Annotated in this window: 47 protein-coding genes, 1 tRNA gene, 1 other RNA gene and 1 pseudogene (2 of these 50 cut by a window edge); 29 read left to right on the top strand and 21 right to left on the bottom strand. The window is 66.8% G+C overall.

Annotation, left to right across the window (positions count from 1 at the left end; genetic code table 11):
• Positions 1–11616, bottom strand: partial view of a carbohydrate-binding protein gene (locus tag BLT73_RS10260; RefSeq protein ID WP_176805033.1) — the 5' portion only. The gene continues 3237 nt to the left of window position 1, outside the view; only the first 11616 of its 14853 coding nucleotides appear in the window; it begins with the start codon at positions 11614–11616; the stop codon falls past the left edge of the window.
• A gap of 9 nt (positions 11617–11625) precedes the next feature.
• Between BLT73_RS10260 and BLT73_RS17025 the strand changes: the two genes are divergently transcribed.
• Positions 11626–11895: a LuxR C-terminal-related transcriptional regulator gene (locus tag BLT73_RS17025; RefSeq protein ID WP_176805032.1), complete on the top strand. Its 270-nt coding sequence runs from the start codon at positions 11626–11628 to the stop codon at positions 11893–11895.
• A 281-nt stretch (positions 11896–12176) separates the two neighbouring features.
• On the opposite strand, the gene BLT73_RS10255 is transcribed toward BLT73_RS17025, so the two are convergent.
• From BLT73_RS10255 to BLT73_RS10240, 4 genes are all read right to left on the bottom strand, one after another.
• Positions 12177–12266: transfer RNA gene (locus tag BLT73_RS10255), tRNA-Ser, on the bottom strand.
• Positions 12267–12308: 42 nt separating this feature from the next.
• Entirely contained in the window at positions 12309–12872 is a 564-nt protein-coding gene (gene phaR / locus BLT73_RS10250) for a polyhydroxyalkanoate synthesis repressor PhaR (protein ID WP_090523591.1), read from the bottom strand.
• Between the two features lie 115 nt (positions 12873–12987).
• Positions 12988–13440: a Phasin gene (locus BLT73_RS10245; RefSeq protein ID WP_090523589.1), complete on the bottom strand. Its 453-nt coding sequence runs from the start codon at positions 13438–13440 to the stop codon at positions 12988–12990.
• 141 nt (positions 13441–13581) lie between these two features.
• Positions 13582–15870, bottom strand: coding sequence for a PHA/PHB synthase family protein (locus BLT73_RS10240; RefSeq protein ID WP_090523638.1), 2289 nt, complete (start codon positions 15868–15870; stop codon positions 13582–13584).
• A gap of 201 nt (positions 15871–16071) precedes the next feature.
• Between BLT73_RS10240 and phaZ the strand changes: the two genes are divergently transcribed.
• Entirely contained in the window at positions 16072–17427 is a 1356-nt protein-coding gene (phaZ, locus tag BLT73_RS10235) for a polyhydroxyalkanoate depolymerase (RefSeq protein ID WP_090523587.1), read from the top strand.
• A gap of 151 nt (positions 17428–17578) precedes the next feature.
• Here the strand turns inward: phaZ and purU are convergent, their stop codons facing one another.
• The 7 genes and pseudogenes from purU to rpiA form a co-directional block, all read right to left on the bottom strand.
• Entirely contained in the window at positions 17579–18463 is an 885-nt protein-coding gene (purU, locus tag BLT73_RS10230; RefSeq protein ID WP_090523585.1) for a formyltetrahydrofolate deformylase, read from the bottom strand.
• 4 nt (positions 18464–18467) lie between these two features.
• Entirely contained in the window at positions 18468–18791 is a 324-nt protein-coding gene (locus BLT73_RS10225; protein WP_090523583.1) for a 2Fe-2S iron-sulfur cluster-binding protein, read from the bottom strand.
• A gap of 102 nt (positions 18792–18893) precedes the next feature.
• Entirely contained in the window at positions 18894–20435 is a 1542-nt protein-coding gene (locus BLT73_RS10220) for a DegQ family serine endoprotease (protein WP_090523581.1), read from the bottom strand.
• A gap of 550 nt (positions 20436–20985) precedes the next feature.
• Positions 20986–21996, bottom strand: a pseudogene (gene hflC, locus BLT73_RS10215) (protease modulator HflC); the annotation flags it as partial.
• Positions 21996–23321, bottom strand: a complete 1326-nt coding sequence (gene hflK / locus BLT73_RS10210; protein WP_090523578.1) for an FtsH protease activity modulator HflK — start codon at positions 23319–23321, stop codon at positions 21996–21998. The pseudogene hflC and the gene hflK, both read right to left, overlap by 1 nt.
• Positions 23322–23380: 59 nt before the next feature.
• Positions 23381–24799, bottom strand: a complete 1419-nt coding sequence (gene gorA / locus BLT73_RS10205) for a glutathione-disulfide reductase (protein ID WP_090523576.1) — start codon at positions 24797–24799, stop codon at positions 23381–23383.
• Positions 24796–25533, bottom strand: coding sequence for a ribose-5-phosphate isomerase RpiA (gene rpiA / locus BLT73_RS10200; protein WP_090523574.1), 738 nt, complete (start codon positions 25531–25533; stop codon positions 24796–24798). The genes gorA and rpiA overlap by 4 nt, the downstream gene beginning before the upstream one ends.
• Before the next feature lie 144 nt (positions 25534–25677).
• Between rpiA and BLT73_RS10195 the strand changes: the two genes are divergently transcribed.
• The 3 genes from BLT73_RS10195 to BLT73_RS10185 are packed head-to-tail and all read left to right on the top strand — an operon-like array spanning position 25678 to position 27773.
• Positions 25678–26817 carry a bifunctional 2-C-methyl-D-erythritol 4-phosphate cytidylyltransferase/2-C-methyl-D-erythritol 2,4-cyclodiphosphate synthase gene (locus BLT73_RS10195; protein ID WP_090523572.1) on the top strand — a complete coding sequence of 380 codons (1140 nt, stop codon included), beginning with the start codon at positions 25678–25680 and terminating at the stop codon, positions 26815–26817.
• A 3-nt stretch (positions 26818–26820) separates the two neighbouring features.
• Positions 26821–27312, top strand: coding sequence for a phosphatidylglycerophosphatase A family protein (locus BLT73_RS10190; RefSeq protein ID WP_090523570.1), 492 nt, complete (start codon positions 26821–26823; stop codon positions 27310–27312).
• On the top strand, positions 27309–27773 hold the full coding sequence (locus tag BLT73_RS10185; protein WP_090523567.1) for a CinA family protein: 465 nt from the start codon (positions 27309–27311) through the stop codon (positions 27771–27773). Before BLT73_RS10190 ends, BLT73_RS10185 begins: the two co-directional genes overlap by 4 nt.
• Before the next feature lie 47 nt (positions 27774–27820).
• Here the strand turns inward: BLT73_RS10185 and BLT73_RS10180 are convergent, their stop codons facing one another.
• A complete protein-coding gene (locus BLT73_RS10180; RefSeq protein ID WP_090523565.1) occupies positions 27821–28807 on the bottom strand; it encodes a hypothetical protein in 987 nt (328 codons plus the stop codon).
• Positions 28808–28930: 123 nt separating this feature from the next.
• Here BLT73_RS10180 and BLT73_RS10175 point away from each other — a divergent pair, with 123 nt between their 5' ends.
• Genes BLT73_RS10175 through BLT73_RS10165 form a run of 3 tightly spaced genes read left to right on the top strand, consistent with a single transcriptional unit; the run spans position 28931 to position 31303 of the window.
• Positions 28931–29299, top strand: coding sequence for a hypothetical protein (locus BLT73_RS10175; RefSeq protein ID WP_090523563.1), 369 nt, complete (start codon positions 28931–28933; stop codon positions 29297–29299).
• Between the two features lie 16 nt (positions 29300–29315).
• Positions 29316–29999, top strand: coding sequence for a response regulator transcription factor (locus BLT73_RS10170; protein ID WP_090523560.1), 684 nt, complete (start codon positions 29316–29318; stop codon positions 29997–29999).
• A complete protein-coding gene (locus BLT73_RS10165) occupies positions 29996–31303 on the top strand; it encodes a sensor histidine kinase (RefSeq protein ID WP_245727229.1) in 1308 nt (435 codons plus the stop codon). Before BLT73_RS10170 ends, BLT73_RS10165 begins: the two co-directional genes overlap by 4 nt.
• On the opposite strand, the gene BLT73_RS10160 is transcribed toward BLT73_RS10165, so the two are convergent.
• The 6 genes from BLT73_RS10160 to BLT73_RS10135 all read right to left on the bottom strand — a co-directional run bounded on the left by BLT73_RS10160 (position 31277) and on the right by BLT73_RS10135 (position 39351).
• The gene (locus tag BLT73_RS10160; RefSeq protein ID WP_090523556.1) at positions 31277–32569 is read right to left on the bottom strand and encodes a glycosyltransferase; all 1293 of its coding nucleotides are present in this window, start codon (positions 32567–32569) and stop codon (positions 31277–31279) included. The two genes, BLT73_RS10165 and BLT73_RS10160, sit on opposite strands and share 27 nt — an antisense overlap.
• The gene (locus tag BLT73_RS10155; RefSeq protein WP_090523636.1) at positions 32566–34185 is read right to left on the bottom strand and encodes an ABC transporter ATP-binding protein; all 1620 of its coding nucleotides are present in this window, start codon (positions 34183–34185) and stop codon (positions 32566–32568) included. The genes BLT73_RS10160 and BLT73_RS10155 overlap by 4 nt, the downstream gene beginning before the upstream one ends.
• A 146-nt stretch (positions 34186–34331) precedes the next feature.
• On the bottom strand, positions 34332–35435 hold the full coding sequence (locus tag BLT73_RS10150; protein ID WP_090523553.1) for an ABC transporter permease: 1104 nt from the start codon (positions 35433–35435) through the stop codon (positions 34332–34334).
• Entirely contained in the window at positions 35435–36571 is a 1137-nt protein-coding gene (locus tag BLT73_RS10145) for a microcin C ABC transporter permease YejB (protein WP_090523550.1), read from the bottom strand. The genes BLT73_RS10150 and BLT73_RS10145 overlap by 1 nt, the downstream gene beginning before the upstream one ends.
• 117 nt (positions 36572–36688) lie before the next feature.
• Complete coding sequence (locus BLT73_RS10140) at positions 36689–38665, bottom strand: extracellular solute-binding protein (RefSeq protein WP_090523548.1); 1977 nt, start codon at positions 38663–38665, stop codon at positions 36689–36691.
• A 143-nt stretch (positions 38666–38808) separates the two neighbouring features.
• Complete coding sequence (locus BLT73_RS10135; protein WP_090523545.1) at positions 38809–39351, bottom strand: c-type cytochrome; 543 nt, start codon at positions 39349–39351, stop codon at positions 38809–38811.
• A gap of 117 nt (positions 39352–39468) precedes the next feature.
• Between BLT73_RS10135 and BLT73_RS10130 the strand changes: the two genes are divergently transcribed.
• Positions 39469–40344, top strand: coding sequence for a prephenate dehydratase (locus tag BLT73_RS10130; protein ID WP_090523542.1), 876 nt, complete (start codon positions 39469–39471; stop codon positions 40342–40344).
• Between the two features lie 81 nt (positions 40345–40425).
• Here the strand turns inward: BLT73_RS10130 and BLT73_RS10125 are convergent, their stop codons facing one another.
• On the bottom strand, positions 40426–40875 hold the full coding sequence (locus BLT73_RS10125) for a hypothetical protein (RefSeq protein ID WP_090523540.1): 450 nt from the start codon (positions 40873–40875) through the stop codon (positions 40426–40428).
• Positions 40876–41049: 174 nt separating this feature from the next.
• Here BLT73_RS10125 and BLT73_RS10120 point away from each other — a divergent pair, with 174 nt between their 5' ends.
• From BLT73_RS10120 to BLT73_RS10030, 19 genes are all read left to right on the top strand, one after another.
• Positions 41050–42846, top strand: coding sequence for a 5'-nucleotidase C-terminal domain-containing protein (locus tag BLT73_RS10120; protein WP_090523538.1), 1797 nt, complete (start codon positions 41050–41052; stop codon positions 42844–42846).
• A 144-nt stretch (positions 42847–42990) separates the two neighbouring features.
• An RNA gene (gene ffs, locus BLT73_RS10115) (signal recognition particle sRNA small type) lies at positions 42991–43087 on the top strand.
• A 128-nt stretch (positions 43088–43215) separates the two neighbouring features.
• Positions 43216–45066: a DNA polymerase III subunit gamma/tau gene (locus tag BLT73_RS10110; RefSeq protein ID WP_090523534.1), complete on the top strand. Its 1851-nt coding sequence runs from the start codon at positions 43216–43218 to the stop codon at positions 45064–45066.
• A 3-nt stretch (positions 45067–45069) separates the two neighbouring features.
• The gene (locus tag BLT73_RS10105; protein WP_090523533.1) at positions 45070–45414 is read left to right on the top strand and encodes a YbaB/EbfC family nucleoid-associated protein; all 345 of its coding nucleotides are present in this window, start codon (positions 45070–45072) and stop codon (positions 45412–45414) included.
• 7 nt (positions 45415–45421) lie between these two features.
• Positions 45422–46018, top strand: a complete 597-nt coding sequence (gene recR, locus BLT73_RS10100; RefSeq protein ID WP_090523530.1) for a recombination mediator RecR — start codon at positions 45422–45424, stop codon at positions 46016–46018.
• Positions 46019–46203: 185 nt separating this feature from the next.
• The gene (gene ffh, locus BLT73_RS10095) at positions 46204–47697 is read left to right on the top strand and encodes a signal recognition particle protein (protein ID WP_090523528.1); all 1494 of its coding nucleotides are present in this window, start codon (positions 46204–46206) and stop codon (positions 47695–47697) included.
• A gap of 2 nt (positions 47698–47699) precedes the next feature.
• Complete coding sequence (locus tag BLT73_RS10090) at positions 47700–48233, top strand: GNAT family N-acetyltransferase (protein WP_090523525.1); 534 nt, start codon at positions 47700–47702, stop codon at positions 48231–48233.
• Between the two features lie 55 nt (positions 48234–48288).
• Positions 48289–48810 (top strand): GNAT family N-acetyltransferase, encoded by a 522-nt coding sequence (locus BLT73_RS10085; protein WP_090523522.1) that lies wholly within the window; start codon positions 48289–48291, stop codon positions 48808–48810.
• Positions 48807–49319, top strand: a complete 513-nt coding sequence (locus tag BLT73_RS10080) for a GNAT family N-acetyltransferase (protein WP_090523520.1) — start codon at positions 48807–48809, stop codon at positions 49317–49319. The genes BLT73_RS10085 and BLT73_RS10080 overlap by 4 nt, the downstream gene beginning before the upstream one ends.
• Positions 49320–49455: 136 nt before the next feature.
• Positions 49456–49752, top strand: a complete 297-nt coding sequence (locus tag BLT73_RS10075) for a chorismate mutase (RefSeq protein ID WP_090523517.1) — start codon at positions 49456–49458, stop codon at positions 49750–49752.
• A gap of 48 nt (positions 49753–49800) precedes the next feature.
• Positions 49801–50235: a 30S ribosomal protein S16 gene (rpsP, locus tag BLT73_RS10070; protein ID WP_090523515.1), complete on the top strand. Its 435-nt coding sequence runs from the start codon at positions 49801–49803 to the stop codon at positions 50233–50235.
• Positions 50236–50436: 201 nt separating this feature from the next.
• Positions 50437–50931, top strand: coding sequence for a ribosome maturation factor RimM (gene rimM / locus BLT73_RS10065; protein ID WP_090523510.1), 495 nt, complete (start codon positions 50437–50439; stop codon positions 50929–50931).
• Positions 50928–51791: a tRNA (guanosine(37)-N1)-methyltransferase TrmD gene (gene trmD, locus BLT73_RS10060; protein ID WP_090523508.1), complete on the top strand. Its 864-nt coding sequence runs from the start codon at positions 50928–50930 to the stop codon at positions 51789–51791. The genes rimM and trmD overlap by 4 nt, the downstream gene beginning before the upstream one ends.
• A 6-nt stretch (positions 51792–51797) precedes the next feature.
• On the top strand, positions 51798–52190 hold the full coding sequence (gene rplS / locus BLT73_RS10055; RefSeq protein ID WP_090523505.1) for a 50S ribosomal protein L19: 393 nt from the start codon (positions 51798–51800) through the stop codon (positions 52188–52190).
• 11 nt (positions 52191–52201) lie between these two features.
• The gene (rpmE, locus tag BLT73_RS10050) at positions 52202–52423 is read left to right on the top strand and encodes a 50S ribosomal protein L31 (RefSeq protein ID WP_090523502.1); all 222 of its coding nucleotides are present in this window, start codon (positions 52202–52204) and stop codon (positions 52421–52423) included.
• A 160-nt stretch (positions 52424–52583) separates the two neighbouring features.
• On the top strand, positions 52584–53750 hold the full coding sequence (locus tag BLT73_RS10045) for a Na/Pi symporter (RefSeq protein ID WP_176805031.1): 1167 nt from the start codon (positions 52584–52586) through the stop codon (positions 53748–53750).
• A gap of 18 nt (positions 53751–53768) precedes the next feature.
• Positions 53769–53999 (top strand): hypothetical protein, encoded by a 231-nt coding sequence (locus tag BLT73_RS10040; protein ID WP_090523500.1) that lies wholly within the window; start codon positions 53769–53771, stop codon positions 53997–53999.
• 263 nt (positions 54000–54262) lie between these two features.
• A complete protein-coding gene (locus BLT73_RS10035) occupies positions 54263–54946 on the top strand; it encodes a hypothetical protein (protein WP_090523497.1) in 684 nt (227 codons plus the stop codon).
• Positions 54947–55223: 277 nt separating this feature from the next.
• Entirely contained in the window at positions 55224–56006 is a 783-nt protein-coding gene (locus tag BLT73_RS10030) for a division plane positioning ATPase MipZ (RefSeq protein WP_090523495.1), read from the top strand.
• A 25-nt stretch (positions 56007–56031) separates the two neighbouring features.
• Here BLT73_RS10030 and purD read toward each other — a convergent pair whose 3' ends face one another.
• On the bottom strand, positions 56032–57294 hold the full coding sequence (gene purD, locus BLT73_RS10025; RefSeq protein ID WP_090523491.1) for a phosphoribosylamine--glycine ligase: 1263 nt from the start codon (positions 57292–57294) through the stop codon (positions 56032–56034).
• A 180-nt stretch (positions 57295–57474) separates the two neighbouring features.
• On the opposite strand from purD, the gene BLT73_RS10020 reads away from it, so the two are divergent.
• Positions 57475–57671, top strand: the beginning of a protein-coding gene (locus tag BLT73_RS10020) for a class I SAM-dependent methyltransferase (RefSeq protein WP_090523486.1). The gene runs 502 nt beyond the window's last position; 197 of the gene's 699 nt are visible here — the first part of the coding sequence; the start codon lies at positions 57475–57477; its stop codon lies off the right edge, out of view.

The following is a 57671-nucleotide window of genomic DNA, read 5'->3' as shown; positions in this document are numbered from 1 at the left end:
GAATGCCGCGATCTGCGTGACCTTCGCCTGGGTGACGCCGTCCGCCAGTTTCCAGTAGGGCGACAGAACCTCGGTCTCGTCGGTCTTGGCGAACACGTCATTGGTGCTGAGCGTGCTGTTCTCGCCGCCGCCGATCGTGGTCAGACCCTCGATCCGGTTGCCGAAGCCGAAGACCTGCCAGACCTCGTTGACATTCGGCTCCTGCTTTCCTTCGGGCACGTTCTGCCAGAAGCCCGCCAGATCCACATCGATGAACGGATCTTCCGCGTCATTGGTGTTCAGCCGCAGGCGGCCCTCGAAGATCGTGGATGTCGCATCGACATTGAAGCTGGGCGGGGTATAGGCCGCGCGGTCGAAGTTGATGGTGACATCGACGAACTCACCGGCCGCCAGCGTCAGACCGTCCAGCGTTGCCGGCGCGGTGATGGTGAACGGACCCGTCAGGCTGGCATCGTTGATCGTCAGATCCTCGCTGCCGCTGTTGCTGATCCGCACGACACCGCTGTCCTTGTAGTCGCGGGTCTCACCGTTCTGCACCGGGTTCTCGATATAGGAGAAGTGCAGGCGGTTGTCGAAATAGGTCGGATCACTGCTGACCACCTCGATATCGGCATTGGCGTTGCCGCCGGCCGCCGTGACGTCGAGATAATCGAGCGCGCTTGCACCGGGCGCATCCGAGACGATGCGCAGCTCATAGGTGGTGCCGGCCTCCAGCGTGGTGAAGATCGATTCCTCGACCCCGCCCGAACCCGGGAACGGCGTGGCTTCGATCTCTTCGCCATTCAGCAGCCAGGTCAGCCCCTGCCCGTTCGGCGCACCGGCATTGCTGGCGGTGTCGAGCTGATAGACCCCGTCCGCGGCGACGGTGAAGTAGAACACCGCCTCGCTGCCGCTGACCGTGTTGGCCGAGCCGTCCGTGGCTTCCAGCTCGATCCGGCCGGAGCCGTCGATATCGGCGGGAACCGGCTCGAACTCGACCAGAGGTGCCTGCGAGACGCGCAGATAGTCGATGTTCGGACCGTTAGCGCCGGGCGCCGTCACGGTGATGGTGTTGGTGCCGGCCAGCAGCGAGACGGTGGTCTGCTGCGGGCCCCACTGGGTCTCCGCCGCGTTGGAGTTCGGCGTGAAGGGCAGCGTGTCCACCACCGTGCCGTTGATCGTCAGTTCCATCGGACGCGCCTGCTTGGAGGAGGACAGCGCATAGATGATGTCCAGACCGTATTCTCCGGCCTCCGCAACATTGACCGTCCAGGTGATGGACTGATCGGTATTGCCGTCGAAATCGACGAAGCTGCCGGATTGCGTGCGGTCCTCGGTCAGGATCACCGGGCCGTCGAGATCGGCATTCTCGGCCTCGTACATCACGTAGGTGACGCCGTTGACCTCCTCGGTGCCGTCCCCGACCGGGCCGGAGCTGTCGGTCGAAACCAGTACCTCAAGCTGGTCGATATTCGGGCCGGTATTGTTGATCGACCGCAGCGTGACGGTGTTCTGCCCCGCAACCAGCGTTGCCGGAACATCCACGGTCTGCCAGCTCGACCACCGCTCGTCCGTCGTTGCCCCCGGCGACGGCGCGAAGGCCTCCACCGTGACGATGTTGCCGTTCAGCTCGACCTGAAGCGGACGATCTTCCGTGCCGCCATTGGCATAGCGGAACTGCAGCACCGCATCGCCGGCATTCTGGGCCGGAACGTCGAAGGTGAAGGACAGGAAGTCCTCGTTCGTCGATCCGAAATCGGCATAGCCGCCCGGCGTGCCATCGAGGTTGTCGGTGTTACCGTCGATCCCGAACGCGCCGGGCCGAAGACCGTTCACCATCCCGGTCGTCCCCGGCTCCAGGTTGGTCTCGTCGCGGATCTCGATCCCCGCATTGGGCGAGGTCGGGACGGCGACGCTGGTTCCGTCGAGCGGCGTCTTGTCCTCGGCCTGGATCGTGACCAGCGAGACGAGCTGGCTCGGTTCCTCGCCGGGCTCGAAGGAGACGCTGGCGGTGGCGGTGTTCAGATCGTCGTCGGTGACCTCGATGGTTGCCACCACGTCACCCGACAGCGTGCCCAGATCGATGGTGAACTGGTTGTTGCTGTCCAGCGTGACCGTCGTTTCCGGCCCCCCGTCGAAGGAGACCCGGACCGCGGTGATGTCGTCATCCAGCCCGTTGACCTGGAACACCGCCGCGGCCGTGTCGCTGACATCGAGCGCGACAATCGCGAGATCGCCGTCTTCATCCGCCGTGAGATCCTGGGTGGCGCCTCCCGGTGCCGGGGTCAGCAGGATCAGCTGGCTGGCACCGGTGCCGCGGTTCAGCGTCATCAGGTAAAGCTGGCCGGTCACCGGGTTCTCGATGATGTCGAGCGGGTCGATATAGTTGTCGATCACCGAACCGTCGGGGCGGCGCAGCACGTCGTCGCCGATGATCTTACCGTCCGCGTCGACATTGATGTAGCGCACGTTGTCGCCGACAGAGAACTGCGCGAAGATCACCGCCCCCTGCAGGTTCGAGCCGAACGCATCGCCCTTGTACTCCGTCGCACCATTGGGCGAGCGGTTGAAGCCCAGGCTGTAGACGCCGTCCAGATCCCAGTTCGGATCGGGCTGCACGCCGACCTGATACCCATCCGTGGCTCCGTTGGTGTCATCATTCGCATCGACCTCGAACGGGTCTTCGCCCGCCGTCGGGTTGCCGCCATTCAGCACGTATTCGCCGCGCAGCGTCACCGGGTGGCCGTAATAGCCGCCCTCATCGACGGTGAACAGGAAGTCGAGCTGCTTGGGCGAATTCTCGACCGTCGTGTCCAGGCCAGGCTGGTTGGGATCCTGCGGCGTCTTGCCGCCCGATGCAGTCCCGTTCGTCGGCACGTAGAGATTGCCGTTCGAGTGCCAGACCAGGTCATAGGCGTTGCGGATGCCGGTCGCATAGATCTTGACCACGGCGTCGGCATCATAAGGGTTGTACATCCCCGGATAGGTGCCGTCGGCGTTGAAATCGCTCTCCGGGAAGGAGGTGGTGGGAGCGTCGGTCAATTCGATCGGTTCGGTGCGCAGATCATGCCCGCCCGCCGGTGCCGTCTTGGTGATGTCGATCTCCAGGATGGCGGCGTTCAGCAGACGCTCGGGACGGTTGCCCCAGGCGTTGTCCGGGCTGCCGGCCGCCGAGTTGGAGCCCTGCGACAGGTAGAGCAGATATTCCGGCTCTCCCGGCTCCCCGAATTCCGGGTTGGCGCGGAATTCGAGGCTGTTGGTCAGGTGGTCGCCGCCAGAACGCGGCAGACCGAAGGCGAAGGTTTCCGCCGTGGCCGTGTCGAACTCGCCATTCGGACCCAGGGTGATCTTGCTGACCCGGCCCGAGAATTCCGGCGTGGTGAAGGCCTTGGATTCGCGCGGGATCGGGGCGTTGTCGCTGATCCAGATCGTGTTGGGATCGTTCGGATCGAACACCATGCCGACAATACCGCGCCGGCCGAGCGCGCCTGCATCCAGATAGTCCAGCGACAGGGTGTCCTGCGAGTCCTTGTCGATGGAGCCGTCCGCATTCACATCCCAGCGATGGATCTCGCCGGTGATGGTGGCCACGTAGAGCTTGCCGTCCGGGCCGAACTCGATCCCGGTATAGCCGAAGGCACCATCGGCAAACCCGTCAAGCTGCGTCGTGGTCGAGAAGGCCACATCGCGCGCCACCAGGGCCGGCATCTCGCCGGTCACGAAGGTGGTGGTCAGATCCTGCATCTGGCGCAGCGGCGCGGTCGCGTCATCGACGCTGCCCAGATCCATCACGTCCTGCACTTTCAGCGTGTAGCTGGTGTTCTCCTTCAGATCGGCCAGCGGCCGGATCGTCATGGAGTCGGCCCCTCCCGAGATCTGCACGTTGATGGCGACTTCTTCGCCGGTCAGCGTCTCGACCAGCTTGACGTTGTCCACATAGTTGACGTTCGGACCCCGGTTGCCCGGCGCTTGCAGGTTCACCCCGATCACCAGTTGCGAGGTCGGGTCGATCCCGGTCGGCAATTCACCATCCGGCCCGATCGCGATCGAGGTCTGGCCGTCGAGATTGTCGGCCACCGGATCGACGAAGTAGGAGTAATCCAAATCCGCCGTGCGGTCATCGTTCGGCGTCAGATCCTGGATCCGCTCGATCTCCAGCGACTGGATTTCCGTATTGGTCCCGCCGATGGAGTCGATGGTCAGCTTGCCGTCGGTCACCTGCACGATCCCGGTGACCAGCGTGGAGCGGAAGCCCTCGCCGTCATCGGTGGAGCCGTCAATCGGGTTGGCCGGCACCCAGTCGGGCATCAGGCTCTGACCCTCGACATTGATCGAATAGGTGCTGTCGAAGGCCCCGGCCGTGTCACCGATGGACATGGTGACCTGGTAGGTGCCGTTTTCCAGCGCCATCTCCCAGGCCCGCGAGCCGTTGGCTCCGGCGCCGGGATATTCGAAATGGGCGTAGGTCTTCTGCTCATCCGAGGCACCGGGAACCATGTCCTTGTACCAATGCGCATTGGCGGGCTGGTCTGCAGGGGTGGTGCCGTTGGCGGTGCCGTCGGCCACGCTGTCCTCGGTCACCCAACCATAGGTGAAGCCGTTGCCGCGATCGCCATAGGCGGCCCCGGTATCGGCCTCGTATCCCGCCGGGGTGGTGTAGCCTGCGGGCAGCCCCTGCTGGGTCTGCGCGGCCGGCGGCTCGAAGTTGATCTTGATGACCTCCTCGAAAGCGATCGTGTCGCGGACCGGACCGGTCGGGTTGCCCCGGCTGACGGTCACATTGTCGATATTCGGACCGGTGGCCCCGACATTGGCCAGCGAGATCTCGTTGGCGCCCGCCTGCAGCGGCACGTCAACCGTCACCTCCATCCAGTCGGACCAGGCTTCGGCACCCGTCGTCGCACTGCTCGCCGGGAAGTCGATGGTCTGGACGACACCATTCACGCTCAGCGTCATCGGCCGGGCGGCGGTGCCGCCATTCGCGTAACGCACGGTGAGTTGGTAGGTATCGGCGTCCGGCGCATCGACGCTGAAGCTGGCGCTGTCGCCGGCCTCGCCGCCCATGTCCAGATAACCGGCGCCCTCATAGCCGGGACGCAGGCCGGCAGCATCGAATTCCAGACCCGGACCGCTATTGCCCGCATTCGCCCCCGGCTCGGGGTTGTCCGCGTTGCGATAGACCGTATCGGTCACGCCGCCGGTCGGCTCCAGATCGTTGACGTCGAAGGTCTCGCCCTCGACGGTTACCGAGAAGGGCGGCACGACCACCGCGCCGTCGTCATAGGCAAAGGTGAACTCGTCGATATTCGGGCCGTTCGCGGCACCGGCGGGCAGTTCCAGACGGATCTCGTTGCTGCCCTGGACCAGCTCGACCTCGACGGTCTGGGTCTCCCAGCTTTCCCAGGCCGTGCCGTTGACCACGGCACCGGGGACGAAATCAACCGATTGCGCGGCACCGCCATTCACCGAAACATCCAGCGGACGGTTATCCGCCCCGCCATTGGCATAGCGGATGGTGACGACGTAGCTGCCCGCGGCCGGCGCATCGACATTTACGACGAGCGCATCGCCGGGGTTGGTGCCGAAATCGACATAGGCCTCGCCCACCGCACCGGCACGGAAATTGCCGAACGCATCGGGATTGGCCGCATCGACGACGCGGGTGAAGTCGCCGTCGCTCGGCAGGCCGGTGTCATCGACCGTCACCTGCGTCGCATCCTCGGCCTGGATGGTGAAGTCATCGACCACCGGGGTGGCGACCGTGATGGTCATCGTGGCCGAGGCCTCGTTGCTGGCCTCGTCCGTCACATAGGTGGTGACGGTATATCCGCCCGGCGCCAGCGCCGAGCCATCGGCGGTGAAGTCGCCATCGGCGTCCGGCAGCACCTCGACGCGGGTCGCGCCGCCGTCGAAGCTGATCTCCGTCTTCACGATGTCCTGGTCGATCCCGGCCAGGTTGAAGTTGATCGAGGCCGCCTGGGTCTCGTTCAGCTCGCTGTCCGGGCCGCTGAGGAACAGCGGGATGCCGTCCTCATCGGCGGAATTGTCGGAACCCGCCTCCGTCGTGATCTCGATCTGGTCGATATTGGGACCGGAAGCCGCACCTGCGGGGATGGTGAAGGCCAGGGTGTTCGACCCGGCGGTCAGGGAGACCGGCAGGGTCAGGATGTCCCAGTTGTTGAAGCCCTCGGTCGCGCCGCCGCCGGTCGTGCCGGTGTTCGGGAACACCGTGTTGGCGGCCGCAGCGCCGTTCACCGAGATGTCGAGCGCGCGTTCCGCTCCCGCGAAATCCTGCGAGGCGTAGCGGATATTGACCAGGTATTCGCCATCTTCGGGCACGTCGATGGTGAAGGTCAGCGTGTCGCCGGGATCGTCACCGTAATCGACATAGCCGGTGCCGTTGAAGCCGGGGCGCAGCCCCTGGAAGCTGCCTGTTTCCGGGTTGTCGTCGTCGCGGATCTCGGTCTCGGTGGCGTCGCCATCCGGGTTCGCCGACAGCGTGACCTCCGCATCCTCGGCCTGCAGCACGATGGGCTGGAACGGGGCGGGCTGGCCGACAAAGACGCCGAACTGGACGGAATTCGAGTCCAGCGTGCCATCCGAGGCGAAGGCCTCGATCTGATAGGCACCTTGCGCGACGGCCGGATCGATCTCCAGCACGCCGCCATTCAGCGTGATACCGGCCGGAAGCGGCTGGCCATCTGCGAGTTGGGCGACATAGCTGACCGTGTCGCCATCGGGATCGACGGCCGCCAGTGCGGCGGCCAGATCGACCGTGCCGCCGACGCCTTCATCCAGCGTCACGTCGGAAATCGCGGCCCCGGCTGCAAGCTCCGGCGCCTCGTTCACGTCCTCCACCGCGATGTCGAGGGTCGCGGCGGTTTCGTTCCCGGCGCTGTCCGTCGCCGTCACGGTGACGGAGACGGTGTCCGCAGCCTCGTGATCCAGCGACACGCCATCGGCCAGGCGAAGCTGATCGCCGTCGATGGTGAAGCGCGCATCGTCGGTCGCGAAGGTCACGGTGTCGCCGTCCAGGTCGACGGCGCTCAGCGTGCCGATCGCGCCGGCCACGTCGTTTTCCGCAACCGTCGCATTGTCCAGAATCGGCGCCTCGGGGGCCAGGTTCACCGGCGCTTCGGCGCGGGTCAGGGTGATGCTGTCGACGCGCAAATGCTCGTCATCGGCAGCGCCGGACAGGGTCAGCAGCGTGCCGGCCTCGACATAGACCACGGTGTCGAAGCTGATCGCCTTGCGGTTGCCCGCCTGGCCTGCGGTGCCGCGCCCGGTCGTGCCGTCGCCGTTCAGCCATTCGCCGGCATCGTCGAAGCTGGCATTCTCGGCCACCGCGACGCCGCCGACATCGATCGAGAAGCTGGCCGCGCCGTCGGTCTCGTCATAGAGCGTGACGGAGACGGTGTAATACCCGGCCGGCACGCCGCCCGCGCCCAGATCGGTGGTCACGTTGCCGGTCTGGTTGGCATTGGTCTTGATGAGCTGGTTGCCCGACGCGCTTGCGGCGGCCGCGGCATAGAACCCGTCCGCATCGGCAAGCCCGGTGAAGTTCTCGGCCTCGATGGTGAAGCTGTCGCCCACCTGCGGGGCGTCGATCTCGAAGCTCAGAGGCAGGGTGGCGGTCAGACCGCCGGGATCGGTCGCAACGACCACGACGGAGAAGCTGCCGCCTTCGGTCGGGGCGCCGGTGATGAGCTGGGTCGCCGGATCATAGCTGAGCCCGGCGGGCAGCGAGGCGGGATCGACGCTGAGCGTCAGCGCCTGGCCTTCGGGATCGGTGAAATACTCGGCAAACAGCGAGATATCGATCGGCTCGATCTGCTGGTTCGCCGCGCCGAAATAGGGCTCGAGCGCCACCTGCTCCACCACGGGGGCGTCGTTCACGTCCTGCAGGTTCAGCACGAAGCTGTCGGTGACGGTCGCATTGGTCGCAGAGCCGTCATCCGCCGTGACGGCGACGGTGAAGCTGCCCGGCAGGTTCGGCAGCGTGCCGACCATCACATTGCCGCTGAAGCTGACATCTGCGAACTGGTCGGTGACATCGGCACCGGACGCATCGGTCACGGTGAAGCTGTAGCTGAGCGCCGCACCTTCGGGATCGACGAAGGGCAGATCGATCTCCAGCGGCGCACCTTCGGAGATGTCCAGATCGGTGATGCCGCCGCCGATGATGATCGGGGCCTCGTTGGTCTGAACCGCGACATCCTCGATCAACTGGACATTGGCGAAGCTGGCAGAGCCGAGACCGCCGCGCGCCGCGCTGTCGTCATCGGCGATGAAGACCAGCGAGTCGATGCTCTTGCCGGCATGGGCGCCAAGATCGATCACATAGCGGACGGAGCCATCCGGGTTCACCGTGCCGGTGCCCTTGAGGTTGTTGAAGCGCGACAGCGCATCGGTGCCGTCGAGCAGGTAGATATTGCCGTCCGCATCCAGCCCGTTGTCGTTCTGGTCAAACCCGATCGCGACCAGTTCGGGCGTGTTCGCGCCGATCGACAGATCAACCGCGATCTTGGTGTTTTCGGTGATGATGTAGTCGGTGCCCAGATAGGCCCGCTTCCAGTGGTTGTCGTTCAGCTCCAGCGTGGTGCCGGAATTGGTGATGGCATAGTCATTGCCGCCATCCTGGGTGCCGGAATAGCTGACCAGTTCGGCATCGTCGAAGGTCACGTCCAGCACCGCGCCGGTCGGCGGAACCACCGTGCCTGCCGTCACCGACAGCGACAGCGGCGCCGAGGAGGTGAGCGTGCCGTCCGAGGCGGTGATGGTCAGATCCAGCGACTCGCCGGCATCGAAGGTCGCGCCCTGGGCTACGATCAGCTCGCCATTCACGATTTCCAGGCGATCATCGTCGAGGCTGAAAATCACGGTCGCGCCTTCGGGGTCGGTCGAGCTGACCGTGCCCAGCACCTGCCCCGGCTGCACATCGTCGGGGATCTGGCTGACGCCGTCATAGACCGGCAGGCTCGGCGCCTGGTTGGTCGGGGCGGTCCCGCTGACCGCCAGTGCAAAGCTGTTGGAGGAGGTCAGCGTGCCGTCGGATGCGGTCACGGTCAGGTCGATCGTCTCGCCCGCCGCGAAGGTCGCGCCGTCGGCCACCACGATGTCGCTGCCTGCGATCTCGAAGCGCGCATCGCTCAGCGTGAAGCTGACCGCCGCACCTTCCGGGTCAACCGCCGCGAGGCTGCCGACCACGGCGCCGCCCGCAATGTCATCGGAGATGCTGGCCGGGCCGGTATAGACCGGGGCGGACGGGGCTTCGTCGATGTCGTTCACGGTGACGGTCACGGCCTGCACGGTGTTGTTGCCGCCCTCATCCGTCGCGGTGACCTCGACCGCATAGCTGTTCTGGGTCTCGAAATCGGCCGCTTCCGCCAGGCTCAGCGCACCGCTGGCCGCGTCGATGGTCAGCGCCGCCGCATCCGCGCCGCCGGTGATGGCATAGCTGACCGGGCCGGGGGTTGCTCCGGTGGTGGTGTCCGACACGACGTCGGACGCCGCCACGCTGCCCGCGGCGGTGGTGTTCTCATCCATCGCGAACTCGCCCGGCACGGTGAAGCGCGGCGCGAAATCGGGCGTGTCCCCGACCGCGGTGATGGCCATCACATCGATATTCGGCCCGTTGCCGGCGTTCAGGTAAAGCGCCAGCTCGTTCTGGCCCTGCGCGAGCGTGATCTCGGTGGTCAGCACCTTCCAGTTGTTGAACGGATCGCTGCCCGCCCCGGCCGAGGTGTCGGGGAAGGACAGCGTCGCCACGACCGCCCCGTCGATCATCACCTGCGCCGAGCGCGTGTTCAGCGAGGCGTAGCGGATATGAAGCTGGTAGGTGCCGGCCGAGCCCGCCTCGACATTGTAGCTGACCATCTCGCCGGTGGAGCCGAAATCGAGATAGCCCTCGCCGCTGTAATTCGGGCGCAGGCCGAACGCGTCCACCGCGCTCGGCCCCTCGTCGAGATCGTTGGTCTGGGTCATGAACTTGCTGACCGGCGTGGCCCCGTCGGGGCGCGAGATGGTTCCCGACTCGGCTTGCAGATAGATCGGTTCAACCGCCTCGGAGACGCTGACCGTGTAGGCCTGAACGCTGCTGGCCCCGGCCTCGTCCGTGGCGGTGATCTCGACATCATAGCTGTCTTCGCCCGGCGCGCCGGAATAGACGGGGGCGGACACGAAGCTGAGCGCGCCGGTCGCGGGATCAATGTCGAACAGCGCCGCATCCGCGCCGCCGGTGATCGCATAGCTGATGTCCTGACCATCCGCATCGGTCGCGGTGACCAGGTCGATATCGGTCTGGCCTTCGGCAATCTGAAGCGCCTGCGGCCCGGAGAAGACCGGGTTCAGGAAGCTGTAGCTGCCGCCCTGCTCGACCAGGGCGACACCGTCGATATTCGGCCCCTGCCCTTCGGTCTGCTGGAAGGTCAGAACATAGTCGCCATCGGCGTTGGTCTCGGTCAGTTCGACATCGAAGCTCTGCGTGTCCCAGACCGAGAAGCTGCCGGTGTTTGTGTCGGCAATCGTCGTGACCAGATTGGCCCCGTTATGGACGGCAAGCGGCCGCGGCCCGGTGGAGCCATTGGCGAATTTGACGACCAGCGAATAGGTGCCTGCGCCATTGATCTCGGACGCCGGGATCACCACGCTGAACTTGTCGCCCGCGGGACCGCCCAGATCCAGATAGCCCTCGCCGGAGAACCCGACCCGAAGCCCATCGGCGTCGAAATCGGCGCTGCCATCGGCCGTCGGTTCGGGGTTGGCCGGATTGCGCAGCGTGCTGTCAGTACCGATGAGCGAAAATTGCGGGTCCTGGAAAACGATCGGGAATGCCATGATGTCCTCGTTAATTGCCGGAAGGGCGGCGATGGGCGCCGCCGGGGTTGCCGGTGAAGATGTGGAGATGTCGTCGTCGATAGCGCTCGACGTGCTGCCGGGACCGGCGACGGTGCTGCCGCCGGGCTGAGTTGTCTGGGTGGGTGCCGTCGTGCCGGCAGTCATGCTGCCCGTGCCGGTCGGCTGGGTGGCCGTCAGGCCGCCCGATGTGGTTGGCTGAGTGGGCGAGGCAGGCGCCGCGCCCGTGATGTCGTCCTCGGTGTCAGAGCCGGTCGCGGGAAGGCCGGGCTGGCTCGTCGTCGGCCCGGTACTGGTGCCGGTGTTGGTGCCGGTGGTGACAGTGCCCGATCCACCCTGCGGCGTGCTCGCTGCCCCGCCCGTCCCGGTCGTGGGGGCCGGGCTCGGGGCCGCAGCGCCCGCTTCTTCGGTCGTGTCGTCGGAGTTGCTTTGCGTCGCGTTGCCCTGCTGCGGGGCCGTGGCGGCCTGCTGGGCCGGTGCCGGGGCCGCCATCCGCGCCTGCGCGCCAGAGGCGGGGCTGGCCACCGACATGCCCGACGGACCCTGCACGAATGGAACCCCGAACCCGCCGGTGCTCACATTGGCCATCGTGGCCGCTTGCTGCATCTGCGCGGCGGACGCGGCCACGGGCGGCGCATCGGCCGCTTCGATGCCTGCGTCTGATCCGTCGCCACCGCCGGCCGCCGTCCCGGCGCCCTGCTGCACCCGCCGGTCAGCCCGGATGCCATCGTCAGGTTCGCCCTCGCGATCACGCGCGGCATGTGCATCCTGCCCAGCCGTCACGCCAAGCGCATGCTGCGCTACGGCGCACAGCCCTCCGACAGGTTCGCCGGGATCGACAGCCTGAGCGAGCGCGAGCGGACGGTGCTGCACCACCTGTCCAGCGGCGAATGCGACAAGTCCATCGCCGCGGCGATGAATATCAGCGACAGCACCGTGCGCGTCCATGTTCGCTCGCTGCTGAAGAAACTCGGCGCCCGCAGCCGGCTCGAAGCCGCGCTCCACGCCGTCGGCGCCCTGCAGATCCAGCCCCGACCCGAGGGGTCGCGCCTGGCAAACTGACAGCTCACGCAGCCTGCCCGGCGGCGGGCCGGTCCGGGCCAGGCCAATCACAAAGATCCAGTCTGAACCGGTTGAAATATTTGGAGCGGATTGCACCGTTCCCCGCCCGTTCCGGCAGAAGCAATCGACGATGCCGTGCAATGAGAGCCACCTGGCATGCGCGGTGCCGGTCTCCAGGCAATCTCTAGACCGACGCGGGCTGGGCTTTTCCGTCCCATGGCTCAAATCCGCGATCCTGATACCCACGACCAACGCGCGTGCCGGACCTTTACAGGAATATATGGCGGACGGTGAGGGATTCGAACCCTCGAGACGGTTCCCCGCCTACACACTTTCCAGGCGTGCGCCTTCGACCACTCGGCCAACCGTCCGTGCCCGCGCTAGTTAGCCAATGGCGCGGGGCAGTGCAAGGCTCAGAGCTTGGAAATCCGCTTCTGCAGCTCGGCAAGCTGGCGGCGGATCTCGGCCATGTCCTCGCGCTCGCCGCCGGGATCGGCCATCTCGTCGGGCTCGGGGCCAGAGGAGCCGCCGCGCCAGCCGCCCATCATCGCCTTCAGGAAGGCCTGCTGCTGGCGCTGAAGCTGGTCGAAGCCGGGCATGGAGGACATCGGCGTCGGCATCGAGGCCATGTTCTCCATGATCTTCGACTGCCCCTCGCGCAGCATCTCGAAACTGGCGGCGAGGAATTGCGGCACCACGCTTTGCGCCTGGGTGGTGTAGCTGCGCACCAGATCGGTCAGCACATCGACCGGAAGCACGTTCTCGCCCCGGCTCTCATGCTCGGCGATGATCTGGAGGAGATATTGCCGGGTCAGCTCGTCGCCGGTCTTCAGGTCGACGATCTTCACCTCGCGCCCGTCGCGGATGAAGGTCGCGATATCCTCTAGCGTGACGTAATCGCTGGTTTCGGTGTTGTAGAGACGCCGGCTGGCGTAGCGCTTGATCAGCAATGGCTTGGCGGCATCGGCTTGGGCCATCGGGCTTCCTCTTTACTGCATTTGCAGCATATTGCGACCGATCCCGCGCAAATGCAAAGAAAAAGGGGCAGGCCCGGCGGGCCGCCCCTTCTCCCATCAGCAGTGAACGCGTCGATTACGACTTGGTCGCCGCGGTCGCTTTCTTGACGCTGTCCTGAGCCTGGCGGGTCGCCTGCTCAGCGGTCTTCTGCGCGTCGGCAGCCATGTCCTTGCCGGCCGACATCAGCAGGTCGACGGTTTCCATCTGCAGCTTCTTGGCCACTTCGGCGAAGGCCGACAGATGCTCGGCGGCGCTTTCGCTGGAAGCGTTGGCGAAGTCGCTGAACGCCTTGGCGTAGCCGGAGGCATCGTCTTTCTGCGCGGTCAGTTCACCAACGCGGGCGATGGTGTCCTTGGCCCACTGCGCCGAGATCTCGGTCGAACGCTCAGCGGCGGACAGGGCGACATGCGCCATTTTCTCGTTCAGCGCCGACTGGGTCTTGAAGGCGTCCTGCATCGACGAGGTGTCGACCGGGAAGTTCGCCATCATGTCCTGCATCGATTTGGTGAAGTCAGGTGCTTTAGCCATTTCTTCTCTCCTATACTGGCGGCCGGGGAGGAAGACCGCCTTTGAATTTCGGTAAGCCAAAGATAGATGCTGCGCTGCAGCATCTCAACAGTTATTCTGCACTGCGGCGAAAAATCTTTTGCGGGTGCGAAGCGCGCGGTATCAATACTTCTGATGGACATAGCTGCCCGGCGCAGGGCCCAGCCCGGCCTCCGGTTCGCGGGCGGGAACCCGGTCGCCGGAATGCGTGCGCAACCAGGCCTCCCAAGTGGGCCACCAGCTTCCGCTAATGAAGTCGGCCGCCTCCTGCCACTGCTCCGGCTCGCCCGAGAAATCGCCCGATCCGGTGTAGTGGCCATATTTCTTCTTCGACGGCGGATTGACGATTCCGGCGATATGGCCCGATTCCGACAGGATGAAGCGCTTGTCGTCCGATCCCATCTGCTTCACCCCGCGCCAGCTATATTTCCACGGCGCAATATGGTCGGTCTCGCAGCCAATGGCGCAGATCGGCAGGGTGATGTCCGACAAGTGCAGCTTGTGGTTCATCATCGGATAGCCATCGCCGACCAGCAGGTTCTGCTGGCACAGCCCGCGCAGGTAATCGATGGTCATCTTGCCCGGCAGATTGGTCGCGTCGCCGTTCCAGTAGAGCAGATCGAAGGCTGGCGGCGCCTCTCCCATCAGGTAGGAGCGGATGGCCGGGCCCCAGACCAGATCATTGGCGCGCAGGAAACTCATCGTGCGGGTCATCAGATGCGAGGCGAAGATGCCGGAGCGCTGCACCTCCGCGGTGATGCCCTCGACGAAATCATCCTGCAGGAAGGGCACGAACTCGCCCTGCTCGGAAAAATCGGTCAGCGTGGTGAAGAAGGTGGCGGAGTTGATCCTGTCATCGCCGCGCTGCGCCATCAGCGACAGCGTCAGCGACAAGGTGGTGCCGCCGATGCAATAGCCGATGGCGTTCAGCTTCGGCTCTGCCGTGATCTCCTCGATCGCATCCATGACCGACAGATAGGCGCTGACATAATCCTCCAGCCCGGTATCGGCATAGGAGGGATCGGGGTTTTTCCACGACACCACGAACAGCGTGTATCCCTGATCGACGATCCAGCGGATCAGGCTGTTTCGCGGCTTCAGGTCGAGGATGTAGAACTTGTTGATCCAGGGCGGGAAGATCACGACGGGCGTAGCATGGACCTGCTCGGTGGACGGGCTGAACTGGATCAGCTCATAGAGCGGCGCCTGGCGCACCACCCGGCCCGGCGCGGTGCCGATATTCTCGCCCACCGCGAAGGCGTCGCGATCGGCCAGCGACACGACCATCTCGCCGCCATGCAGTTCCACGTCGCGGACCAGGTTCTCAAGCCCTTTCACAAGGCTTTCGCCCTCGGTTTCCAGCGCCTTCTGGATCGCGTCGGGGTTGGTGGCGAAGAAATTGGTCGGCGCGAACATGTCGATGACCTGGTTGGTCAGCCAGTTCAGCCGGTGCTGATCGGTGGGGCTCAGCGTGTCCAGATGCTGGGCGGCATCGCGCATCGCCTGGGCGTTGATCTGGTACTGGCTCTTGACCGTGTTGAAATAGGGATGGCTCTGCCAGAGCGGGTTGCGGAACCGCTTGTCCGTCTCCGGCTCGGCCTCCTCCGCCGCAGCGGTCTTGCCGCCGACGAATTGCGATTGCAGCTCGGCGTAATGTGACAGGGTGGCGCCCCAGTATTTGACCTGCTGTTCGAGGATGCGCGCCGGCTGCTCGGCCCACATCTTGGCCCAGGCCATGCTGGCATTCACCATCAGATCGGCGCCCGGCCCTTCCACGCCCGGATCATGCATCGGACGCTGCGAGAGTGCCGAGGCGAGACGCTGGGTCAGCGACTCCAGCCGCTCCATATTCTCTGTCAGCCGGGGGGATGACGGGGCGGGCTGGCCCTGCCCGTCCGCCTGTGACGTTGCCGCAGCGGCGTTGGGCTGTGCCCCGCCGCTGGTGACGGACGCGGCGGATTTCAGATCGGCCGGTGCCGCGGCAGTCTGGCTGGCCGCATCGCTCCTGGCGGCGCGGCTCGCGGCTGTCGGCGCCTTGCCGGGGGTGGCGGGCTTGCGGGCGGCCGCAGCAGAGCCGGTCTTTGCGGCGGCGGGTTTTGTGGCGGCGCGGCCGCTGCGGCCGGAGGCCGATGTCCCGGCGGCCTTGCCCGCAGGTTTTGCCGCGCTCCTGGCGGCAGTCCCCGCCGTTTTCTTGGCGGTGGAGGCGGCAGGTTTGCGGCGCGTGGCGGACGCCTTGCCTGCGGCGCCGCCCGCTGCCTTCGTGCCGGATTTCGCGGCCCCCGACCCGCGTCGCGCGGCCGCCGATTCCGCCGGTTTCGCGGCCGCCGTCTTGCCGGAGCCGGAGGCCGCGGCCTTGGCCGTGCGCCCGCGCGGCTTCGCCGCTGCGGCATTCGCGGCGGCATTGTCAGCCATATTGTTTTCGCTGGAGGATTCGGTCCGGCTGCTGCGGCGTTTCCGCGGCGCGGCATTTGCGCCACGCGCCGGGGTCTTGCGAGTTTCGTTACTTGCCATAACCAATATTCCCCCCTACTGTCAGCTTCCGATCTTAACCGGCGCGGTGATGATGAAAAAGGGGTCAGTTGTTCGCCGGACGCATTCGAAAGTGAGGCGGTCATGGCCAAGCAACCACTCTTCAAGGGACTGATATCCTACGACGCCATCGAGTCGATGCGGAACACGAGCGAATGGCTCGGGGCGTCCGCCCGCGCCATGGCCTCCTATCCCGCCTTCGCGATGATTCCCCACCCGGTGTTCCGACTGATGAGCGCCTGGGGACATGTGACCGAGCGCAGCTTCTCGCGCATGGTCATCAAGCCCGACTGGAACATCCCCGCCATTGCCGGGGCGGACGGGCAGGACCATGTCGTCTATATCGACAAGGTGCTGAAACGCGATTTCGGGGATCTGCTGCATTTCCGCGTCGCCCGGCGCGAGACGTTGAGCCGCAAGATCCTGCTGGTCGCGCCCATGTCGGGCCATTACGCGACGCTGCTGCGCTCTACCGTCACCTCGCTTCTGCCCGATGCCGAGGTCTATATCACCGACTGGCACAATGCCCGCGACATTCCGGTCAGCAAGGGCAAGTTCGATATCGAGGACTACACCCAGTACCTGGTCGAATTCATGCGCCATCTGGGCCCCGATCTGAACGTGATCGCCGTCTGCCAGCCCGCGCCGCTGGCCCTTGCCGCCGCCGCGATCCTGGCCGAGGACGAGCCAGAGGCGCAGCCCCGCACCCTGACCCTGATCGGCGGGCCGATCAATCCCGACGCCGCCGCGACCGAAGTCACCGATTTCGGCAACCGGATCACCATGGGCGAGCTGGAATATCACGTCATCCAGCAGGTCGGGTTCAAATATCCCGGCACCGGCCGTCTGGTCTATCCCGGCCTGGCGCAATTGTCGTCCTTCATCGCCATGAACGCCGAAACCCATGCCAAGGCATTTCTGGACAAGATCGTCGCCGATGCGCGCGGCGAAGGCTCCGAGGCGGACCGGCACAACAAGTTCTACGACGAGTATCTGGCCGTGATGGACATGACGGCCGAGTTCTATCTTTCCACCGTGGAGCGGATCTTCAAGGGTCTGGAGATTGCCGAGAACCGGTTTACCGTGAATGGCAAGCCGGTCGATATCGGCAAGATCACCGATGTCGCGGTGATGACCGTCGAAGGCGGCAAGGACGACATCTCGGCGCCGGGGCAATGCGTGGCCGCGCTCGATCTCTGCACCGGCGTGCCCGAGCAGCGCAAGCAGCAGCATCTCGAGGACGATGCCGGGCATTACGGCATTTTCGCCGGGCGGAGCTGGCGGCTGAACATCCGCCCGCTGGTGCTGGATTTCATCGACGAACAGATGGAAGGCCCGCAGGAACCGCCGGTCAAGACCCGCAGGCGCCGCCGGGGCGGCGCGCCCGCCGATGGCGCCTTGCCCAACATCGCGGATGACGACCGCAAGATGCCGGTCTGACGCATGACCGCGCCGCATCATGCGGCGCGGATCGCTTAGATCCCAGCGATCATCAGAAGCGTGACAGGACAGGAGCGGTGCCGACTGGCGGCCTTGGCCGGCCAGTGGTCCGGCAGCCTTAGCGCGGTGCGTGCGCCCCGCGGCGCTGCGGTCAGCCCATCCGGGCGGAGGCAAAACTGCCGGGCGAAGCCGGAAAGACCACCGTGCGGCTGCCATTCAGGAACACGCGGTGGTGGATATGGGCATGGATGGCGCGGGCCAGCACCTGCGCCTCCACGTCGCGGCCGAGGCTGACATAATCCGCCGCCGACTGGGCATGGGTCACGCGCACCGTGTCCTGCTCGATGATCGGGCCCTCGTCCAGATCGGCGGTGACGTAATGCGCCGTCGCCCCGATCAGCTTCACGCCGCGCTCATAGGCCTGCTTATAGGGGTTGGCACCCTTGAAGCTGGGCAGGAAGGAATGGTGGATATTGATGATCCGCCCCGCCATCCGCGCGCAAAGCCGGTCGGACAGCACCTGCATATAGCGCGCCAGCACCACCAGCTCCGCCCCCGTCTCCCCGACGATCTCCAGCAGCCGCGCCTCGGCGGCCGGCTTGTCCTGCGCCGACACCCGGACATGGTGAAACGGTATGTCGTGGTTCACCACCAGCTTCTGATAGGTCAGATGGTTCGACACCACGCCCACGATCTCGATCGGCAGCGCCCCGATCCGCCAGCGATACAGGATATCGTTCAGGCAATGCCCGAAGCTCGACACCATCAGCAGCACCCGCATCGGCCGGGTCGCGTCGTGGATCGCGGCCTCCATGCCGAATTGCGCCGCCACCGGCATGAAGCCGGCGCGCAGCGCCGCGATCCCCAGCCCGTCCTGATCGGTGAAGCTGACCCGCATGAAGAACCGACCGGATGCGAGATCGTCGAACTGCGCGGAATCGGTGATGTTGCAGCCATGACCGGCCAGAAACCCCGAAATGGCGGCAACGATGCCACGCCGCGTCTCGCAGGCAACGGTCAGGACCAGGTCGGACATGGGATCAGATCTGTTTTTCGGGCAGGTTCACCACCAGCCCGTCCAGATCATCCGTAACCTTGAGCTGGCAGGTCAGGCGCGAGCGCGACGGGTCCGGCTCCCAGGCGAAATCCAGCATGTCCTCTTCCATCGGATCCTTGGGCGGCAGTTTCTCCACCCAGTCCGGCGCGACATAGACATGGCAGGTCGAACAGGCGCAGGCCCCGCCGCAATCGGCCTCGATCCCCGGCACGCCATTGTCGCGCGCGCCCTCCATCACGGTCATGCCGTTGGACACCTCGATCTCATGCGCGGTGCCGTTATGCTCGATATAGGTTATTCTGGCCATGGCTCGCTCCTGTCTGTGAAGGCGAAATAGGCGATACGGCGGGCAATGAAAAGGGCGGGACCAAAGCCCCGCCCTGCCCTTGGGCCACGTCGCCCGCGGGGTTTATTCCGCGGTGGACAGCGCCACGAAGCGCGGCTCGCCGCCGCGGCGGATCATCAGCAGGATCGAGCGTCCGGCCTCGCGCGCCGCCTCGACCCGCTCGCGCAGATCGCTGAGCGTCGCGACCGGCTGCTGGCCGGCCTCGGTGATGACATCGCCCCGGCTCAGCCCCTTGTCAGCGGCGTCGGAGTTGGGATCGACGTCGCTGACGACCAGGCCTTCCTGATCCTCATCCAGTCCCAGTTCCGCGGCCAGCTCCGGCGTCAGCGGCTGCAGCGTCATCCCCAGCGTGTCGCCGCTCTCGCCGCCGTCACCCTGACTGCCGCCCTGCCCGCTCGCCGTGCCCTCGGCCAGTTCGCGCCGGCCAAGCGTGACGGTCAGCTGCTCTTCCTCGCCGTTGCGCAGCACGGTGACCGAGACATCTTCCCCGATCGGGGCCTGCGCCACGCGGGCCACCAGGTCGCGGTCATCCTCGATCTCGTTGCCGTCGAAGCGCACGATCACGTCGCCCGCGCGCACGCCCGCCTCTGCCGCCGGACCTTCCGGCACATCGGTGACCATGGCGCCGGTCTCCGATTCCAGCCCGAGCGATTCCGCGATATCCGGCGTCACACGCTGGATCTTCACGCCCAGCCAGCCGCGCCGCGTCTCGCCGTATTCCTGCAACTGGTCGATCACGGTCGAGACCACGTTCGACGCCATCGAGAAGCCGATCCCGATCGAGCCGCCATTGGGCGACAGGATCGCGGTGTTCACCCCGATCACCTCGCCATCCATGTTGAACAGCGGGCCGCCCGAATTGCCGCGGTTGATCGAGGCATCGGTCTGGATGAAATCGTCATAAGTGCCGGTCAGCGCCCGCCCCCGCGCCGAGACGATCCCGGTCGAGGCGGAAAATCCCTGGCCCAGCGGATTGCCGAGCGCCAGCACCCAGTCGCCCACGCGGGCCGCGTCGCTGTCACCGAAGCCGACAAAGGGCAGATCCTCTGCCTCCACCTTCAGCAGCGCGATATCGGTCTGGGCGTCGGTGCCGATCACCTCGGCGGTGCGCCGCGCGCCGTCGCGGAATTCGATCTCGATCTCGTCGGCGCCGTCGATGACATGGTTGTTGGTGACAATGAAACCATCATCCGAGATCACGAAGCCGGAGCCGAGCGCATTCGCCCGCTGCGGCCCGCGCTGCTGCGGCCCGAACGGGCTTTGCTGATTGCCGTCGGGCATCGGAAAGCCGAAATCGCGGAACAGGTCGGAAAACGGGCTGCCTTCGGGAAAGACCGGGCCGGTCGGTTGTTCGATCACGGCCGTGGTGTTGATGTTCACCACCGCCGGAGAGACCTCCTCGACCAGATCGGCGAAGCTGTCGGGCATGATCGACTGGCGGCGCGCCTCGGTCTCGGGCGCGGTCAGCGGTGCCTCGTTGCTGTTGGCCGTGACCTCCGGCTGGGTCTGGGCCTGCGCGGCCTCCTGCGCCGTGGCCGGAAGCGCCGCGAGGCCAAGGGCCGCGACGGATACGGAGGCGAGGAATGGGGTGAATGGCGTGCGCATCGAGTTTTCCTTTCCATGTCTGCGCCGATCCCAGTCGGCGCGCGACTCTGCGGGTCGCTTCTGCGGGTTCTACAAAAGCCAGATGGGGAGACGTTGCAAATAAATCACGCTCCGCTCCGTTGAACTCATCGTGATTTTCACAACGAAAACGGGCGGCCTGCGCCGCCCATTTCCATCAGTTCGCGGTGACCGCGTCGGGCGCGTCGCCGCCCAGCTCCACCGCCGGGTCCGCCTCGCCCTCGGCCGCGTCGGTCATGGGATCCCCGGCCGCCTCTCCGGCCCCGGTGTCTGGCGTTGGCGGTTCGTCGGCCGCAGGCATGTCGGTCGCGGCGTCTTCGGTCACGGCGTCGTCGGTCATGGCGTCGTCGGCGGCGGGGGCGGGGGCGGCATTGGCGGGCTCAGCCTCCGCCGCATCAGCCCCGGATTCGCCATCGGCCGCGGGCGCCGCCGCGCCATCCTCGGTCTCGGCCGGTTGCACCGGCGAATCCTCGGACAGCATCGAGGCATCGCCCAGACCGGCCCCCGGCTCCTCGTCCCAGGGCATCTCAATCGGGCGCGGCGTCACCGCGCTGTCGGCCTGGATCGGGTCGCGCGCCGCCGGGCCGCCCTGCTGCGCTTCGGGAAGGGTCGAGAGGTTTTCCTCCTGCGGCAACTCCTCGGCAGGTGTGGCGGGCGAGGCATCCGCCGCGCCGTCATTGCGCAGATAGGCGAAGAAATCCCCGTCCGGCGGCATGACGATCTGCGAATTCTCGCCCCGGAGCGCCTGCGCGTAGGACGTCAGAGAGCGGGTGAAAGCGAAGAATTCCGGGTCGCGCCCATACGCATCCGCGTAGATCGCGTTGCGCGCCGCATCGGCCTCACCACGGATGATCTCGGCATTGCGCCGCGCCTCCGAGGTCAGCTCCACCACGGTCCGGTCGGCGGCGGCGCGCACGCGCTGCGCGGCTTCCTCACCGCGTGCGATTTCGTCGGCCGCCTCGCGCTCACGTTCCGCCCGCATCCGCTCATAGGTGGCGGCGAGGTTCTGCTCGGGCAGGTCCGTCCGGGTCAGCCGCACGTCGATGATCTCGACCCCCAGCCCTTCGGAGTTGAGCCGCGCCTCGTCGCGGATCCGGTTCATCAGCGAGGTCCGGTCATCCGACAGAACAGCGGTCGAGGGCACCTCACCCAAAACCTCGCGGATGGCGGTGCGCACGATCGGATCGAGCCGACCCAGTGCCGCATCGGTGCCGCCGGTGCCCACGGCCTGACGGAAGCGGACCACATCCGCGATCCGCCAGCGGGCGAAGGCGTCGACGATCAGGCGGCGGTCATCCAGCGGCGTGATCTCCAGCGGCGTGGTCTGCAGACCCAGCATCCGGTCATCATATTTCACCACATCGTCGAGGAAGGGCAGTTTCAGCCCCAGCCCCGGCGCTTCCTTGACGTTCACGACGCGCCCCAGCCGCAGCACAAGCGCCTTTTCACGCTCATCCACCTTGTAGAGCGCCGAGGCCGCGATCACGATCAGGACGATCAGCGCGGGGATGGCCAGCGTGGTCAGTAATCTTCTGCGTGCCATCAGTTGCCCCCCTGGGTGATCGTGCTCAGCGCGCCGCTGCTGGCGGCATTGGTCTGGATGTCGCTGCCGGTCGGGCTGGCCCCGCCGCCGTCACTGCGCGCCGGGCTGGTGGTGGCCGGACGACGAAGCTGGTCGAGCGGCAGATAGGGCAGAACCCCCTGCCCGCCGCCATTCTCGATGATGACCTTGTCGACCTGCCCCAGCACGTCTTCCATGGTTTCCAGATACATCCGCTTGCGTGTCACTTCCGGTGCCTTGGCATACTCGGCATAGACCGAATTGAACCGCGCCGATTCACCCTGCGCGTTGTTGATCGCCTCGGCCCGGTAACCCTCGGCCTGCTCGATCTCGGCGGCTGCATCACCACGGGCGCGGGCAAGCGCCTGGTTGGCATAGGCATCGGCCTGTTTTTCCAGCGCGTCGCGGCGCTGCTGCGCGGCCTGCACCTGACGGAAGGCGTCGATCACCTCGGATGGCGGGTCGGCGCGGTCCAGGTTGACCCGGACGATGTTCACGCCGGACTGGTAGCTGTCGAGCGTCTGCTGCACCGACAGTTTCAGATCCTCGGCAATCGCGCCCCGGTCGCGGTTCAGGATCGGCGCCAGTTCCGAGCGCGCGATGATGTCGCGCATCGAGGATTCCGCCACCGCCCGGATCGTGCCCGAGGGATCGGCTAGGTTGAACAGGTATTTCTCGGGGTCGGAGATGTTCCAGACCACCTGGTATTCCATGTCCACGATGTTCTGGTCGCTGGTCAGCATCAGCCCGCTATCGGTGGGCGTGATGCCGCTGTCGCCCTGGCGGTTGCTGTCCACCCGGCCGGTGCCGATCTCGGTCACGCGTTCGCCGGTGACCTGCACGACCTCCTTCGTCACGACCGGCCAGGGCGCGAAGTTCAGACCCGGCTCGCCGGTGCCCACGGCGCGGCCGAACAGGAACTCGACCGAGCGTTCTTCGGGCCGGACCGTGTAGAAGCTGGCGAAGGTCCACAGACCCAGCAGGACCAGCCCGCCGATCATCACCGTGCGCCGGTCGAAGCTGAAACCGGGACCGGAGGGGCGGCGCGGACCGTTGCCGTTGCCGTTGGAGCCGCCGCGCCCGCCCATCAGCACGCGCAGCCGGTCCTGACCCTTCTTCATCAGATCCTCGATTTCGGGCAGATCACCCGGCCGCTGGCCGGGCCGGCGCGGCGGCTCGGGGCGCTTGCCGCCGCCATTGCCGCCCTGGCCCCAGGGGCGCTGCGGTCCGCGCGGCGGCTCCTTGCCGCCCCGGTTTCCGCCATCGCCATTTCCGCTGCTGCCGCCTCCCCAGGGGCCTTGTGCCATGTGACTGCCTCTTCCTATCTTTCTCGTCGTGTTGAAAACTGGGGGTCCGGCCCCGAAAGTCAAGCTTGCGCGGCGCGTTCCGCGGCATCCGCCGCCCCGGAATCCGCCGCTGCGCGCGCATGGTGCCGCGTCGGCTGGCGCATTGTCACCAGCTCTTCGGCCATGGTGGGATGGACGGCGACGGTGCGGTCGAAATCCTCTTTCGTGGCCCCCATGATGATCGGGATCGCGGCCAGCTGGATCAACTCGCCCGCCTCCGGCCCGAAGATCTGACAGCCCAGCACCTGCCGGGTCTGGTCATCGACAATCAGCTTCATCATCACCCGCGCATCCGAACCCGCGAACATCGAGCGCATCGGGCGGAACCGCGTGTCATACACCTCCACCCCGCCGCGCGAAATCGCCTCGTCCTCGGTCATGCCGATCGAGCCCAACTCATGCGGGCGGGTATAGACGGCGCTTGCGACCAGGCTGTGATCCATGTGGCGCGGATGGTTGCCGAACAGCGTGTCGGCAAAGCTGTGACCTTCGCGGATCGCGACCGGCGTCAGGTTCACCCGGTCGGTCACATCGCCCACCGCGTAGATCGAGGGGATATTGCTCTGCGACCAGTCATCCACCATCACCGCGCCGCCGGGGCCGAGGGTCACGCCCACCTCCTCCAGCCCCAGACCGGCGGTGTTGGGGCGGCGCCCGGTGGCGAACATCACCGCATCGTAACGATCGCTTGAGCCGTCGTCGAAATGTGCAATGACCGCGTCGCCATCCCGCGCCAGCCGCGCCGGGCTGAGGCCCAGCCGCACCTCCACCCCGATCTGCTGCAACTGATCCGTGACAAGCTGGCGGGCATCGCCGTCAAAGCCGCGCAGCACCTTGTCGCCGCGATAGGCCAGCACCGTGTCCACACCCAGCCCGTTCAGGATGGTGGCGAATTCGCAGGCGATGAAGCCGCCGCCGATGACGAGCACCCGGCCCGGCAGCTTTTCCATCATGAACAGATCGTCCGAGATCATGCCCAGCTCCTCGCCGGGAATGCCGGGCCGCTGCGGACGCCCGCCCACCGCGACCAGGATATGCTTGGCGCTCAGCAAGGTGCCGTCGGCCAGCGTCACCTCATGCGGGCCGGTGACGCGCGCGCGCTGATGATGGATCGTGCCGCCCGCGCTTTCAAAGCCCCGCGTATAGGCCGCTTCCAGCCGGTCCAGCTCCGCATCCAGCTTGGCCTTGAACGCATCCCATGAAAACGCGCCGGTCTGCGCGTCGGGCCAGCCATAGCCGCGCGCCTCCGCCGCCGCCTCGGGCGCGGAGGACGCGAAGATCATCAGCTTCTTGGGCACGCAGCCCCGGATCACGCAGGTGCCGCCCATCCGGCTTTCCTCGGCCAGGCCGACCCTCGCGCCATATCCCGCCGCGATCCGCGCCGCGCGCACCCCGCCCGAGCCGCCGCCGATCACGAACAGGTCATAATCGAAACTCATGCCTCATCCTCTTCCATCCCCTCTGCGGTCAGCTCCGCGACCGAGCCATCCGGCCGGCCGATGATCGCCAGATCACAGATATGCAGGAACAGCCCGTTTTCCACCACGCCGGGAATGGCGTTCAGCGCGGCCGACAGGCGCTCGGGGTCGTGGATCTCCTCAAGCGCGAGATCGAGTATCAGATTGCCCTCATCGGTGCGGTAAGGCGCCTCGTTACGCTGGCGCAGCAGGATCGGGCGATGGTCCAGCTCGCTCGAATCCAGCACACGCTGGATCAGCTCGCGGGTGATCTGCCAGCCGAAGCCGATCACCTCCACCGGCAGATGGAAGGCGCCCAGCGTCTCCACCACCTTGTTGCCGTCGGCCATCACCACCATCCGGTCGGAGGCCTTTGCGACGATCTTCTCGCGCAGCAACGCCCCGCCGCCGCCCTTGATGAGGTTCAGATCGGGATCGACCTCGTCAGCGCCGTCCAGCGTCAGGTCCAGCCAGCCGATCTCGTCCAGCGTCTCGATCTTCAGCCCATGTGCCTCGGCCAGATCGGCGGTGGCCTGGCTGGTGGCCGCGCAGCGCAGGCTCAGCCCCTCCTCCGCCGCGCGCTCGGCCAGCCGGCGGACCATGAAGGCGGCGGTCGATCCGGTGCCCAGACCCAGCCGCATCCCGTCCTCGACCAGCCGGACGGCGGCGATGGCGGCGGCATTCTTGGCGGTATCGGCGGGTGACAGGTCGGACATGGCGGGGTTCCTCGGGCTGTTTCGCAGTTCTTACCGAAACCGCGCTGCAAGAGACAGACCCAATCCGCCGCGCACCGGCCCGGCGGCCTCGCCACTGTCACGGACGATTGCGCGGCGCGCCGGGCTGGCATAGAGCTTCGGCCCATGCTGGAGCAGGATCAGATCGCCGTCATCATCACCGCCGCCGGGCGCGGCACCCGCATGGGCGGGGCGCCGAAACAATGGCGCGACCTGGACGGGCGCAGCGTTCTGGCGCGCAGCATCGCCGCCTTTGACGGGTTCGGGCGGATCGTGGTGGTGCTGCATCCCGACGACATGGCGCGCGGCATCGCGGCGTTCGGCGGCGCGGTGACGCTGGTGGCGGGCGGCGACAGCCGCGCGGCCAGCGTTCGCGCCGGGCTGGAGGTGCTGGAGGGCAGCGACGTGTCCCATGTGCTGATCCATGACGGCGCAAGGCCACTGGTGGACCGGCAGGTCATCGCGGGCGTGACCGCAGCACTTGGTCAGGGCGCGGTGGCCGCGGCCCCCGGCCTGCCGGTCAGCGACACGCTGTGGCGCTCCGCCGACGGTCACGTCACCGGCACGCAGGACCGGGCCGGCCTCTATCGCGCCCAGACCCCGCAGGGGTTCCGGCTGGCCGAGATCCTGGCCGCGCATCGCGCCGGGCCGGACGACGCCACCGATGATGTGGGCCTCGCGCGGCTGGCCGGGCATGAGGTGGTCATCACCGCCGGTTCGGAAGATAATCTGAAACTCACCTTCGGGCCGGATTTCGACCGCGCCCGGCGCATTCTCGGAGGGGCGATGGACATTCGGCTGGGCAATGGGTTCGACGTGCACGGCTTCGCGCCGGGCGATCACGTGACGCTCTGCGGGGTGCGCATCGACCATGATCGCGCGCTGAAGGGCCATTCCGACGCAGATGTCGGGATGCATGCGCTGACCGACGCGATCTATGGCGCCTTGGCCGAGGGCGATATCGGCCGGCATTTCCCGCCCTCCGATCCGCAATGGAAGGGCGCTGACAGCATGATCTTCCTGCGTCACGCCGCAGGTCTTGCGCGCGAGCGCGGATTTCGCATCGGCAATGCCGATGTCACGCTGATCTGCGAGGCGCCGAAGATCGGCCCCCATGCCCGCGCCATGCAGGCGAGGCTGGCGGAGATCATCGGCATCGAGGCTGACCGCATCTCGGTCAAGGCCACCACTTCGGAGCGCCTGGGATTTACCGGGCGCGGCGAAGGCATCGCCGCCCTCGCCACCGCCACGCTGATCGGAGGCTGAGCGATGGACCGGCTGATCTGCACCTGGTTCGGCGCGGGCCTGCTGCGCCCTGCGCCCGGCACCTGGGGATCGGCGGTGGCCGTGATCCTCGGCGTGCTCCTGCACCGGCTCGGGCATTTTCCGCTGCTGCTGGCGGCGACGGCGGCGGTGACGGCGCTCGGTTTCTGGGCCGTGCCGCGCTACACCAGGGGCATGGCCGATCCCGACCGCTCGGAAATCGTGATCGACGAGGTGGCCGGGCAATGGCTGGCGCTGTGCTTCCCGTCCTTCGGTTTCTGGCAGGCCGGGCTGCCTGCCGACAGCTTTCCCTATCCGGGCTGGCTCGCCGCCTTCCTGTTCTTCCGGCTGTTCGATATCCGGAAACCCTGGCTGGTCGGCCGCGCCGACCGCGATGGCGGGGTGCGCGGGGTGATGCTGGACGATCTCTGGGCCGGGCTGTTCGCGGGCCTCGCCACCATGCTGGCCGCCGCCATCAGCCATCTGTGGCTGATGTGAGCGCGGCATCCGTCCTCGACGCCGCCCGCGCGCGCGGGGTCATGATCGCCACGGCCGAAAGCTGCACCGGCGGGATGATCGCATCGGCGCTGACGGCGGTGCCGGGTTCGTCCGACGTGGTGGATCGCGGCTTCGTCACCTATTCGAACGCCGCCAAGCAGGAGATGCTGGGGGTCCGCGCGGACACGCTGGACCGCCACGGCGCGGTCAGCGAAGAGGTGGCGCGGGAGATGGCGGCGGGCGCGCGGGCGCGGAGCCAGGCCGGGATCGCGGTCGCGGTCACCGGAATCGCTGGGCCGGGCGGCTCCGCGCACAAGCCCGAGGGCCGGGTCTGTTTCGGCCTGGCCGATGCCAGCGGCACGCGCAGTGAGACCGTGGATTTCGGCCCGATCGGCCGCGACAAGGTCCGCCAGTCGAGCGTCGATCACGCGCTGCGCCTGCTTGCATCGGCCTTGGGCTAGCCCCGGCGCGCCCGCTCGGACCGCGCCGGGGCCGTTGGCTCAGCGGGTCAGCGCGCGGTTTCCTCGACCACCTCGCCCTGCGGGTTCAGCCGCAGCGTCACCGGCTCGCCCTGTGGGTTCGTGGCGTCCAGCGTGGCACCGTCGGATGCCGGCACAAATCGGCCAAGCGCGGTGTATCCCGCCGACTCGATCTCCCCGCGCAGCGCCGCCTCCTCGGACGGGGCGCCGCCCTGATCGGGCGAGGGGCGCACTGCCGCGCCATCGCGCGGACCGTCGCCGCGCGGACCACCGTCACGCGGCCCGCCATCACGCGGGTCACCGCCGCGCGGCTCTCCATCACGCGGCCCGCCACCACGCCGCTCTCCGTCGCCCGGACCACCGTCACGCGACCAACCGTCACGTGTGCGGCCACCATGCCGGGCCCCGTCGCCCCGCTTCTTGTCGCGCCCCATCTCATCACCGCGGCCGCCCGGCCCCATCCGGTCATCGCCGCGGCTGAAATGGACCAGCTCGCCCGCCGCGTCGAAGCCGATCCGCACCGCGTCGCCCGAGGCGTCCTGACCGGCCAGCATCACCGCCTCGCCGCGCGTGCCGATGGCGCTGAGTTCCGCGATCTCCGCCGTCACCGGATGGGCGCGCACCGCCTCCAGCAGCATCTCACCGATCACCTCATCAGGCAGCGAGGATCCTTCCGCCGTGCGAATGCCCCGCAACGCGCCATCCGGGCCGAGCATCGCATCGAAATCCTTCCCGGTCCCGGCGATCACCCCCTGCACCAGCGTCCCGCCGCGCCGACCCTGCCGCGTGGTGACATCGCTGAACCCGTCTCCCTGCAAGATCTGGGGGAGGGAGTCGGCGCGGCCCGCCTCATCCTCCGCGGTTTGCGGGGTCTGCGGGGCAATATCGGCCGGGGCGGCGGGGGCGTCCGCGCCGTCTCCGGCCGGTGCGCTCTGCTGCGCCGCAAGCGGGCTTGCCGCGGCGAACAGGACGACCGCCAGCATGGCGGTGGAATTCATCAAGATTCTGCTGCTCATTGGATAACCTTTCTCGTATCCCGGATCATGGCCCGGATGCGACAGGGGTAACGAATCGAAATGCAACCTTTCACCAATGCCGCGTTTGGGGTCTGTTTACCCCTGCGCGCCTATGCTGGGGCCATGTTTCGCGCCGTGCCGATCCTGCTGTTCCTGGCGCTGCACGCCGCGGCGGCGCCGCAGCCCGGCCCGCCGCCCCTGCCGTTTCACGAGGTGATGCGGCTGGTGGAGGAGCGGTATCGCGGCCGGGTGCTGGCCGCGCGGATGGAGCGGGCCGCACCGCTGGAATATGCCGCGGGCACCGATCTCGTCCAGATTCTGACGCTGCTGACACCGGCCCGCCACATCATCCGCATCCGGCTCGACGCGGTCAGCGGAGAGGTGCTGAATCTGCGCGGGCGTGGCATACTGGATGCGCAGAAATCCGCCAGCCACCCCGGCCCGCCAACATCGCGCGGGCGCGCGGGGCGCGGAGACGCGAAGGACCGTTGACCAGTAAGGAAGAGTGATGCGTTGCCTGATTATCGAGGACGACCCGACGCTGAGCGGCCAGCTCGCCCATGTGCTGCAGGAGGCCGGATTCGTGACTGACACCGCCGAAGACGGCGAGCAGGGCGAGTTCCTGGGGGCCACCGAAACCTATGACGTGGCGGTGCTGGATCTGGGCCTGCCCGGCATGCCGGGGATCGAGGTGCTGGAACATTGGCGCGCAGGCGGCATCGACATGCCGGTGCTGATCCTGACGGCGCGCGGCGAATGGGCCGACAAGGTGGCAGGCTTCCGCGCCGGGGCGGATGACTACGCGGTCAAGCCCTTCCGGCTGGAGGAGGTGGTGATCCGCGCCCAGACCCTGGTGCGCCGCGCCGCAGGCCACGCCCAGACGGTGATTTCGGCAGGTGCGCTGAAACTCGACAGCCAGCTCAGCGTCATCACCCGCGACGGCGTGCCGCTGCGCCTGACCGCGTTCGAGACGCGCATCCTGTCCTATCTGATGCATCACAAGAACCGGGTGATCTCGCGCAGCGAGCTGTCCGAACATCTCTATGACGCCAATGCGGACCGCGACTTCAAGTCGATCGAGGTGGTGATCGGCCGGTTGCGCCGCAAGATCGGCGAGGGGGTGATCGAAACCCGGCGCGGCGAGGGCTATGTGCTGCGCGACCGTCAGCCGTCGGGACCGGCCAGATCTTGATCGGCTGGCATTCGATCCGCGGCCGGCTGATCTGGCTCTCCGCCGCCTGGCTGATCGCGGCGCTGCTGGCCGCCTACCTGGTGATCGGCGGCATATTGGAGCGCGCCATCACCCAGCGTTTCGATGCCGAAACCGCCGCCATCGCCGATTCGCTGATGGCCAACACCCAGGCCAATTCCGCCGGGCTGGCCGAGCTCTACGCCGCCCCCGCCGATCCGCGTTTCGCCGCCCCGCTCTCGGGCTGGTACTGGCAGATCGCCGCGGATGGAGAGGTGTTTGCCCTGTCCGCCTCGCTCTATGACGCGGAACTGCCCGGCGGCGACAGCATTGCGGGGGCCGAGGCCACCGGCCCCGGCGATCAGGCGCTGCGGCTGCTGCGCCGCGCGTTCACCGTGCCGGACAGCAGCGAGGCGCTGAGCGTCACCGTCACAGCCCCGCGCGCCGAGATCGACGCCGCCCTGGCGCAGGTCCGCCGCCCGCTGGCGGTCTCGCTGATCCTGCTGGGGGCCGGGCTCGTGGGCGCGGTGCTGTTGCAGGTCACCGCGGGGCTTTCGGCGCTGAAACGGATGGGGCGCGACCTTCGCGCGGTGCGTGACGGCCAGATCACCGCCCTGCCCCGCCCCGACGCGACAGAGCTCCAGCCCGTCACTGAGGAGATGAATGCCCTGCTCGGTCAGAACCGCGACCAGATCGCCCGGACGCGCGAGCAGATCAGCAATCTCGCCCATGCGCTGAAAACCCCGCTGATGGCGCTGCAGGGGGAGCTGGCCGATGACCATCCCGGACAGGCGATGATCGGGCGCATGGACCGCCAGATCGGTTGGCATCTGAAACGCGCCCGCAGCGCCGGCGGCGCGCGGGTGCTGGGTCAGCGCAGCGCGCTTGCCCCGGTAATCGACGACCTGGCGCTTGTCCTGCGCCGCGCCTTGCGGGACCGCGACCTGACCCTGCAGGCCGAGATCCCGTCCGGGTTCGCCCTGCCGGTCGAGGAGCAGGATCTTCAGGAAATGCTGGGCAACCTGATGGAGAACGCGGTGAAATGGGCCGATGCCCGCATCGTCATCCGGGCAGAGACCGGCAAGGGACAGCTCAGCGTCACCGTCGCCGATGACGGGCCCGGCATGCAGAACGCGGATCATGCCCGCGCCCTGTCACGCGGCACAAGGCTGGATGAGCGCGGGCCGGGCGCCGGGCTGGGGCTGGCCATCGTCGCGGATCTGGCGGCGCTGAATGGCGGCGCGCTGCAACTCGGCCGCGATGCGGATCTGGGCGGGCTGTCAGCCCGGCTGACCCTGCCCGGCTGACCCCGGCAGAGCCTCCGCCCCGGCTGACGCCCCCGGCGCATCCGGCGGCGGGCCGAAGCGTTCGACCCAGCGCACCAGCCGGGGCAGCGACTGGCTGCGCAGATCATAGCCCTGGCAGATCGTCTCGCGCGCCGCGTGGCGCAGCGCCGCGGCCTCGGCATCCTCGCCCGACAGCCCGCGAATGAGCGCCCGCGACAAGGCGGAGACGTCGAAGAACGGCACCAGCCGCCCGTTCCTTCCGTCCTCAATGAGTTCGCGCACCGGCGCGGTGTCGGAGGCCACGACATAGGCCCCCGCCGCCATCGCCTCGGTCAGCGACCAGCTCAGCACGAAAGGATAGGTCAGATAGCAATGCACCCGGCTGATCTGGAGCACGCGCCGGTAATCGCCATACGACACGCGGCCGAGGAAATGCACCCGGTCCAGATCCAGCCGCCCGTCCAGCTCGGCCAGCATCTTGGCCTTCCAGCTTTCGGCATCCTTCGGCTTGCCGCCATAGCTGACCCCGTCCCCGCCGATCAGCACGACCTGCGCCTCGGGGCGCGCCGCCAGCACCTCCGGCAGGGCGCGCATCAGCATGTGAAAGCCGCGATAGGGCTCCAGCGAGCGGGCCACATAGGTCAGCACCTCGTCCCCCGCCCGGATCTCGCGCCCGTTTGGCAGGGTCAGCCGCGCCTCAGGGTCGGGCGCCATGCGCGCGGTGTCGATGCCGTCATGGATCACGGTGATCTTGCCGCGCAGCGCCTCGGGAAAGCTTTCGGCCTGGTAGCGCGTCGGCGACAGCGCCGCGTCGCATTGCAGCATGCCGAGCGCCAGATGCGCGTTGCGCCCGGTGGTGGCGAAGCGGGCCGCGTCGAGATCCTGCACGAACTCGGCGTCGAAGCCGACATCCTGGCCCCGGCTGCGATACATCAGCTCGGCATAGACCAGCAGTTTCGCCTCCGGCCAGATCTCCTTGAGATACAGCGTCTCGCCCCAGCCGAAATGCCCGAAGATCACGTCGGGCGTGTAGCCGTGCCGGTCGCGCATCGCCCGCGCTGCCCGCGCCGCCATCAGCCCGCGTTCGGAATGCTGCGCGAAACTGCGCGCCAGCGGCTGGCTGCACGTCACCTCGCCGGGGGATTTGTAGCGCAGCACGCGCACATGGCTGGGACGTTCATTCGTCTCGTCGGTCAGGGCGAGGACGTGATGGCCCCGCGCCTTCAGAAGCGGCGCCAGATGCAGGAACTGAGCGGGAAAATTCTGATGGACGAACAGGATCTTCATGTCGCGCGGTCGGGGAAGGCCGCCGCCATCAGCTCCCGCGTGTAATCGGTTTCAGGGGCGTCGAAGATCTCGGCCACGCTGCCCTGTTCGACCACCTCGCCGGCGCGCATCACCATGATCTTGTGCGACATGGCGCGCACCACCCGCAGATCATGGCTGATGAACAGGAAGGCCAGCCCGTGATCGCGCTGCAACCGGCGCAGCAATTCGACGATCTGGACCTGCACCGTCATGTCGAGCGCGCTTGTCGGCTCGTCCAGCACCACGACTTTCGGGCGCAGGATCATGGCGCGCGCAATCGCGATGCGCTGCCGCTGCCCGCCCGAGAATTCATGCGGATAGCGGTGCATGGCGCTGACCGGCAGGCCCACCTCCTGCATGATCTCGGCCACCATGTCGCGGCGGTCGCGCCCCTTCTCGACCCCGTGCACGCCCAGCCCCTCGGCGATGATCTGCTCGACCGTCATGCGCGGCGACAGGCTGCCGAACGGATCCTGAAACACGATCTGCATGTCGCGCCGGAGGCGGCGAAGCTGCCGCGCCCGCCAGTCGGAAATATCGTCGCCCAGATACAGGATCGGCCCGTCGCTCTGGATCAGCCGCATGATCGCCAGCGCCAGCGTGGTCTTGCCGGATCCCGATTCGCCCACGATCCCCAGCGTCTCACCTGCGGATACGCGCAGCGAGGCGCCGTTCACCGCCTTCACATGGCCGACCGTGCGGCGCAGGAACCCCCGCTGGATCGGGAACCACACCTTCAGATCGCGCGTCTCGACAATCGGGTCGCCGGGCGCGACAGGCGCGGCCCGCCCGCTGGGTTCGGCGGCCAGCAGCCGGCGCGTATAGGAATGCTGCGGGTCCGAGAAGATCGCCTCCACCGGCCCCTGCTCGACGATCTCGCCATCCTTCATCACGCAGACGCGGTCCGCGATCCGGCGCACGATGGCCAGATCATGGCTGATGAACAGCATCGACAGCCCCTCGTCGCGCTTCAGTTCCGCCAGCAGATCGAGGATCTGCGCCTGGATGGTCACGTCAAGCGCCGTGGTCGGCTCATCCGCGATCAAGAGTTCCGGCCGGTTGGCGAGCGCCATCGCGATCATGATCCGCTGCCGCTGCCCGCCCGAGAACTGATGCGGATAATCCTTCAGCCGCGACTGCGCCTCGCGGATGCCGACGCGGTCCAGCAATTCGATGATCCGCGCCCGTGCCGCCGCGCCCTTCAGCCCCTGATGCAGCGCCAGGCTCTCGGAGAGCTGCTTTTCCAGCGTGTGCAGCGGGTTGAGCGAGGTCATCGGCTCCTGGAAGATGAAGCTGATATCGTTGCCGCGAATATCGCGCAGCGTGGCCGGGCTGGCGCCGATCATGTCGCGCCCTTCATAGGAAATCTCGCCCTCCAATTCGGCGGACTCGCCCAGAAGCTGAACGGTGGACAGCGCAGTGACCGATTTGCCCGAGCCCGACTCGCCCACAAGCGCCACGGTCTCGCCGCGCCCGATCTGGAAGCTGACCCCGCGCACCGCCGGGATCAGTTGGCCATCCTGGCGGAAACTGATCTTCAGATCGCGCACATCCAGCACCACATCCTCTGGCGCAGCGCCGGGATGGATCACCATCGGCTCATCCGGCGCCGCCTGCGGGGCGGGCACCGCGTCGCCCTCATGCAGTTCCGGCGGCGGTGCCGGCGCATCCGTGCCGGCCGGGGTCTCCTCGGGCCGGGCGGTCAGGGCGCGGGCGGGATCTTCGGGTTCGTCCGGGCGGCTCATTTGAAGGTCTTCCGGGGGTCGAATGCGTCGCGAATGCCCTCGAAAATGAAGACCAGAAGCGACAGCATGATGGCGAAGGTGAAGAACGCGGTAAAGGCCAGCCAGGGCGCGTTCAGGTTCTGCTTGGCGACAAGCGCCAGCTCGCCCAGGCTCGGCGCCTCGGCGGGCAGGCCATATCCCAGGTAATCCAGCCCGGCCAGAAGCGAGATCGTGCCGGTGACGATAAAGGGCAGCATGGTCAGCGTCGCCACCATCGCGTTGGGCAGGATATGGCGGAACATGATCTTGCGGTCCGACACGCCAAGCGCCCGCGCCGCCCGGACATATTCGAAATTCCGCGCCCGCAGGAACTCGGCGCGCACCACGCCCACAAGCGCCGGCCAGCCGAACAGGATCATCACGAAGACCAGCAGCCAGAAACTTCGTCCGAAGATCGCGAACATGATGATGATGACATAGAGCACCGGCGTGTTCTGCCAGATCTCCAGCAGGCGTTGCAGGATGATATCCGTCCGCCCGCCGAAATAGCCCTGGATCGCGCCCATGGCGATGCCGATGACCGACGCCACGGCCGTTACGATCAGCGTGAACAGCACCGAGGTGCGGAAGCCGTAAATCGTGCGCGCCACCACGTCCCGCGAGGTCGCATCGGTCCCCAGCCAGTGATCGCCATCCGGGGCGCTCGGCGCCGGGCCGACATTGTTGGTGGTGCGGAAATGATAGGGGATGGGCGGCCAGACCATCCAGCCCTGCTCGGCCTCGGGGATGTCGGATGTGCCGTCGCGGATCGCGGCCATCACCCCTTCGGGATCGTCCCAGCATTCCTCGCGCCCGCCCGAGACGATCAGGCATTGCGTGTCGGGCAGCGTATAGATCGCCTCGGTCGCGAAATCGCCGCCGAACGCGGTTTCGGGATAGAAGTTGAAGACCGGGAAATGCAGATCGCCGCGATATGACAGCACCACCGGCTTGTCATTCGCCACGATCTCGGCGCACAGCGAGATGACGAACAGCACCGAGAACAGGATCAGCGACCAGAAGGCGCGCTTGTTCGACCGGAAATTGCGCCAGCGGCGGCGATTGAGTTCGGACAGCGCCATCAGCCCGCCCTCTTCTCGAAATCGATGCGCGGATCGACCAGCACATACATCAGGTCGGACAGGATGCCGATCACCAGCCCCAGCAGCCCGAAGATGAACAGCGTCCCGAACACCAGCGGATAGTCCCGCTGCACCGCCGCGTCAAAGCCCAGCCGGCCCAGCCCGTCGAGCGAAAAGATCGTCTCGATCAGGATCGAGGCCCCGAACAGGATCGCCAGCAGCATCCCCGGAAACCCGGCGATCACGATCAGCATGGCGTTGCGGAAGACATGGCCGTACAGCACCCGGCCCTCGCTCAGCCCCTTGGCGCGGGCGGTCATCACATATTGCTTGTTGATTTCATCTAGAAAGCTGTTCTTGGTCAGCAGCGTCAGCGTGGCAAAGCCCGAGATCGACATGGAGATCACCGGCAGCGCGATATGCCACAGGTAATCCCTGATCTGACCGAGCGTCGACAGCTCCTCGAAATTGTCGCTGACCAGTCCCCGCAGCGGAAAGATCCGCCAATATGACCCGCCCGCGAACAGCGTGATCAGCAGCACCGCGAACAGGAACGCCGGGATCGCATAGGCCACCACGATCACCCCCGAGGTCCAGGTATCGAAGGGCGTGCCGTCGCGCACCGCCTTGCGGATGCCCAGCGGGATCGAGATCAGATAGGCCAGCAGCGTCGACCACAGCCCCAGCGTGATCGAGACCGGCAGGGTGCGCAGGATCTCGTCCACCACGCTGGCCGAGCGGAACCAGCTTTCCCCGAAATCGAAGCGCACGTAATTGCCCAGCATCTTGCCGAAGCGGCGCGCCGCCCCCACCGGCTCCTTGCGGCATTCCTCGGCCGCCAGATCGGGTTGGCCGTCAAACCCGTCATCGCAGACGATTTCCGCGAATCCCATCTGCAATTCCAGCTCCGACAGGAATTCCGGCGGCAGGCCCTGGGCACCGGCATATTCCACCGCGCCGCTGTCATTGCCGCCGCCCGACATGTTCGAGAAGCTGTCGCCCTCGCCCTGCACACGGGCAATGACCTGTTCGATCGGCCCGCCGGGGACGAACTGGGTCAGCGCGAAATTCACCAGCATGATCCCGAACAGCGTCGGTATGATCAGCAATAAGCGGCGCAGAATATAGGCTGCCATGCCCCTTGCCTGCCTTCCCTGCCAGCCGGTTCACGCCCGGCCTTGTTCAATGTGAGGCTGTTTTCCGCCTTCTTTCGCCAGAAATCAAGAGAGCCGGGCGGCCGCCCCGCCGCGCGCTCAGCGCAGCGCCCCGGATGCGCGCAGCGCCGCCGCCTTTTCGGCGTCGAACCAGGCGAAATCGAAATACCAGGGCGTGGAGATCGACGCGTCCAGATAGGGCGGCAGCTCGTCGGGGTAATCATACTGGTCGTAATAGGCCAGCCGCTGCTCGGCGCTGAACCAGTTGGGCACCCAGGGCCGCATCGCCCGCAACACCCGGTCGAGCGCATGGGTGGCGGTCACCATCTCCGCCTCGGTCTCTGCGGCGACGGCGGTCCCGATCAGGCTGTCGACCGCCGGGTTGGAGATCCCCGCCAGGTTGAACACATCGTCCACCCCTTGCGAGCCGAACATCTGATACAGCCCGTCCCCCGCGATCATGTCGGTCAGCGCATGGCCGATGATGATGTCGTAATCGAAACTGTAGCGGCGGTTCTCATGCTCAGCATTGTCCACCCGCGCCATTTTCGCATCAACGCCGAGGCGTCGCAGATTTTCGACGAACGGATTAATAACCCGGTCGAATGTCTGGGAATCGTTCATGAATTCGACGCTCAGCACCTGCCCGTCCGCGTTGCGCCGCATCCCGTCACTGCCCGGCACCCAGCCCGCCTCGTCCAGCAATGCGCCCGCCCGGCGCAGATTGCCCCGGTCGATCTGGCGCTCGCCGCTGACCGGCGGGACCACCGCATCCTCGGTCAGCGCGCCGTCGGGCAGATCCGCCGCCAGCGGCTCCAGCAGCGCCAGTTCGGCCTCGGATGGCGGCCCCTCGGCCTTGAGGTTGCTGTTTTCCCAGAAGGACTGGGTGCGGCTGTACTGATCGTAGAACAGCGTCCGGTTCGACCATTCGAAGTTGAACATCAGCCCGATCGCCTCGCGCACGCGCGGATCCTGGAACTTCTCGCGCCGCAGGTTGAAGAAGAACCCCTGCGCCGGGGCCTTGCTGCCGGTCTCGATCTCGGCCTTGACCACCGCACCGCGCTCAACCGCCGGAAAATCATAGCCGGTGGCCCATTTGATCGCCGAGTTCTCCGCCCGGAACGTGTATTCACCCGCCTTGAACCCCTCGAACGCGGCGTCGCCATCACCGAAATACTCGATACGGATGCGGTCGAAATTATGCCGCCCGATATTGATCGGCAGATCCTTGCCCCAATACTCCGGGTTGCGCTGCCAGACCGTGCGCCGCCCCATATCGGCACTGCCGAACATATAGGGGCCGGAGCCGATGAAGGGCGTACTGCTGCTGTCGGACAATTCCCGCCCGTTCTCCTCGAAATCCTTTTTCGAGAACACCGGCAGCCCGCCAGCCGTCTGGACCACGTCGCGGCGGGGATAGCCCTCCACGAAATCGAAGCGGATGCGGCGGTCGTCCAGCACCTCGGCGCCCGCGATGGATTGCGCGATCACCGCACGGAACGAGGACAGCCCCTTGTCGCGCAGCGTCTCATAGGTGAACAGCACGTCCTCGGCGGTGACCGGCGTGCCGTCGGAAAATGCCGCCTCCTCGCGCAGGGTGAAGATCGCCCAGTCCCGGCTGTCTGGATATTCGACGGTCTCGCAAAGCAGGCAATAGGCGGTCCCGATCTCGTCCATCGTGCCGGTCATCAGGCTCTCATGCATGACCGTGGACAGGGCCGCGCCGCGCCCCTTCACCGTATAGGGGTTGTAGCTGTCGAACCCGCCGGCAAGCGCGATGGAAATCTCACCCCCCTTCGGGGCATCGGGGTTCACGTAAGGCAGATGCTCGAAATCCGGCGGCAGGGCGGGTTCGCCGAACACCGACACGCCATGCGCCACAGTGGTCTCGCCCGTCGCCGCATCACCCGGCGACGCGCCGTCCTGCGCGGGTGTGCTCGGCTGCGCCCCAGCGTCGTCTGTGGCGGCACTCGCCTCTGGTGCTGCGGGTTGGGAGGCGGGCGCCTGCGCCAATGCCACGGCACCGATCAGCGACAGCGGCAGGGCAAGCGCGGCAAGACGAGCGGGGCGGGGCATGGCGATCCTTCCTGTTGGGTTGCCGCACAGGCTACGCCCTCGCCCCCCGCCGGATCAATCCGCGTTTTCGTGATCGGCAAGGCCAAACGCAAAACGCCCGGCCGCTTGGGCCGGGCGGGTGCAAATCCGGGTCGCCGCCGCGATCAGGGCTGTTCGGTCAGATAGGCGATCAGGTTCGCGCGATCCTCGGCATCGGGCAGCCCGGCAAAGGTCATCTTGGTCCCCGGCACCACGCCGCGCGGATCGGCCAGGAATTCCTGCATCGCCTCGGGCGTCCATTCCGGCGCCTCGCCGGCATGGGCGACCATCGGATCGGAATAGGCGAACCCGCCGACCGAGGCCACGGCCCGGCCCATCACCCCGTTCAGATGCGGCCCGATCCCGTCCGAGCCGTCCAGCTTGTGACACGCCCGGCACTTGCCGAAGACACGTTCCCCCGCGCCCGCATCGGCCGAGGCCATCAGCGCCGAGAAATCGATCTGCTCTTCCTCCGCAACCTCGCCGCCGCCGGTCTCCTCGACGGGGATGGAATAGGCCTGCGCCACCTCCTCGCCCTCACCATGTCCGGCACCTCCGGGCGGCTTGACGGAATACAGCCCCGTCCCGGCCCAGAACAGCAGCAGCAGCGCCAGCAAGGAGCCGATCAGCGCGCCGGATGCCTTCGTGATGGTCATGGTGTTGAACATGTGCCGTCCCCGCTAGGTAGTGTTCAAAATTCTGCGCGTATCTATCCGCTTTCTTTCAGCCGGTTCAAGGTATAGTTGACCCGTCAAGCCACGATCCGTCAATCGACTGCCGGGACCATGATCAGGACCAACAATCTCATCGCCTTCCAGGGCGAACCGGGCGCCTACAGCCACCAGGCCTGCCACGACGCCCGCCCCGACATGGAGGCGCTGCCCTGCCGCACCTTCGAGGATGTGATCGAGGCGGTCCGCGCGGGCGAGGCCGATCTGGCCATGCTGCCGGTGGAGAACTCGACCTATGGCCGCGTGGCCGACATCCATCACCTGCTGCCCGAATCCGGCCTGCACATCATCGACGAGGCCTTCGTGCGCGTCCATATCAGCCTGCTGGCACAGCCCGGCGTGACGCTGGACGAGGTGACGGAGGCGATGAGCCATACCGTGCTGCTGGGCCAGTGCCGCGGCTTTCTGCGCGACCACGGCATTCGCAGCATCACCGGCGCGGATACGGCAGGCTCGGCCAAGATCGTCGCCGAGCAGGGCCAGCGTCACATTGCCGCACTGGCCGCGCCGCTGGCCGGAGAGATCTACGGGCTGAACCGGCTGGCCGACCAGATCGAGGACCGGCAGAACAACACCACCCGCTTTCTCATCATGTCGCGCGAGCCGGATTACGCCCGCCGCCCGAACCGCGCGGGCGAGGCGGGAATGCTGACCAGCTTCGTGTTCCGGGTGCGCAACATTCCGGCGGCGCTCTACAAGGCGATGGGCGGGTTCGCGACCAATGGCGTGAACATGACCAAGCTGGAAAGCTACATGGTCGACGGGGTGTTCACCGCGACGCAGTTCTATGCCGATATCGAGGGCCATCCCGAGGACGAAAATGTGCGCCTCGCGCTTGACGAGCTCAGCTATTTCACCTCGATGCTGAACGTGCTGGGGGTCTATCCGGCCGATCCGCTGCGCGCCGAACAACTTCGGCAAGCGCGCTGATCGCCATAATATCCTTGCATAGCAGGACGTTAGGCGTGACGCCTGCACGCAGGGGCTGCGCCCGCGGTCACTCGGTCCCGCTCAGCCCGCAACGGCGTCGTTGACGAAGCCCGCCACCCGATCCGCCACCCGCCGGTCGATCTGCGCCTTGCCCAGCTTGGCGGTCTGCAGCGCCAGCCGCGCGCGCATGTTGCGCGGCTTCACCTCCAGCTCGAAGATCAGCCGCGATTTCTGCCGCGCGAGCGCCACCACGCTCATGTCCAGCCGGATCTCGAAGGATTGCGACTGCCCGGTATAGGCCAGTTTCTCGGGCCGGTCATACTGGACCAGCAGCATCCGCAGCTCGCGCTGCTGGCCGCGCCAGTCAAAGGCCAGATCCCAGGCCCGCGCCGTGCCGGAGGAGATGTTGTTAACTCGGCTGACGACCACACCCCGCCGCATCAACATCCGCTCGAGCCGGTCGAAATTCGCAACCGAATCGAAAAGCTGCTCGGCGCTGATGGCTTTGTCGACGCGTGTGGAAAACTTCATAATCACCACAAAATCGGTTAGATTTACAGAGAGTTAGCCGCAGAGGTGACGCAAGGCAAGACGTTCGTCTACAAATTTAAGCATCTTCCGCAATCGAAAGTTGTGTGATGCGCGGAATTGCGCCTAGGCTGATGTGAGGGCCATTTATATTGATATTTTGGCAGGAAATACAAGATGCAGATCCGCTCGGCCACGCACCGCAATTACGGCCGCGTCGAACAAGTTTCCACGCTCGAGATTGCCATTCTCGCCACCACCGACCTGCATATGCAACTGGGCGACGACCTGCCCGGCGGCGGTCTGGCGCGGATCGCGCCGCTGATCGCCGCGGCCCGCGAACGCCATGCCAACCTGCTGCTATTCGACAATGGCGATCTGCTGCAGGGCACGCCGCAGGCCGACGAGATCGCGCGCGCCGGGCTGGGGCCGCATGACGTCCACCCGGCCATCGCGGCGCTGAACAGGCTGCGCTATGACGCCGCCTGCCTGGGCAATCACGACTTCACCTATGGCATCGCCCATCTGCGCCGGGTGCTGCGCGACGCCCGCTATCAGTTGACGCTTGCGAATGCCGGTCTGACCGACGGCGCGCCCTTGTGGTCGGACACGGTGATGCTGCGCCGCCGGATGCGCGACGCGCAGGGCGCGGACCACATGCTGCGGATCGGCGTGTTCGGCGTGCTGCCGCCGCAGACCACGGAATGGGAGCCCGGCCTCGCCCGGCATCTGCAGACCGAAGATGTCGTCCGCGCCGCCGGCCGCGCCGTCTCCTCGCTGCGCGCGCGCGGGGCGGATCTGGTGGTGGCGCTCAGCCATGGCGGACCGGGAGAGGATGCCGCGCCGCGGGCCGAGAACGCGGCCGCCTGCATCGCGGCGCTCTCCGGTGTCGATGCGGTGATCGCGGGCCACACCCACGAGGTGCTGGTCCGCCCGGCCGCACCGGGGCGCGCGGCCCTGGTGATGGCGGGCTTCGGCGGCTCGCATCTGGCGGCGGTGACGCTGCGGCTGCGCGGCGGGGGCGGCGCCTGGCAGATCACCGACAGCATCGCCGAGGCGCGCCCGGCCACCGTGCCCGGCTGCGCCCGGCTGCGCGCGACGGTGTCCTGGCTGCCGCAGGGCACCCGGCGGCGGCTCGACGCGGCGATCTGCCGGATCGGCACAAGGCTGAGCAGCCATTTCGCCCTGCTCGGCGTCGATCACGGCATGCGGCTGGTCGAATCGGCGATGCGTGCCCATGCCGCCGAGACCCTGCCGCATTGCAACCTGCCGATGATCTTCGCCCAGGCCCCGTTCCGCACCGGCGGGCGCGGCGGGCCGGGCCATTACGTCGACATCCCCTCCGGCAAGCTGTCGCGGGGGGATCTGTCGCGGATCTACCCGTTCGGCAACCATGCCGCCGCGATCGAGCTTACCGGGTCCGAGATCGCGCAATGGCTGGAACGGGCCGCGGCGCTGTTCACGCATCTGCCCGACGCGCCCAGCCAGACCGGCCCGCTGATCGACCCGGACATGCCCGGCTTCCAGTTCGACGTCATGTCCGGGGTAGAATACGGCGTCGATCTCAGCCGGGCGCCGGCCTTCGACCGCTGCGGCCGCCCGACCGGCCATCCCGGCCGCATCGTCGGGCTGTGCCATGCCGGCCGCCCGGTGGCGCGCGATCAGCGTTTCCTGGTCTTCACCAACAGCTACCGGCTGAACAGCGGCGGCGTCTACGAGACGCTGACCCGCGGCCGCGCCTGCCTGCTGCCAGAGCCGGCGCAGGCGCGGGTGCGCGACATCATCGCCCGGCATCTGATGCGCGCCGCCCCGCCGCGCGGCCCGCTGCGCCCGTTCTTCCGCCTGCACGCCCCGCCCGGCACGAAAGTCTGGTTCGACACCGCGCCGGAGGCCGATCTGTCCAACTGCCCGCTGCCGGTGATGACCACCGAGCGCCGCGATTCGGGGTTCCTGCGCCTCGGCCTGCAATTCTGAACCGCGCCCGGCCAGGCCGCGCGACCCCGCGCAGCCATCCCTCGCGCAGCCACCCCCACCGCGCGCCACCCGCGGCCCCGGCCAGGCCCCATGCGCACCCCGCCGGGGGTTGCATCCGCGCGCGCCCATCCCTAATTAGGCCGCGAGAGGCTGGCGCGGGCGAACGCTTCGCCAACCCGGTCAGGTCCGGAAGGAAGCAGCCGCAACGAATTCCGTTCGGGTCGCTGTCCAGTCTCTCACCCCTCCCCCGCAGCATCGCCGACCGCTCAGGGCAAGCCGGTTGGCATCCCTAGCCGCCACACCGCCCCATCTCGCCGGTTGTCGCACCCCGCCCCCATCGCTAATGTGACGCCACCCAGGCGAGGCGAGATGACCGAGAGCGAACAGAACTACCAGGTGCTGGCCCGGAAATACCGGCCCGAGACCTTCTCCGACCTGGTCGGGCAGGATGCGATGGTGCGCACGCTGAAAAACGCCTTCGCCGCCGACCGCATCGCGCAGGCTTTCATTATGACGGGCATTCGCGGCACCGGGAAAACCACCACCGCGCGCATCATCGCCAAGGGGCTGAACTGCATCGGCCCCGACGGCGCGGGCGGCCCGACGACCGAGCCCTGCGGGCAATGCGAACATTGCGTGGCGATCACCGAGGGCCGCCATGTCGATGTGCTGGAAATGGACGCGGCCTCGCGCACCGGCGTCAATGATATCCGCGAGATCATCGAGAGCGTGCATTACCGGGCCGCCTCGGCGCGCTACAAGATCTATATCATCGACGAGGTCCACATGCTCTCGACCAGTGCGTTCAACGCGCTGCTCAAGACGCTGGAGGAGCCGCCGCCGCATGTGAAATTCATCTTCGCCACCACCGAGATCCGAAAGGTGCCGGTCACCGTGCTGTCGCGCTGCCAGCGTTTCGACCTGCGCCGGATCGAACCGGAGGTGATGATCGACCTGCTTCGCCGGATTGCCGGGGCCGAATCCGCGCAGATCACCGATGACGCCCTGGCGCTGATTACCCGTGCGGCCGAAGGTTCGGCGCGCGATGCCACCTCTCTGCTGGATCAGGCGATCAGCCACGGCGCGGGCGAAACCACGGCCGATCAGGTCCGCGCCATGCTGGGTCTGGCCGATCGCGGCCGCGTGATCGATCTGTTCGAGATGATCCTGCGCGGCGATGCGGCGCAGGCTTTGGCCGAGTTGCAGGCCCAATATGCGGACGGGGCGGACCCCGTGGCGGTGCTGCGCGACCTGGCCGAGATCACCCACTGGCTGTCGATCGTGAAGATCACCCCGGCGGCGATGGACGATCCCACCATCTCGCCCGATGAACGCAGCCGCGGCGCGTCGCTGTCCGAACAGGTGCCGATGCGGGCGCTGACACGGCTCTGGCAGATGCTGCTGAAGGCGCTCGAGGAGGTCTCGGCCGCGCCCAATGCGATGATGGCCGCCGAGATGGCGGTGATCCGGCTGACCCATGCCGCCGACCTGCCCGACCCCGAGGCGCTGATCCGCAAGATCCAGCAGGCGCAGACCGCAGGCGAGCTGACCCGCCCCGCGCCGCCATCCGGGCGCAGCCCGGCCCCGGTCTCCGGCTCTGCCCCGGCCACCGCCGGGACCGCTGGGGCGGCCCCGCGCGGCCCCGGTCAAGGCAGCGCTGTCGCGCCCACCGCGCGGGCGCAGGGCCCGTCAGCCGCACCGGGACAGGCGCTCGCCACCGCCGCGCTGCCCGAGTCCCTGATCGCCGCCTACCCGGATTTCGACAGCGTCCTCGAGCTGATCCGGCGGATGCGGGACATGCCGCTCCTCATCATGGTCGAGGATCACCTGCGCCTCGCCCGCTACAGCCCCGGCCGGATCGAGTTCCAGCCCACCCCCGACGCGCCCGCCGATCTGGCCTCCCGCCTGGCCGAACGGCTGCGCGGCTGGACCGGGGGCCAGCGTTGGGCGGTGACCATCGTCAATGACGGCGGCGCCCCGACCATCTCGGAAACCCGCGCCGCCGCGCAGGCCGAGGCGATGGCGCGCGCCGCCGCCCATCCGCTGGTCAAGGCCGCACTGGCCGCCTTCCCGGCGGCGAAACTGGTCTCCGCCCGGCGCGTTGAACCGGCGGAGACAGTCGAACCGGCCCCGGTCGAACAGGCCGGTGCCATGCATGGTGACGGAACCTCCCCCGTGGCAGAGGCCGAGGAGTGGGATCCGTTCGAGGATGAGGATTAGGACATGATGAAGGGTTTGGGCGGATTTGGCGACATGGCCAAGATGATGGCCGCCGCCAAGGACATGCAGGCCAAGATGGCCGAGATCCAGGAAGGTCTGGACAAGACCACCGTGACCGGCGAGGCCGGGGCGGGTCTGGTCAAGGCCACCGCCACCGCCAAGGGCGAACTGACCGGGCTGGAGATCGACCCCTCGATCTTCGTCGCCTCCGAGAAGGAGGTGGTCGAGGACCTGATCCTCGCCGCGATCAAGGACGCGCAGCGCCGTGCCCAGGACAAGGCCCAGTCCGAAATGGCCCGCATCGCCCAGGATCTGGGCCTGCCCTCCGACATGAAACTGCCGTTCTGAGCCGCGCGTGGCCGAAGGCAGCGACGACATCCAGGCGCTGATCGGGGCGATGGCGCGGCTGCCGGGGCTGGGTCCCCGCTCCGCCCGGCGCATCGTTCTCTCGCTGATCGGCCGCAAGCCTGGCCAGATGGCGCAGCTCTCGGCGCTGATGACCCGCGTGGCCGAGACGGCCCGGCCCTGCACGCGCTGCGGCAATATCTCCGACCGCGAGATCTGCCCGATCTGCGCCGATCCCGCCCGCCAGACCGGAGAGATCTGCGTGGTGGAATCGGTGGCCGATCTCTGGGCGCTCGAACGCGGCCGGGCGTTTCGCGGCCGCTACCACGTCCTCGGCGGCACGCTGTCGGCGCTCGACGAGATCGGGCCGGAAGATCTCGGCATTCCCCGCCTGCTGGCCCGGCTGGAGGCAGAGCAGGTGTCCGAGGTGATCCTCGCGCTCAACGCCACGATCGAGGGGCAGACCACCGCGCATTACATCGCCGACGCCCTTCCCGACGGGCTCAGCGTCACCGGGCTGGCCCAGGGCGTCCCGATCGGGGGCGAGCTCGACTATCTCGACGACGGCACCATCACCGCCGCCCTGCGCGCCCGCCGCCGCTTCTGATCGCGCCCGCCCCGCTTGACTTCCCGGCCGGTCTTGCGTATCTGCGGCCCCAATTCCCGGAAGGTCTGCCCTTCCGGTCCCCGACCATTGCGCGGGGATCGCCCCCCGTCAGCGCGTTGCGCCCACGGGGGCGATTGTGCATTCCGCACCCGCGCAGCCCCGATTGGACCCCCGAGGAGGCCCGCATGTTCGAGAATCTTTCCGACCGTCTTGGCGGCGTCTTCGACCGGCTGACCAAGCAGGGGGCGCTGTCGGAGGAGGACGTCACCGCCGCCCTGCGCGAAGTCCGCACCGCGCTCTTGGAGGCCGATGTCTCCCTGCCCGTCGCCCGCAGCTTCGTGAAATCCGTCACCGCCAAGGCCACCGGCGCGGCCGTCACCAAATCCGTCACGCCGGGCCAGCAGGTCGTCAAGATCGTCCATGACGAACTCATCAAGACGCTTCAGGGCGAGGGCGAACCCGACGCGCTGCGCATCGACAATCCGCCCGCCCCGATCCTGATGGTCGGGCTGCAGGGCTCGGGCAAGACCACCACCACCGCCAAGCTCGCCAAGCGCCTGAAGGACCGCGAGAAGAAAAAGGTCCTGATGGCCTCGCTCGACACCAACCGCCCCGCTGCGATGGAGCAGTTGGCCATTCTCGGCACCCAGATCGGTGTCGACACGCTCCCCATCGTGAAGGGCGAAACCGCCGTCCAGATCGCCAAACGCGCGAAACAGCAGGCCAGCTTCGGCGGCTATGACGTCTATATGCTCGACACGGCCGGCCGCCTGCATATCGACGAGGTGCTGATGGACGAGGTGCAGGCCGTCCGCGACGTAACGAACCCGCGCGAGACCCTGCTGGTCGTCGACGGCCTGACCGGTCAGGACGCCGTCAATGTCGCCACCGAGTTCGACGGCAAGGTCGGCATCTCCGGCGTCGTCCTGACCCGGATGGATGGCGACGGGCGCGGCGGTGCGGCTCTGTCCATGCGTGCCGTCACCGGCAAGCCGATCCGCTTCGTCGGTCTGGGCGAGAAAATGGACGCGCTCGAGTCCTTCGACGCCAGCCGCGTCGCCGGCCGCATCCTCGGCATGGGCGACATCGTGGCGCTCGTCGAAAAGGCGCAGGAAGTGCTGGAGGTCGAGCAGGCCGAGCGCATGATGAAGCGCTTCCAGAAGGGCATGTTCAACATGAACGACCTTCGCAGCCAGCTTGAACAGATGCAGAAGATGGGCGGCATGGGCTCGATCATGCAGATGATGCCGGGCATGCAGAAAATGGCCAAGCAGGCCGAGGATGCCGGCATGGATGACAGCATGATCCGCCGCCAGATCGCGCTGATCAATTCCATGACCAAAAAGGAACGCGCCAACCCCGCGCTGCTGCAGGCCAGCCGCAAGAAACGCATCGCCGCGGGGGCCGGGCTGGAGGTCGCGGAACTCAACAAGCTCCTGAAGATGCAGCGCCAGATGGCCGACACGATGAAAAAACTCGGCAAGATGAAGGGCGGGATGCTGAAACAGGCCATGCGCGCCATGACCGGCAAGGATGGCGGCCTGCCCGACATGGCCAATGCCGATCCGGCCAAAATGGCCGAGGCGACGAAGATGCTGCAAGACCCCAAGGGCCTCGGCGGCCAGTTGGGCGGGGCCGGGCTGCCCGGCGGTCTCTCGGGGCTGTTCGGAAAGAAATAACCATGCCGAGCGAGATCGCCACAATCCAGATCGAGGTTCCCATCCTCGAAACCAAGCGCCTGATCCTGCGCGAACCGCGCAACGCGGATTGGGAAGCGGTGCGCGCCTTCTCCATGTCGGATCGGTCGCGCCATGTCGGTGGCCCGTTCAATGAATGGCAGGCATGGTCATCGCTCGTCTCGGTGGCGGGCCATTGGGCGATCCGCGGCTACGGCATGTGGACGGTCGAGGACAAAGCCACCGGCGGCGTGACCGGTCGCATCGGCATCATCAACCATATCGACTGGCCCGAACCGGAACTCGGCTGGCAGATCTTCGAAGGGTTCGAGGGCAAGGGCCTCGCCTATGAGGCCGCGATGGCCGCCCGCAACCACGCCCAGGGCAGCATGGGCATGGGCCCGCTCATCTCGCAAATCGCCCATGACAACACCCGCTCCCGCCGCCTCGCCGAACGCATGGGCGCGGTGATCGAATCCGAAGGCGAGGTCCGCGGCACGCCCTGCCTGATCTATCGCCACCCGGCAGGTGTCGCATGACGCTTTGTTTCTTCTTCACCCAAATACCCGTCCCGGCCCGGCTGGAGGCGCGACCATGACAGCATTGACCGACGCCCCCATCCTGAAAACGGACCGCCTGATCCTGCGGCCTCCGCATCTGTCGGATTTCGACGCTTTTGCCGCCTTCTACGCCAGCCCGCGCGCCGAAACCCTCGGCGGCCCGTTCGACCGCAAGGAAGCCTGGACCGAATTTGCCGCCGCCGCCGGTCAATGGCTGCTGCGCGGCTACGGGTTCTGGGAAATCACCGACCGGAACTCCGGCGCGAATATCGGCCGCGCCGGAATCTACCATCCCGATTTCTGGCCCGAGCCCGAACTCGGCTGGATGATCTACGGCAACAGCCACGAGGGGCGCGGCATCGCGCAAGAGGCCGCCATCGCCGCCCGCGACGGCGCAGCCAGGCATTGCGGCATCACCGCCCCCATGTCGTCAATCGAGGCCGGCAATGCCCGCTCGATTGCTCTGGCCGAACGCATGGGCGCACATCCCGACGGGGAATGGGAAACGCCTTATGGCCCCATGCTACGCTTTCGCCACGCAAAGGTGGCCGCATGACGCCCACCCTGACCACCGACCGCCTGACCCTGCGTCCGCCCAAGGCAAGCGATCACGCCGCCTATGCCGCCTTCTTCGCGGACCCGGAGGCCTCGCATTTCTACGGCGGCCCGCTCCTGCCCTATCAGGCGTGGGAACGGCTGAGCGCAGATGTCGGGCATTTCGCGCTGAAAGGCTTCGGCCGCTTCGTCATCGAACGTGACGGCGCGCCCGTCGGCGGCTGCGGCATCCTCGATGTGGCGGGCTGGCCGGGCCATGAACTCACCTGGTGGCTCTTGCCCGCCGCGCGCGGTCAGGGCAACGCGCAAGAGGCCTCGCGCGCCGTTCTGGCCTGGGCGGGCGATGCGCTCGGCTGGCGCCAGGTCGAAACCCATTTCCGCGACGAGAATCTCGCCGCCCGCCGCCTGACCGAATCCCTCGGCGGTGTGAAACAACGCCGCGAGATCTTTCCCGACGGCCATGCCCGCGACATCTACGCCATCCCGACCCGCGCCGAGGTGACGGCATGAGACCCGCGTCTTTCTTCTTCACCGAAATACCCCGTGGAGCCGGCTACGGCACCGAGGGCGGCGCCCTGTCTGCACGACCTGTGTACAATCGGTGTACGCGCGGTGTACGCCCCGTGCCCTGCTCTTCGGAGGCCAAATGACCGATCCCGTCACCCGCGCCGCCACGCTGCTGGCCAGCCATCGCGACAGCATCGACCGGCTGGACGCGATCCTCGTCTACACGCTGGCCGAGCGGTTCAAGCACACGCAATCCGTCGGCCGCCTCAAGGCCGACCACGACCTTCCACCGTCCGATCCGGCCCGCGAATCCGCGCAGATCGAACGGCTGGAACGCCTCGCGCGCGAGGCCGATCTCGACCCGGAATTCGCGCGCAAATTCCTCAATTTCGTGATCGCGGAAGTCATCCGCCATCACGAAAGCTACCAATCGTGACGCGTCAGGAACACGTCGCAAACACGCCATTTCAAAGGAGAAAACGCAATGGCCATGAAAATCCGTCTCGCCCGTGGTGGGTCCAAGAAACGCCCCCATTACGCCATCGTCGCCACCGATTCGCGCATGCCCCGCGATGGCCGCTTCCTCGAAAAGCTGGGCACCTATAACCCGCTGCTGCCGAAAGACAGCGAGCAGCGCGTGCAGATGAACATGGAGCGCGTCGCCTACTGGCTCGAACAGGGCGCCCAGCCCACCGACCGCATCGCGCGCTTCCTCGAAGCCGCCGGTGTGCGTGAAAAAGCCACCCGCGCCAACATGAAAAAGGCCCAGCCCGGCAAGAAGGCCCAGGACCGCATCAAGGAGCGCGAGGACAAGGCCGCCGCCGCCAAGGAAGCCGAAGAAGAAGCCAAGCGCGCCGCCGAGGAAGCCAAGAACGCCCCGGCCGAGGAAGCACCCGCCGAGGACGCCGCTTCGGAATGATCCATCGACGGCCCGCCCTCCCCGGCGGGCCGCTGATTTTCCCGGCACGCGATGCTCCTCTTCCGGCTGATCCGGCTTGCGATTCTGTTGATGCTCGCCTTCGCGGCGGGCATGCTCTTTGAGCGCGGCCAGCAGATGCGGCTCTGCGAGGACACGGGCGGTGTCTGGGGCCAGGCCGGCATATGCGGAGGGCGATGAGCCATGTCTGACAGGATCTGCGTGGGGGCCATCGCGGGCGCGTTCGGCGTGCGCGGCGAGGTGCGGCTGAAAAGCTTCACCGCCATGCCGGAGGACATCGCTGCTTACGGCGCGCTGAGCACCGAGGATGGCGCGCGCAGCTTTGACGTAGCCCTGACCCGGCCAGTCACCGGCGGTCTCGGCGCGCGGCTGTCCGGCGTCGAGACCCGCGAACAGGCCGAGGCGCTGAAGGGCACCACGCTTTGGGCCCTGCGCGCTGCCCTGCCCGCGCTGCCGGATGATGAATTCTACCATGCCGATCTGATCGGGCTGGAGGTCTATGATCCGGGCGGCAAGTTGCTGGGCCGGGTCCGCGCGATCTACGATCACGGCGCGGGCGACATTCTCGAAATCGCTGCCACCCCGCCTTTGCTGCTGCCCTTTACCCGCGAGATCGTGCCCACCGTGGATCTTGGCGCGGGCCGCATCATCGCCGATCCACCCGGCTCGGACGAATGAGCGATCCGCCGAAATCCCATGGCAGGCTGTCCATCCGGGCCAGCCGCACACCGCGCGACCTGATGGCCGAGCCGCAGGCGGCGGGGGCCTGGACGGCGAATGTGATCACATTGTTCCCCGAGGCGTTTCCCGGCGTGCTCGGCCTGTCGCTGACCGGGCGCGCGCTTCAGCAGGGGTTGTGGAATCTGCGCACCATCCCGCTGCGCGAACACGGCGTCGGCAAGCACCGCAATGTCGATGACACCCCCGCGGGCGGCGGCGCCGGCATGGTGATCCGGCCCGATGTGATGGATGCGGCGCTGCGCGAGGCCGGCGGCAGGCTGCCGGCGGTCTATCTGTCACCGCGCGGGCGGCCGCTGACGCAGGGGCGCGCCCGCGATCTGGCGCAGGGACCGGGGATCACCCTGATCTGCGGGCGCTTCGAGGGGGTGGATCAGCGCGTGCTGGACGCAAACGGGGTCGAGGAGATCAGCATCGGGGATTATGTCCTGACCGGCGGAGAACTGGCCGCTCAGGTCTTGATTGACGCGACGGTTCGGCTTATACCGCGCGTCGTCGGGAATCAGGCATCGCTGGCTGAAGAGTCCTTTTCGGACGGTTTGCTGGAACACCCGCACTATACTCGCCCCGCCGAGTGGGAAGGCCGCAGGATCCCGGATGTCATCATGTCCGGCAATCACGCGGCCATTGCTGCTTGGAGGCGCGAGGAGGCCGTAAGGCTGACCAAAGAACGCCGCCCCGACCTGTGGCGGGCATATCGGGACCGGATGACCGGCACCCCGCATGACCCGGCCAAGGACGCACAGCTCTCGGGCGCATCACACCAAGCGGGGACCGAACCCGCGCAAGATGAAGGATGAACCGCGATGAACCTGATCGCACAGCTCGAAGCCGAGCAGATCGACGAGCTCGGCAAGGATATCCCCGATTTCAAGGCCGGCGACACGATCCGCGTCGGCTACAAGGTGACCGAGGGCACCCGGACCCGCGTGCAGAACTATGAAGGCGTCTGCATCAGCCGCAAGGGCGGCAACGGCATCGGCGCCAGCTTCACCGTCCGCAAGATCTCCTTCGGCGAAGGCGTGGAACGTGTCTTCCCGCTCTACTCGACCAATATCGACGCCATCACCGTGGTCCGCCGCGGCCGCGTCCGCCGCGCCAAGCTGTATTACCTGCGCTCGCGCCGCGGCAAGTCGGCCCGGATCGCGGAAGTCACCAACTACAAGCCGAAGGCCGCCAAGGCCGACGCCAACGCCTGAGGATCTCGACCATGAAAAAAGACATTCATCCCGATTACCACATGATCGAGGTCAAGATGACCGACGGCACCACCTATCAGTGCCGCTCGACCTGGGGCGCAGAGGGCGACACGCTGTCGCTGGACATCGACCCGACCTCGCACCCGGCCTGGACCGGCGGCTCGGCCCGGCTGATGGATGCGGGCGGCCGCGTCTCGAAATTCAAGAACAAATATGCCGGTCTGGGCTTCTGAGCCTGACCTTGCATCGAAGATGCCAAGCGCCGCCCCTCGGGGCGGCGTTTTTCGTTGTCCCTGCCTGCGCCTCCCCCGCCAAGGTGACACGCGTCTGTTACCTGCTTCGGTCAGCATAAACCCATGCACCTGCATATTTTTCGCAGAAAGGGTCTCCGCCATGTCCGACACAGATGCGATGCATCCCGACCGGGAAATGCTGGCCGATGCGCCGCCCCGCAATAGCTGGCAGCAATGGATTGCGGTGGCTGGGCTTGTCTATCTGCTGATCTGCGCGGTCGGGCTGATCGGCTCGGGCTTCAAATCCGCGACCGGCGACCAGGCGGAAGAGCTGTTTGCCTTTGCCACCAACCCGTTTGCCGGGCTCGTCGTCGGCACGGTGGCGACGGCGCTGATCCAGTCCTCTTCGACCGTGACCTCGATCATTGTCGGTCTCGTCGCCGGCGGCCTGCCGGTGGCGGTTGCCGTGCCGATGGTGATGGGGGCCAATATCGGCACCTCGATCACCAACACCATCGTCTCGCTCGGCCATGTGCGCGAGAAAAAGGAATTCGCCCGCGCCTTCTCGGCGGCGACGGTGCATGATTTCTTCAACCTGCTGTCGGTGGTCATCTTCCTGCCGCTCGAAATCGCCTTCGGCCTGCTGGAAAAGATCGGCAAGGCGCTTGCTGCGCCGTTCTATGGCGGCGCGGATGCCTCGATGGACGGGTTCAACTTCGTGAAGGCGGCGACCGCGCCGGTGACGAAGGCGATTTCCGGCCCGATCCTGTCGCTGGGCGATGTGGCGGGCGGGGTGCTGCTGATCTTGGTCGGCATCGCCATGATCTTCCTGGCCATCAATTTCATCGGCAAACTGCTGAAGCTGCTGATGGTCGGACGCGCGCGAGAGATCATGCATACCGCCATCGGCCGGGGTCCGGTGGCGGGCATCGCGTCCGGCACGCTGGTGACCTGCCTCGTGCAGTCTTCCTCGACCACCACCTCGCTCATGGTGCCGCTGGCGGGATCGGGCGCGTTCGGGCTGAAGCAGATCTACCCCTTCACGCTGGGTGCGAATATCGGCACCTGCCTGACCGCGCTGCTGGCCGCGACCGCCGTGACCGGCAACAGCGAGGCCGCCTTGCAGATCGCCTTTATCCATCTGACCTATAATGTGCTGGGTGTGCTGGTGATTTACGGGCTGCCATTCCTGCGCTTCCTGCCGGTGCGCGCGGCGGAATGGCTGGGCCGGACCGCGGCGGAACAGAAATCCATTGCGCTCGCCTATATTCTGGGGGTGTTCTTCGTCATCCCTGCTTTGTGTCTGGGCATCACCGCGCTGCTGTAAGATGAAAGGCGAATTGTCATGAGTGACCACCGCAATCTGACCCGCGAAAAGCTGGCCCATCTGATCGGCGAGACCGAGCAGACGCTAAGCGAGCTGAAACAGGAGATGGAGCGGCGCGACGAAGCCGCGCAGCACCGCGAGCTGGACCGGCTGGAGGAACATCTCGACCACGCCGAAAACGGGCTGCGCACCGTGCGCGACTTCTTCCGCCTGCTGACAGCCGAATTGCGCAAATCCGGGCAGAGCTGACCCCGCTCGCAGCCGGCCTGAGCCTGCGGCTCGGCCCGGCTTATGGATGGGGGCGGCTGCGTCTCAAAGTTCAAGAACACATATGCCGGTCTGGGCTTCTGAGCCGGACATTTTATCGACGATGACAAGCGCCGCCCCTCAGGGCGGCGTTTATCGTTCGGCAGAGCCACGATTCGTGTTATCCTAAAAATCATCATTGATTCATCCGGTTAACCGATTTCCGCGCCTGGCGCTTGCATGTTCAGTCACGAAGGACCGCGCCGATGACCATTCACCAGCGAACCGACAGCGACGGCATCACACATCAGGTCTGGGCGCAAAGACAGCCTGCATCCTGTGCCATCGCGTCGATGTGGATGGCGAAGTCCATCGCCCAGCAAATGACTCTCGCGGAAGGAGAATGGGCGCTCGCCGCGCGGACCTTCAGTTTCGTGGTAAAGGGATTTTGTCTGGGTGAGGTCGCATTAGGCGACTGGAACGCAGTCAGCATTCCTGCGCCGCAGACATTCATGCCGAGCAGTGAAAAGAGCCGTCAGAACCAGAACACAATGGCGAACATGTACGGGAGCTTTGGGACTAGCGTCTCTCAACTGATTGCCGCATTGAGGGCGCAGTCGCTCAGGGTCGAGTTGCAGGAGAGCAAACATCTCTTGCATCAGTTGCTGGTGACCAACACTCCTTCTCACCATCTCGAACCTCTCGCCTTGCCGGTGGACCCGCTAAAGCTGAGCGACGACAGGCCAGCGATAAGCTTCCTCCACTGGATCTATCAAGCACATCGTGTCGGCGGACATTTTGTCGTGGCCGCTCGTGAGGCTCGAAATGGACGGATAGTCTTTCTTGAGCCTTGGGGGGGCGTCGTGCGCGAAGTCCCGAATAACGGGACGTATCCCGGTGGCGGAGCGGCGAGGGGGGTATTCAGCACGCATCTCTATTTATCAGCGTGAGCCGGGTCGACTGCAAAAACCATATGCCTGGAACGTTCAAGATCGTCCGGTGACGTGGGTGATACAACCGCGCTGAAGGGCTGTCGGCGCATTGCTTCCCTGCACCAACAGCGCTCTCAAGCAAAACTCTTCCACGCCCTACAGCATCAGCGCCTTCGGGCGAGGACGACCTGCTTCCGCGCGACAATCCCTCTTCATCAACCATAACTCACCCGCTTCCCAACCCGCGCCACAGCGCATATGGTCCCGCGCGGAACAGGGAACGACTCGAGGCGGAATGGCCCATATCATCGTCGTGGGAAACGAGAAGGGCGGGTCGGGCAAGTCCACCACCTCGATGCATGTCGCGACCGCGCTTGCCCGGATGGGGCATCGCGTGGCGGCGCTCGATCTGGACATAAGGCAGCGCAGCTTCGGCCGCTATCTGGAGAACCGGGCGCATTTCATCCAGACTGAGGGGCTGGACCTGCCCATGCCCACGCTCGGCGCGCTGAATGCGCAATCGCCCAATGACACCGATCCCCTCTCCGAGGCGATGGCGGTGCTGGAGCCCGATCACGATTTCATCCTGATCGACTGCCCCGGCTCGCATACGCGGTTGGCGCAGATGGCGCATATGCTGGCCGACACGCTCGTCACGCCGCTGAATGACAGCTTCATCGATTTCGACCTGCTGGCGCGGATGGCGCCCGACGGCAAGGTGCTGGGCCCGTCCATCTATGCCGAGATGGTGTGGTCGGCGCGGCAGGGGCGGCAGGCGGCGGGGGCCGGGCCGATCGACTGGATCGTGCTGCGCAACCGGCTCGGCTCGCAGCAGATGCACAACAAGCGCAAGGTCGGGACCGCGCTCGGCCAGCTCTCGAAGCGGATCGGGTTCCGCGTCGCGCCCGGCTTTGCGGAGCGGGTGGTGTTTCGTGAGCTGTTCCCGCGCGGGCTGACGCTGCTGGATCTGAAGGATGTCGGCACGGAGAGCCTGTCCATGTCCAATATCGCCGCCCGGCAGGAGCTGCGCGAGCTGATCGCGACGCTGGACCTGCCCGGCGTGACGGTGAGTTTCTGACCCCGCGGCAGCCGCCGACGGCTGACTAGAGCGCCCGCCAGCCGATATCGCGCCGACAGAACCCCTCGGGCCAGTCGATTGCGTCGATCAGCCCGTAGGCGCGCTGATGCGCCTCGGCCAGCGTCGCCCCGCGCCCGGTCGCGGCCAGCACCCGGCCGCCCGTCGCCACGACCCGCCCGTCCCGCTCGTCAGTACCGGCATGGAACAGCATCTGGAAACTGCCCTCCGGCAGGCGGTCGAGCGCGCGGATCTCGCTGCCCTTCTGATAGGCGCCGGGATAGCCATTCGCGGCCATCACCACCGTCATGGCGTGATCCTCGGCCCAGTTGACCGTCATCTCCGCCAGCCGCGCCTCGGCGCAGGCATGAAGCAGGTCGAGCACCTGCGCACCCAGCCGCATCATCAGCGCCTGGCATTCGGGATCGCCGAAGCGGACATTATATTCCACCAGCCGCGCCTGCCCGTCCGCGATCATCAGCCCGGCATAGAGCACGCCCTGGAACGGCGTGCCGCGCGCCGCCATCTCGGCCACGGTCGGCCGGATGATCCGCTCCATCACCTGCTGCTGAATCGCGTCGGTCAGCACCGGCGCGGGGGAATAGGCGCCCATGCCGCCGGTATTGGGGCCGGTATCGCCTGCGCCCACGCGCTTGTGGTCCTGCGCGGTGCCGATGGGCAGGCAATTCGTGCCGTCGGAGAGGACGAAGAAGCTCGCCTCCTCGCCGGACATGAACTCCTCGATCACCACCTCGGCGCCCGCGTCACCGAAGGCGCCGTCGAAGATCATCTCCACCGCGTCGAGCGCCTGTTCCTCCGTCTCGGCCACGACCACCCCCTTGCCGGCGGCCAGCCCGTCGGCCTTGACCACGATCGGGGCGCCCTCGGCACGGATGTAATCCTTAGCGGCGGCGGCGTCCGAAAACCGCGCCCAGGCGGCGGTGGGCGCGCCGCAGGCCTCGCAGATTTCCTTGGTGAAGGCCTTCGACGCCTCGAGCTGTGCGGCCGCTTGCGATGGGCCGAACACGAGCATCCCCGCCGCCCTGAGCGCATCCGACACCCCCGCCGCCAGCGGCGCCTCGGGGCCGATCACCACGAAGTCGATGGCGTTTTCCTGCGCGAATTCCGTCACCGCCGCGCGCGACATGATGTCGAGCGACGCGCATTCCGCCACGTCCCGGATCCCGGCATTGCCCGGCGCCACGATCAGCCGGTCGCATTTCGGGTTCTGCCGGATCGCCCAGGCAAGCGCATGTTCCCGCCCGCCACTGCCGAGAATGAGGATATTCATGCGTCCGCCCCTGCAAAACCTGGTGACATCACACGGCCTCTTAAAAAGTTCCGTCCGCAGGAGCAAGACCGTGGATCTGCCGCCCACTTGAAGCCTATGCGCGAACGCCGAACCATAGACACAAATCCGCATGTCTGATACGTCGCGTTGGAAAATCTCTCAAGGGGAAGGCCGCGAAGAATGGCGACTGGTTGGCGCAAGAAGCTGAGAGCAATTAAAACATCGGCGCAAGAGAACGATTTTGTCGATGAAGGTGCTTACAAGCTAGCCAAATACGTTTCGGATGGCGAGTTCTCATACGAAAAATATAGAGAAATCCAGACAATCGGCAACAAGGCGAAGATTGGAAACCAGTGGGTTCCCGAGGAGCATATCTG

This window comes from Paracoccus isoporae, from assembly GCF_900101865.1.
GTDB lineage: Bacteria > Pseudomonadota > Alphaproteobacteria > Rhodobacterales > Rhodobacteraceae > Paracoccus > Paracoccus isoporae.
Note: the sequence above shows the minus strand (reverse complement) of the source record. Positions and strands in the feature narration are given on the sequence as shown.

Excerpts from the sequence above, each read along its gene's own strand:
- BLT73_RS17025 (WP_176805032.1), top strand. The coding sequence starts at position 11,626 with ATGCTGCGCTACGGCGCACAGCCCTCCGACAGGTTCGCCGGGATCGAC.
- phaR (WP_090523591.1), bottom strand. The coding sequence starts at position 12,872 with ATGGCCCAAGCCGATGCCGCCAAGCCATTGCTGATCAAGCGCTACGCC.
- BLT73_RS10245 (WP_090523589.1), bottom strand. The coding sequence starts at position 13,440 with ATGGCTAAAGCACCTGACTTCACCAAATCGATGCAGGACATGATGGCG.
- BLT73_RS10240 (WP_090523638.1), bottom strand. The coding sequence starts at position 15,870 with ATGGCTGACAATGCCGCCGCGAATGCCGCAGCGGCGAAGCCGCGCGGG.
- phaZ (WP_090523587.1), top strand. The coding sequence starts at position 16,072 with ATGGCCAAGCAACCACTCTTCAAGGGACTGATATCCTACGACGCCATC.
- purU (WP_090523585.1), bottom strand. The coding sequence starts at position 18,463 with ATGTCCGACCTGGTCCTGACCGTTGCCTGCGAGACGCGGCGTGGCATC.
- BLT73_RS10225 (WP_090523583.1), bottom strand. The coding sequence starts at position 18,791 with ATGGCCAGAATAACCTATATCGAGCATAACGGCACCGCGCATGAGATC.
- BLT73_RS10220 (WP_090523581.1), bottom strand. The coding sequence starts at position 20,435 with ATGCGCACGCCATTCACCCCATTCCTCGCCTCCGTATCCGTCGCGGCC.
- hflK (WP_090523578.1), bottom strand. The coding sequence starts at position 23,321 with ATGGCACAAGGCCCCTGGGGAGGCGGCAGCAGCGGAAATGGCGATGGC.
- gorA (WP_090523576.1), bottom strand. The coding sequence starts at position 24,799 with ATGAGTTTCGATTATGACCTGTTCGTGATCGGCGGCGGCTCGGGCGGG.
- rpiA (WP_090523574.1), bottom strand. The coding sequence starts at position 25,533 with ATGTCCGACCTGTCACCCGCCGATACCGCCAAGAATGCCGCCGCCATC.
- BLT73_RS10195 (WP_090523572.1), top strand. The coding sequence starts at position 25,678 with ATGCTGGAGCAGGATCAGATCGCCGTCATCATCACCGCCGCCGGGCGC.
- BLT73_RS10190 (WP_090523570.1), top strand. The coding sequence starts at position 26,821 with ATGGACCGGCTGATCTGCACCTGGTTCGGCGCGGGCCTGCTGCGCCCT.
- BLT73_RS10180 (WP_090523565.1), bottom strand. The coding sequence starts at position 28,807 with ATGAGCAGCAGAATCTTGATGAATTCCACCGCCATGCTGGCGGTCGTC.
- BLT73_RS10175 (WP_090523563.1), top strand. The coding sequence starts at position 28,931 with ATGTTTCGCGCCGTGCCGATCCTGCTGTTCCTGGCGCTGCACGCCGCG.
- BLT73_RS10170 (WP_090523560.1), top strand. The coding sequence starts at position 29,316 with ATGCGTTGCCTGATTATCGAGGACGACCCGACGCTGAGCGGCCAGCTC.
- BLT73_RS10160 (WP_090523556.1), bottom strand. The coding sequence starts at position 32,569 with ATGAAGATCCTGTTCGTCCATCAGAATTTTCCCGCTCAGTTCCTGCAT.
- BLT73_RS10155 (WP_090523636.1), bottom strand. The coding sequence starts at position 34,185 with ATGGTGATCCATCCCGGCGCTGCGCCAGAGGATGTGGTGCTGGATGTG.
- BLT73_RS10150 (WP_090523553.1), bottom strand. The coding sequence starts at position 35,435 with ATGGCGCTGTCCGAACTCAATCGCCGCCGCTGGCGCAATTTCCGGTCG.
- BLT73_RS10145 (WP_090523550.1), bottom strand. The coding sequence starts at position 36,571 with ATGGCAGCCTATATTCTGCGCCGCTTATTGCTGATCATACCGACGCTG.
- BLT73_RS10140 (WP_090523548.1), bottom strand. The coding sequence starts at position 38,665 with ATGCCCCGCCCCGCTCGTCTTGCCGCGCTTGCCCTGCCGCTGTCGCTG.
- BLT73_RS10135 (WP_090523545.1), bottom strand. The coding sequence starts at position 39,351 with ATGTTCAACACCATGACCATCACGAAGGCATCCGGCGCGCTGATCGGC.
- BLT73_RS10130 (WP_090523542.1), top strand. The coding sequence starts at position 39,469 with ATGATCAGGACCAACAATCTCATCGCCTTCCAGGGCGAACCGGGCGCC.
- BLT73_RS10125 (WP_090523540.1), bottom strand. The coding sequence starts at position 40,875 with ATGAAGTTTTCCACACGCGTCGACAAAGCCATCAGCGCCGAGCAGCTT.
- BLT73_RS10120 (WP_090523538.1), top strand. The coding sequence starts at position 41,050 with ATGCAGATCCGCTCGGCCACGCACCGCAATTACGGCCGCGTCGAACAA.
- BLT73_RS10110 (WP_090523534.1), top strand. The coding sequence starts at position 43,216 with ATGACCGAGAGCGAACAGAACTACCAGGTGCTGGCCCGGAAATACCGG.
- BLT73_RS10105 (WP_090523533.1), top strand. The coding sequence starts at position 45,070 with ATGATGAAGGGTTTGGGCGGATTTGGCGACATGGCCAAGATGATGGCC.
- ffh (WP_090523528.1), top strand. The coding sequence starts at position 46,204 with ATGTTCGAGAATCTTTCCGACCGTCTTGGCGGCGTCTTCGACCGGCTG.
- BLT73_RS10090 (WP_090523525.1), top strand. The coding sequence starts at position 47,700 with ATGCCGAGCGAGATCGCCACAATCCAGATCGAGGTTCCCATCCTCGAA.
- BLT73_RS10085 (WP_090523522.1), top strand. The coding sequence starts at position 48,289 with ATGACAGCATTGACCGACGCCCCCATCCTGAAAACGGACCGCCTGATC.
- BLT73_RS10080 (WP_090523520.1), top strand. The coding sequence starts at position 48,807 with ATGACGCCCACCCTGACCACCGACCGCCTGACCCTGCGTCCGCCCAAG.
- BLT73_RS10075 (WP_090523517.1), top strand. The coding sequence starts at position 49,456 with ATGACCGATCCCGTCACCCGCGCCGCCACGCTGCTGGCCAGCCATCGC.
- rpsP (WP_090523515.1), top strand. The coding sequence starts at position 49,801 with ATGGCCATGAAAATCCGTCTCGCCCGTGGTGGGTCCAAGAAACGCCCC.
- rimM (WP_090523510.1), top strand. The coding sequence starts at position 50,437 with ATGTCTGACAGGATCTGCGTGGGGGCCATCGCGGGCGCGTTCGGCGTG.
- trmD (WP_090523508.1), top strand. The coding sequence starts at position 50,928 with ATGAGCGATCCGCCGAAATCCCATGGCAGGCTGTCCATCCGGGCCAGC.
- rplS (WP_090523505.1), top strand. The coding sequence starts at position 51,798 with ATGAACCTGATCGCACAGCTCGAAGCCGAGCAGATCGACGAGCTCGGC.
- rpmE (WP_090523502.1), top strand. The coding sequence starts at position 52,202 with ATGAAAAAAGACATTCATCCCGATTACCACATGATCGAGGTCAAGATG.
- BLT73_RS10045 (WP_176805031.1), top strand. The coding sequence starts at position 52,584 with ATGTCCGACACAGATGCGATGCATCCCGACCGGGAAATGCTGGCCGAT.
- BLT73_RS10040 (WP_090523500.1), top strand. The coding sequence starts at position 53,769 with ATGAGTGACCACCGCAATCTGACCCGCGAAAAGCTGGCCCATCTGATC.
- BLT73_RS10035 (WP_090523497.1), top strand. The coding sequence starts at position 54,263 with ATGACCATTCACCAGCGAACCGACAGCGACGGCATCACACATCAGGTC.
- BLT73_RS10030 (WP_090523495.1), top strand. The coding sequence starts at position 55,224 with ATGGCCCATATCATCGTCGTGGGAAACGAGAAGGGCGGGTCGGGCAAG.
- purD (WP_090523491.1), bottom strand. The coding sequence starts at position 57,294 with ATGAATATCCTCATTCTCGGCAGTGGCGGGCGGGAACATGCGCTTGCC.